This is a genomic window from Yersinia thracica, assembly GCF_902170565.1.
GTDB classification, from domain to species: Bacteria; Pseudomonadota; Gammaproteobacteria; order Enterobacterales; family Enterobacteriaceae; genus Yersinia; species Yersinia thracica.
In genome coordinates, this window is the sequence record NZ_CABHXX010000100.1 from 1 (window position 1) to 55,343 (window position 55,343).

Sequence of the window (55,343 nt, forward strand, 5' to 3'; positions counted from 1 at the left end):
ATATGACATCTAATTATTATCAAGTGAAAATTATTAATGTAAAAAAACTGCCTATCTTAGTGAATCTAGATGAAGTTCACGATAAGGATTTTTTGTTTTCCTATAATAAAGAACCCTATGTATTTTTAAAAAAACAAAAAAATGGTGATTACACTATCTGCAAAGGTCAGAATAGGGGGCTAGTATGCGAAAAAAAATAACGAAAACACTATGTCTTGGCGTTTTATTTGGTATTGGATTGGGATATGTGTTTGGGAGGTTTTATTCCTACTTTCATCCCATGAAAGATATAGAAGGCTACTGGGCAGTTAATCATGATTTTAATTATCTAACAGAAAATTATCATGTTTGTTCCAGAGTTAGTGTTATTGGAGGAGAAGTTAAATCATCTGCAGATGTATATGGTAATGATGGTTATGTAAAAGCAAGAAGAAATATTGCTTTTAATGTGGTAGATGTTAAGGAAAATATTTTTCTCGGTAATATATTATCTCTAACTATTATAGAGGATAAAGATCGTTATCTGGATGACCTTCTAAATACGCCTTATGAGGTAAGCCACCCTATTTTCTATCGACTGAACGAAGATATGATGTTGATAGAACAATCCGAGGGGCATCCTGTTAATAATTTACGTTTACTGACTCGTAGTGATATATAAATATATCTTTCTGCCTATTGAAATATATCTGTCATATTTGATGAGTAATATTTCCATGTTAACCATAGCTAAGAGTGAAAATAAATTTTTATCTGCATTGCGTTTTTTGTTAATAAACTGGTTCTGAAGGAAAGTTATCAGCAGTTGCATCAGGGCTTAATGGAACTTGGACAGGGGTTGGCCAAGAATAATAATATTGATTTTTTCTTTAAAGCCCCTATCCAAGATTTTCAAAGTGATTTTACTGAAAAATATTATCGTTATTTGCAGGAAAGCGAAAATAACCGCATGGTAATGGATAGCCAATTACTCTCTTCATTATCCTCGACAAAGCAGGCCGTTATTATTGCTTTGGTTATTCTATTGTGTCTTGCATTCTCTGTCTGGTTTCTGTAACTCGTTTTTGTTTGCCAACCGCAGTACAACCTCCTCAAGATATTAATAAGGAGGTTGCGGTTAGTTTTTAATGTGCCGCAATGCTTTTTAATAACTCACTCCAGCCAGACGGATTTCCATAATATTCATTTGCGGGCAGGGGCGTTATTTTTCCTTGTTCGTCTTCCAGTGAAAAAGTAGGGAAGCCGTGTCCATGTACTTTAGCCAGTAATGCGCGGCTTTCAGCAATATGCTGGCTGGATGTTGTTAAGGCGCTATTGTAGGCGTTTATAAATGAATCCCTATCTAGCCCAAGTTTCACTGCAAGTTCCGTTAACACGGGAGTATCTGCGATGCGGCGGCCTTCAACATAATGAGCGTGTTGGATGCGGTGCAACATTTCTGCACCCCGGCCGGCAAGTGACTCCGATGCCAAAATAGCGGCGATCGGCGGTGTGGAGTCCATAATAGCTGAAGTATCCTTCAGTAAATTATTAAAGTAATCATCACCAAAAATTTGCCCGGTTAACTGTGCAATACGTTGGTCATGGGGCATGACATAGCTACGCCATTGGCTATCTATTTGGCGACGATTAGCTCCTGACATCATTCCACCACCGTGCAATACCAGAGTGAGCTTAGGAATATTTTGTGCAGCTTGTACCAGTGGCGCGGCACCATAACACCAGCCACATAATGGATCAAAAATGTAATGTAACTTTGTACCGGCCATTGTGTTTTCCTAAAATTATATTTTCTGATGTGCTCATTCAGTGACAATTAATATTGATGGCTTTTATTGCGGCCATTTCATTTCGTTTTTAAGTACCTTGGCGCTTAATTCCAGGCTAGATTCATCTTTCAGCTCAGGGTAATGTTTTTTCATCGCTGCAATTAGTTCAGCTGAGTTTTTTGCTTTAGGAATTTCTGTGTTTAACGTCGTTAAATAACGTTGAGTAAAGGTCACTGATTCCAGTGTTTGTGGTGCGCTATCAAGATAATGCCCTGGAACCACGGTGACTGGTTTCAATGCTTTGATTTTTTCCAGTGTTGTCAGCCAGTTTTGGCGTGATTCAGCTGTTTGAGTATCAGCGACCCATAAATGAATATTACCCGAGACGGCAACACCACCAACGACTGCTTTTAATGATGGGATCCAGACAAATGTTTTTTCTGGCGATGGCCCATCTAAGCCTTCAATATTAATTTCCTGTCCATCAATCGTAAAACTTTTGCCTTGCAGCTCTTGCGGGACAATGACACGGGTAGGGGCGTTTTCTTTCAAAATCGGACCCCAATAGGCCATTTTCCCATCTTTGGTGGCTTTAATTTCTTCAATGGTTTGCGGGGTTGCGATCACTTTAGCTTGTGGAAACGCCTTGGTAATCACATCCAGGCCGAAATAGAAGTCAGGATCTGCCTGGCTGATATAAATAGTGGTCAGTTTCTTACCGCTTTGCTGAATTTTCTTCACCAGTGCTTCGGCATCATTGCGCTGAAATTGAGTATCAATGAGCACCACTTCAGTTTTACCGCTGATAATTTCAGACGATACCGGGAAGATGCTTTTTTCGCCGGGGTTATAAACTTCCATTTTAAGCTGTTCAGCGGCATTCGCCGTTAATACAGCAGCGAAAGTTGTCAGGCCAGCAAAGGCTATTTGTAATAGAGTTTTATTTAACATGTTCGTTTTCCTGGGAGTAACTGGGGTATGGGCTAGATAATAGATTGCTTATATCGATAGAAAAACCCAATAATAAGCAATTGTTTGTTGCTTAAATCGAGCTAATTATGGATAGGATTACCGCAGCAGAGGTATTTGTCGCCATTGTTGAGCGGGGCAGTATGATTGCCGCAGCCGAGGCTTTGGATATGTCGCGGGCCATGGTGACACGCTATTTGGCGCAGATGGAGCAATGGGCCGGAGCACGTTTATTGCACCGAACAACTCGAAAATTGAGTCTGACTCATGCAGGGGAGTCCACACTCACGCGTTGCCGACATATGCTTGAATTTGCTAAAGATATAAATTTAGTTGAGGGGCAAGAAAATGATGAACTGCGCGGTTTGTTGCGTATCAGTTGCTCTCAATCCCTAGGACAAAGTGCAGTGGCGATTGCTGTTACTGACTATTTACGTCGCCATCCTCAGGTCGCAGTGGATTTACAAATGGATAACCGAACTGTCAATTTGGTGGAGGAACGTATTGATTTGGCACTGCGTATTACCAATGATTTAGACCCCAATTTAATCGCTCGTCCGCTCTCCATCTGCCATTCGGTGGTTTGCGCTGCGCCGAGTTATTTATCTGCTAAAGGAACGCCGAAAACCCCACCTGATTTGGCGGTTCACAATTGCCTGACCTATTCCTATTTTGGTAAAAGTTTATGGCATTTTGATCAACAAGGGATTAAATCATCTGTTGCGGTTGGGGGGAATCTCAGTGCCAATGAATCAGTCGTTTTGCTCAGCGGAGCATTAGAAGGCGCCGGTATCACTTTGCAACCCAGCTACTCCGCCGCGCCTTATATTGCCCGTGGTGAACTAATAAGATTATTGCCAGATTATCAGCCACAGGCGATGGGAATTTATGGAATCTATACCTCACGTCGGCAAATGCCAGCGACATTAAGGTCGATGTTGGACTTTCTAGTGGAGTGGTTTGCCACCCACCCCCTGCCTAATTGAAACCGCAGCGGTGTTAGCTGCATTCACTTACCCGAATCACTGACTTGAGTCAGCTCATCGGGATTCATTCATTTGCTGCCTTGCTGTGTCTTCAATTAGTTTGTGGGCCTGCCTAATTGAAGCCGCAGCGGTGTTAGCTGCGCGGTTACATTCTCAAACATATTTTTATTGTTAGCGATGTGTCTAAATTATTATTTATTTCATTTGGTTATCGCTAAAAAAGAGAAATTATTACTTATCAGGCTAGTTATAACTCTGTTCATTACTGGTCATCATTCCTCAACTCATGCTATTTCTATCTATGCCCGTCATGTTGAAATTGATTGGGCATTGCAAGTTGAGAAATTAAACAATTATAAATAATAGGGTTATTGCTGCATTATTCGGCAATTGGCCGCTTTCTTTTGCCTTTTTTCTACTTACTACTACATGTCGGTTAATTATGACTGGCAACTATTTGATCTGCCTGTGACCTACGACGGGGAGATATTATCTGACTGGGAGCTTTGATTATGCCTGTTGCGCTGTTGGCATTAGCACTGAGTGCTTTTGCTATTGGTACCACTGAATTTGTCATTATGGGATTGTTACCGCAGGTAGCGGGTGATTTGCACATCTCGATTCCAACGGCAGGTTGGTTAATCAGTGGCTATGCGCTGGGGGTGGCTATCGGCGCACCTATCATGGCGGTTTTGACGGCTAAATTACCGCGTAAAAAGACATTATTGTTATTAATGGTCATTTTTATCATTGGTAACCTGATGTGTGCTCTGGCATACAGTTATGATTTCCTGATGTTAGCCAGGGTCATTACGGCGCTGAGCCACGGGGCCTTTTTTGGTATTGGCGCTGTGGTGGCGTCTAATCTGGTGGCCCCCAATAGACGGGCGTCTGCGGTGGCGCTGATGTTTACCGGCCTGACACTGGCGAATGTGTTGGGCGTCCCTTTGGGAACCGCTTTGGGGCAAGCTTTCGGTTGGCGCTCGACATTTTGGGTGGTCTCGGTCATCGGCTTATTCTCACTGGCAACACTTTATAGCAAGCTGCCTTCTTCGCAGGAGGAAGCGCCGACCGAGTTACGCAAAGAGATTGCGGCGCTGCGCGGTGGCGGTATCTGGTTATCTTTACTGATGACGGTCTTTTTTGCCGCGGCGATGTTCGCTCTCTTTACTTATATCGCGCCAATTCTGACTGAAGTGACTCAGGTTTCTGAGCACGGAATCAGTTGGACATTGTTGTTGATGGGGGTGGGCCTGACATTGGGCAATATTGTTGGTGGACGGTTGGCTGATTGGCGATTATCTGTGAGCCTGACGATGACTTTCTTACTCATCGCGATATTATCTGCCCTCTTTAGTTGGACCAGCAACTCATTCCTGGCGGCGGAAGTGACGTTATTCTTGTGGTCAGCTGCGGCATTCTCAGCCGTGCCAGCGTTGCAAATTAACGTCGTCACTTATGGCAAAAAAGCCCCTAACTTGGTATCAACCCTCAATATTGCAGCCTTTAATGTCGGTAATGCTTTAGGGGCGTGGGTCGGGGGAGTGGTGATCGCCAAAGGATTGGGATTGACGGCCGTCCCGCTGGCCGCCGCCGCACTCGCCGTTATTGGTTTGCTGCTGTGTCTGTTTACTTTTTCTCGGGCGCGCGCCAGTAAGGTCACTGCCGCTTAATTAACCGCTTAATACTGTTGGGCAATCACCGCGGCCAGACGTCGTTGGAAGGTGATTGCCTGCTGTTTTAGATGCTCGATAAAGGTATCCACCAGGGTTGATGATGGGCGATGTATTGGTTGTATCAGGCTGATAGTAAAGGGAATTTCAACACTAAATGGCCGTATGCAAACGCCATCACCGGCTCCTTTGCCGATATAATCCAGCGCGGTTAATGGGTTAACAATGGAAACCCCCACGCCCTCCCGCACCATAGCGCAAACTGATGCTGCGCTGTGAGTTTCCAAAACTAACCGTCGATTAATACCTTGTTCCGTAAAGAGATTGTCCAACAATTGGCGATAACTGTCGGTGACTGACAGGCTAATAAAATTCTCGCCCTGGAAATCTTGCGGTGTGAGAACCATTTTTTCCCGCAACGGGTGATCCTTGGGTAACACACAAATTTCATTCACCGTCATCAGCGCATGGCGCACCGTGCCTGCTGGGGTCTGGGTATTTTCTGTCAGGCCGAGGTCGTGCCGCTGGGCTGAAAGCCATTCTTCTAATAAAGGCGATTCTTGCGGAATAACACTGAGGCTAACTTCCGGATAGCGGTCAATAAAGGGTTTGCACACCGCCGGTAGCAGTGACTGAGAAAATACCGGCAGGCAAGCAATAGAAAGTTGTGCATGCTGGAATTGGCGGATCCCCTCGGCGGCTTGTTTAATACGATCAAGCCCATAATAAGAGCGCTGAACCTCTTCAAATAAGCGCAAACCTTGCACTGTGGGATACAACCGCCCGCGCACCCGATCAAACAGCTTTAATTGGACTAATTGCTCAAAGCGAGCCAATTCACGGCTGACAGTCGGTTGTGATGTCTGGAGCAATAATGCGGCTTCAGTCAGATTGCCGGTGGTCATAACAGCATGAAAAATTTCTATTTGTCGTAGGGAAATAGCGGGCATCACAGCGCTCCGGCGGTGGTGTAAAAGTCATCTAATCCATATCATAAATGAATAGACTAAGGGTAAATAGATATTTTCCTCACTAGCACTCTGTCGTTAATAATAAGTCATCCGCGAAATCCTTATTTTCGCCCCCGATATTGACCACCCATTATTAGGACATACCTATGCCGCGCGCACTTAACGACATTTCTACGGCACTGACTGCCCAAAATCTGATTGCTTTACCCGAGCGTTTTGGTTGCCCGGTCTGGGCCTATGATGGTGAGATTATTACGCAAAAAATCAATCAATTGCGTCATTTTGATGTCATTCGCTTTGCTCAGAAAGCCTGTTCAAATATTCATATTTTGCGGCTGATGCGTGAGCAAGGGGTCAAAGTTGACTCGGTATCACTGGGCGAGATAGAACGCGCATTACAGGCTGGTTTCCAGCCGGGACAAGAACCCGCTGAGATTGTTTTTACTGCGGATTTACTGGATCAGGCCACATTACTGCGGGTGACGGAATTAAACATTCCGGTGAATGCGGGTTCCATCGACATGCTCGACCAGTTGGGGCAACATGCGCCCGGCCACCCAGTCTGGCTGCGGGTCAATCCGGGTTTCGGCCATGGGCACAGTCAGAAAACCAATACCGGCGGTGAAAACAGTAAACACGGTATTTGGCATGAAGATTTGCTGCAAGCCATTGAGAAAATTCAGCAATATGGCTTAACGCTGGTGGGCATTCATATGCATATTGGCTCCGGTGTTGATTATCAGCATTTGGAACAAGTTTGTGATGCTATGGTGCAGCAGGTTATCGCGCTTGGGCAAGATATCAGCGCTATTTCGGCGGGTGGCGGGTTATCAATTCCCTATCAATTTGGTGATGATGAGATTGATACCGAGCATTATTATGGCTTATGGAATCGCGCTCGCGAGAAAATTGCCGCCCATTTGGGCCATGCTGTCAGTCTTGAAATTGAACCCGGCCGCTTCCTGGTGGCAGAGTCCGGTGTGCTAATCGCGCAAGTCCGGGCGGTGAAAAACATGGGCCGCCGACACTATGTTTTGGTGGATGCGGGCTTTAATGATTTGATGCGGCCAGCCATGTATGGCAGTTACCACCATATTTCGTTGCTACCTGCTGATGGGTGCCCACTGGCTGGCGAGCCACTGCTTGATACTGTGGTCGCAGGCCCGCTTTGCGAGTCTGGGGATGTGTTTACTCAAGAAGCCGGTGGTGGATTAGAAACCCGCGCATTGCCCGCCGCCAAAATTGGCGATTATTTGGTGTTCCATGATACCGGGGCTTATGGCGCGTCAATGTCTTCTAACTACAATAGCCGCCCATTATTACCAGAAGTTTTATTCGAACAGGGGCAGCCGCGTTTAATTCGCCGCCGCCAAACCATCGAAGAACTTATTGCATTAGAGCTGATTTAATCATAGTGACCCAATGCCTCACTCATCTGCCAGTGGGGAGTTAAGATTAGTTTGTGGGCTGGCAACTGAATGGCGGCGCACCAGTGTTGGGCTGAACATATTAGTGATTTCGGGCAGTGGCGTATTATTGGCGAGCGCCAATGCTAATTCTGCCGCCTGAGTTGCCATCGCGACCACCGGATAGCGAATGGTGGTCAGGCGAGGGCGCAGATAACGCGAGATCAACACATCGTCAAAACCGATCAGTGAGATCTCTTGCGGCACCTCGATACTGTTATCACTGAGCACGGATAATGCTCCAGCCGCCATCGAATCATTGTAACAGGTGACCGCCGTGAAATGTTTGCCGCGGCCAAGTAGCTCGGTCATGGCTTGCTCACCGCCGATTTCATCTGGCGTACTGTAGGAAATTAAGCGGTCATCTACCGGGAGACCAAACTCTTCCAGTGCATCCAGATAACCTTGCAGCCGATCAATAGCATCTGAAATCTGATGGTTGGAGCAAATAATCGCAATCCGTTTATGACCTTGCTGAATCAGATGGCGGGTTGCCAGCCAGGCACCGTAGCGATCATCCAATGCCACACAGCGAGTTTCAAAGCCTGGCAAAGTGCGGTTAATCAACACCATACCGGGAATTTGCTGCATTAATGATGTCAATTCTTCATCGGATAATTTTTTGGCATGGACGACCAGCGCGGCACAGCGGTGGCGGATCAGTTGTTCGATAGCCTGACGCTCTTTTTCCTCTTCATGGTAACCGTTTCCAATCAATAGAAAATTACCCGTGGCATAAGCCACTTGCTCGACGGCTTTGACCATTGAGCCAAAGAAAGGGTCGGATACATCACAAACAATCATACCGACGGTTTCTGTTGATTGTTGTGCCAGCGCCCGAGCATTGGCATTCGGGTGGTATTGCAACTGCTCCATGGCGTTGCATACCGCTTTTCTTGATGTTTCACTGGCCTTGGGCGAATTATTGATAACACGAGATACCGTCGCGACGGAAACACCCGCCAGCTTGGCAACATCCTTAATAGTGGCCATTTTTCTTCCAGAAATTTTCAGGGTAATCGCTTACATCACCCAGTTTTGCGGAAAACCGGGCGCTCCGCAAGGGGGGATGATCGCAACTTGGTGAGAAAAAACCGCAGCACCGAAAATTAGGAACATTACCCAGGATTGGCGACAAAAAAAGTCACTCCGCCAGACAGCGCACAAAAAAACCATCAGTGCCCGCTTAGTCCAAAATATTTAGGTTTAGTCAAAATTGTGCTTTGGGTTTACTGCCGGGTAAATGTTACTTTTATGATCTATTTAATTGTCTGAGATAGCCATGTCCATCACCCGTTACCCCCAGCTTGCCCACTGGGGCGCATACACTGCTGTCGTTGAGGATGGTAAATTAATTCGCTGCGAACCTTTTGCCGCTGACTCCAATCCGTCACCCTTGCTGGATTCTATTGCCCCAATGGTCTATTCCGACAAACGTATCCGCAAACCCGCAGTACGCCGCTCGTGGTTACAGCACCGGGAAAAAAGTGACCGCACTTTGCGTGGACGGGAAGATTTTGTTGAGGTGGACTGGGATGTTGCACTGGATTTAGTCGCAGCAGAGAATCGCCGTGTGAGGGAAAAATATGGCCCATCAGGGCTATTTACCGGCTCCTATGGCTGGTCTTCTGCTGGGCGTTTACATCACGCCCGCTCATTAGTTCGGCGTTTCTATTTCAGTGGCGGTGGGGGGGTTGATCAACTTGGTAACTACAGTTGGGGTTCGGCGCAGTTTTTCTTACCCTATGTGATAGGGACTTTTAGCCCACTGACCGGCAGAGTGACCTCTTGGCCGAGTGTGGTCGAGCACTGCGAACTGTTTATCGCCTTTGGCGGACTGGCGCTGAAAAATGCTCAAGTATCCTCTGGCGGTTCGGCGGAACACTCATTAAAACCCTGGCTGGAGAAATTAGCGCAAAAAGGGACGCCGGTGATTAACATCAGCCCGATGCGGGATGACTGCCCAGACTTTGTTCATGCGGAATGGATACCCATTCGCCCGAATACCGATGTGGCATTGATGTTGGCGCTGGCATATGAAATTCAGCGGGTTGGGGGAGAAGACCGTGCTTTTCTGGCTAGCCACTGTGTGGGTTATGAGCAATTAGCCGATTACATTCGTGGAGTGAGTGATGGAGTCGCGAAAACGCCAGACTGGGCCAGTGAAATCACCGGTATTCCGGCGGCAAGAATAAGTCAGTTAGCACAGCAACTTATTGGTGTGCGCAGCTTTATGACTTGCTCCTATTCAGTTCAGCGCGCACATCGTGGCGAGCAACCTTACTGGATGGTAATCGCGCTATCCGCCATGTTAGGGCAAGTGGGCTTGCCAGGTGGCGGTTTCTCATTCGGTCACGGCTCAATGAATGGCGTGGGCAATCCCAGAATTGATACCCCAGGGCCAACGATGTCGGTGGGGAAAAATCCATCCGGGCTGGCGATTCCCGTGGCACGGATTTGTGACATGTTGCTGCAACCGGGGCAGCCTTATCAGTTTCAGGGCGAAACTCATACCTACCCCGACATTCATTTGGTGCACTGGGCGGGCGGTAACCCTTTCCATCATCATCAGCAATTAAACCGGCTGATGGAGGGCTGGCAAAAGCCGGATACCGTGATTGTGCAGGATATTTGGTGGACACCGGCGGCTAAAATGGCCGATATCGTGTTGCCAGTGACCAGCTCGCTGGAGCGTAATGATATTGGTGGCTCGTCTCGGGACCGCTATGTTTTGGCGATGCATCAGGCCATTGCCCCGCAGCATCAAGCCCGGCACGATTTCGATATTTTTGCTGATTTGGCTGAGCGGCTCGGTTATCGCGACACCTTTACTGAGGGGCGCGATGAAATGGCGTGGATTAAGCATATCTATCAAGAATGTGGTGCCGCCCAACAGCCCCATGGGGTGGAATGGCCTGATTTTGATACTTTCTGGCAACGGGGACATGTGGACTTACCGGCCCCACAGAAAGAGTTTGTTTTCTTTGATGCTTTCCGCTCTGATCCGCAGGTTAATCCACTGCAGACGCCGAGCGGTAAAATTGAGTTATTCAGTGAAAAAATCGCCAGTTATCAATATGATGATTTTGCTCCGCATGCACAATGGAAGCCCCCTATTGAATGGCTGGGCGCACCGCAGGCGGAACAATGGCCGCTGCATTTGATTTCTATTCAGCCGAGTGACCGCTTGCACAGCCAGCTTGATCCGGCCCCTTTGGCGCAGGGGAATAAAACCGCAGGGCGCGAAACTCTTTATATGCATCCGCAAGATGCGGCCAGCCGCGAGATAACTGAGGGCAGCCAGGTGAAAGTGAGTAATTTACGCGGCAATTGTCTGGCGGGGGTGCGCATTACTGATGGGGTGACTCGTGGCGTGGTGCTGATGGCTACCGGGGCATGGTTTGACCCCGGCTTTGGCAGTCAGCAATCTATTGGCAATCAACAATCTATTGATAGTCAACAACCTCAAGTTGAGCAATCCGGTAATCCAAATGTCCTGACATTGGATATTGGCACTTCTCGTTTGACCCAAGGCCCGAACGCGATGAGTTGCCTGGTTGAGGTGGCGCTATACTAAGACACCGAATGTACCTTAATGAATTACAAAACTTTTCGGCTCACTCACAATGTTCACTCCTGGTTACACTTTGCACGTAAATGTTGCGATTGCTTGCTGGCAGAGGTTTCACACAAACAGATACAGTAGTGATCCCAGAGGTATTAATTGGTGAATAATCAACATACGCTGTGTGTTAAAGCCAGTTTTTTATTTGCACCGACCTACGCAGATGCGTAGGTTTTTTTTTATTTGTCCTCTTAGCACGTATTTCCAGCCTCCTCTTACAGATAAATCAGCCACTATTATAGTATTCTCTTCTTATCATATTCATCGAGTTATAGAGAAACAGATATGGCTTATCGCTTGTTACGTGCTCTTTTTCGTGGGTTGTTTCGCGTCACCATCGAGGGTATTACTGACCAGTTTTCACACCAAAAGCTGATTATTACCCCTAATCATGTCTCTTTCCTTGATGGTGCTTTGTTAGCCCTGTTTCTCCCAATAAAACCAGTATTTGCGGTCTATTCCAACATCACTGAAAGTTGGTATATGCGCTGGTTGCGGCCCTATGTGGATTTTGTCGCGCTTGATCCGACCAAGCCGATGGTCATCAAACACTTGGTCAGAATGGTCGAGCAGGGCAGGCCGGTGGTGATATTTCCCGAGGGCCGAATTACCGTGACCGGCTCATTGATGAAAATTTATGATGGCGCTGCATTTGTGGCCGCGAAATCAGGCGCTATGGTGGTTCCTGTCCGTTTAGAAGGCCCTGAATTTACCCATTTTGGCCGATTGGGCGAGGTGCTAAAAGTCCGTTGGTTGCCACAAATCAGTATTCATGTGCTGCCCGCAACCCCCTTACCTATGCCGCAAGCTCCGCGTGCCCGTGACCGCCGGGTACTGGCGGGTGAGCGTTTACACACCATCATGATGGCGGCGCGGATGGCTATTGTGCCGCGCGAAACGTTATTCGAAGCGCTGCTATCAGCACAAACGCGCTATGGGCGCTTTAAACCCTGCATCGAAGACATTTCCTTTAAAGAAGATAGTTATCAAACGCTGCTAAAGAAAATCTTAGGTGTCAGCCGTATTCTGCAACGTTTTACCGCGCAGGGAGAGCATGTGGGGATGCTCTTGCCCAATGCGACTATCACGGCTGCGGTGATTTTCGGCGCTACCCTGCGGGGCCGTATCCCGGCGCTGCTTAATTACACCTCCGGTGCTAAAGGTCTGAAAAGCGCCATTACCGCAGCTTCATTGAAGACTATCGTCACTTCGCGCCAGTTCTTGGAAAAGGGCAAACTGACACATTTGCCTGAGCAGGTAACAGAGGCCAATTGGGTCTATCTGGAAGATTTAAAAGACACCGTGACTCTGGCTGATAAGCTATGGATTTTATGCCATTTATGCTGCCCACGCCGGGCGATGGTTCCGCAGCAGGCTGACGATAGCGCCTTGATTTTGTTCACCTCCGGTTCAGAGGGTAACCCGAAAGGCGTGGTACATTCCCATGCCAGTTTATTGGCCAACGTCGAGCAGATCCGCACCATTGCAGACTTCACACCGCGCGACCGTTTTATGTCGTCACTGCCGCTGTTCCATGCTTTTGGCCTAACAGTCGGTTTATTCACCCCGTTAATGACCGGCAGCCGTGTATTCCTTTACCCCAGCCCGCTGCATTATCGGGTAGTCCCTGAACTGGTGTATGACCGCAACTGTACCGTGCTGTTTGGGACGTCCACTTTCTTGGGCAATTATGCCCGCTTTGCCCATCCGTATGATTTTGCCCGCTTGCGTTATGTGGTGGCTGGCGCTGAAAAGTTATCCGATAGCACTAAACAGATTTGGCAGGATAAATTTGGTATTCGTATTTTGGAAGGTTATGGCGTCACGGAATGCGCGCCAGTGGTGGCCATTAACGTGCCGATGGCAGCAAAAGTGAATACTGTGGGCCGCATTCTGCCCGCGATGGAATCCCGCTTGATTCCGGTACCCGGTATTGAGCAGGGCGGGCGTTTACAATTGTGCGGCCCGAATATTATGCGTGGCTACCTGCGGGTAGAAAATCCGGGGGTGCTGGAGCAACCCTCTGCCGAAAATGCTCAGGGTGAGCAGGAAGCCGGTTGGTATGACACCGGGGATATTGTGGTAATTGATGAGCAAGGATTTTGCGCCATTCGTGGCCGGATGAAGCGCTTTGCTAAATTAGCCGGAGAAATGGTCTCACTGGAGAGTGTCGAGCAGCTTGCACTGCGAATTTCACCGGCGGGACAACATGCTGCGGCCACGAAAACAGACAGAGCCAAAGGGGAAGCTTTGGTGCTGTTTACCACTGATAATGAAATAACTCGCGAGAAACTACTCAAAGCAGCGCGGGAAAGCGGGGTTCCTGAACTGGCGGTCCCTCGCGACATTCGGGTGGTGAAAGCCTTGCCCTTGCTGGGGAGCGGAAAACCTGACTTTGTGACGTTAACTAAAATGGCGGAAGATCCGGAGATGAGCGCATGAGTCAGCAAGTATTAGAAGGTAAGCCACTGTTATCAAAGGGTATGGTTGCGGTTCTCTGCGCGCAATTTTTCTCAGCTTTCGGCGATAACGCACTGCTTTTCGCCACATTGGCATTAATTAAGCAGCAGCTATACCCCGACTGGAGCCAGCCAATTTTACAAATGGCATTCGTCGCGACCTATATCATTCTAGCGCCGTTTGTCGGGCAATTTGCCGATAGCTTTGCCAAAGGGCGGGTGATGATGGTGGCGAACGGCTTGAAACTGGCCGGTGCGTTGGTTATCTGCTTTGGCTTTAATCCGTTTCTGGGGTATAGCCTGGTGGGGGTGGGGGCTGCGGCCTATTCACCCGCTAAATATGGGATTTTGGGGGAAATCACCTCCGGAGAACAGTTGGTTAAAGCTAACGGCATGATGGAAGCTTCCACCATCGCCGCTATTTTACTCGGCTCGGTCGCCGGGGGCGTGCTGGCTGATTGGCATCTGGGGGCGGCATTGGGGGTGTGCGCGCTGGTTTATGCTATTGCGGTGGTCGCGAATATGTTTATCCCAAGGTTAGCCGCCGCGCGCTCCGGTAGCTCGTGGCGGCCGCGGGCAATGACTGGCAGTTTCTTTGCGGCTTGTCGGATTTTATGGCGCGATGGTGAAACTCGCTTCTCACTGGCGGGAACCAGCTTGTTTTGGGGCGCGGGAGTCACATTGCGTTTCCTGCTGGTGCTCTGGGTGCCTATTGCGCTAGGGATCACGGATAACGCGACTCCGACACTCCTCAATGCCATGGTGGCGATTGGTATTGTTGTTGGGGCGGGGGCTGCGGCTCGTTTTATCACATTGAAAACGGTGAAGCGCTGCTTACCCGCAGGGGTATTGATTGGTGTGGCAGTGGCGATTTTTGCTCTGCAACACAGCATGCCAATGGCTTATTCGCTATTGATTATCATCGGGATTTTGGGCGGATTCTTTGTGGTTCCGCTCAATGCTTTATTGCAAGAGCGCGGTAAAAATAGTGTCGGTGCGGGCAATGCTATTGCGGTGCAAAATCTCGGTGAAAACACTGCGATGCTGCTGATGTTGGGCGTGTTCTCGGTGGTGGTGAAACTCGGCGTACCCGTGGTGGCGGTAGGGGTTGGCTTCGGCGTGATATTTGCACTGGCGATAGCGCTGCTCTGGGGTTGGCAGTGGCGGCAACAACGGCATAAAGCAGCAAAATGATAAAGTCATCAAAACGAAAGGCTACAATAGCACCGCGCGTGAATGCCATGGTTGCATCAATCAGGGCATGTTATCGGTATTTGCGACAGGGGTTAAAGCGCCCCGGTCGCCCCGGCGCTATCGGCCTGCGGCGTAAACGCAGGTCAATGGCCTTTAGCTGCATCTTCAATTAACGCAATGATTTCATTGGGATGGCTCGCCAGAGACGCGTGGCTGGAGTCCAGACGAATAGTTTTCTGCGGTTTCATTCGCTCAGTAAACCACTGCTGAGTTTCTGGCGGTATCATATGGTCCTGATTGGATATTTGATACCAACTGGGTTTGGTTTTCCACGCCGGTTCTGCCGAGACGGCTTCAAAGCAATGACCAGAGGTCGGTTTCTGCGCGATGGCCATCACGATAGCTTCGGTTTTGTCTAAGTCGTGACAGAAACTTTCGTGGAATTTGTCCCGTTTGAGCCAAACAAAACCGTCCTTATCCGGAACCAAATTGGCAGCTCCAGAGGGGAGGTCACGCAACTGGAAAATGCTGCCAAGGCTTTCGCCTTTATCTGGCGCAAAGGCGGCTACATAGACCAGCCCAACCACATGCGGTAAGTCGCCAAGTTGCGAAATCACCATCCCACCATAGGAATGGCCTACCAGAATAGTGGGGCCGTCCAATGATTCAGCCAGTTTTCTTGTGCGTTCCACATCATCGGCTAACGATGTCAGCGGGTTTTGTACCGCGTATACGTCATAGCCCTTATTGTGTAGCGTAGGAATAACATGACGCCAGTGAGAGCCGTCGCCCAATGCGCCGTGTACTAATAAAATATTGGGTTTTTTTGCCATTTTATACCCCGTATTATCAATAAAGAACACGAAATAAGGTTGTGGATAGGCTGATATCAGCGCTATCACAGACTGCTAGAGTATAGTTCATGTATAACTTTACGAGTCGGCATAGAGTTTTTTCCTGAAATGGTTGCATAATCAGTCGGTCATATTTTCTCTATGCCAGCTCGCTTTTCTGGCGATTCCTCAGCGTATTGGCGGCTATTTTTACTCGAGGAATTTAAGGTGCCGGGAAGGTAAAGCGGGTGTGAATCTCTTCCAATGCATTTAATACTTCCTGATCCAACACCACATTTTGGCTATCAATATTACTTTTCAGTTGTTCCAGTGTGGTTGCACCCAACAATGTGCTGGCAACAAAAGGTTGCTGGCGCACGAAAGCCAGCGCCATTTGCGCCGGATCCAGTCCATGACGTTTGGCCAGCGCCACATATTCAGCTGTCGCTAACTGAGCTTGTGGCCCAGTATAGCGAGTGAATCGGCTGAATAAAGTATTACGCGCCCCGGCAGGTTGTGCGCCATTCAGGTATTTACCGCTCAGAGTACCAAACGCCAAACTAGAATAAGCCAGCAGCTCCACACCTTCGTGTTGGCTTATCTCGGCTAAACCCACTTCAAAACTGCGGTTAAGCAAACTGTAGGGGTTTTGAATCGACAGGATACGCGGTAAATCATGTTTTTCAGCCAGTTGCAGATAACGCATCACACCCCAAGGTGTTTCATTCGAGACGCCGATATAGCGGATTTTACCGGCGCGCACCTGTTCGTTCAGGGCCTCCAGTGTCTCGAGCAAGGTGACAACAGCGGTTTGTTCACTGTAATGATAATTCAACTTACCGAAACAGTTGGTTTCTCGCTGCGGCCAATGTAACTGATAAATATCAAGATAATCGGTATTGAGGCGTCGGAGACTCTCTTCCAGCGCGACACGAATATTTTTCCGATCCAGCGCCATATTGGGGCGAATGGGTTTATCACTTCCGCGTGATGGCCCGGATACTTTGCTGGCTAAAATGATTTTGTCTCGGCTACCGCGAGCTTTTATCCAGCTACCAATGTATTGCTCAGTTAACCCTTGGGTTTCTGGCTTTGGGGGAACCGGGTACATTTCTGCGGTATCAATCAAGTTAATACCGGCTGCAACGGCGTAATCCAGTTGAGCATGGGCATCGGCTTCACTGTTTTGTTCACCAAAAGTCATGGTGCCCAGACCCAGCAGGCTTACTTCTAATGAACTGTGGGGAATACGATGATATTGCATTGCCGACCTTCCTTTGTGTCTGAAGTTATCAGGCTAAGTCAAACCCGCCTTATCCGACTATAACTAAGCACTGCGGCAGGGGGAAGAGGACAAGGAAAAAGTGCAGAAAATAGTGGGAAACGGGTGCGACGAATCGCACCCGCGATATTTTTATTTCGCTAGCTTATTTTTCTTCCCGCGCATGAGGTTAAGAGTTTCAACACCCATTGAGAAGAACATGGCGAAGTAGATGTAACCTTTCGGAATGTGAATCTGGAAACTTTCCAACATCAGGGTAAATCCGACCAGAATCAAGAAAGATAATGCCAGCATTTTGACGGATGGGTGGCGGTTAACAAATTCACCAATCGGCCGGGCGGCAAACATCATCACACCCACGGCGATGACAACAGCGGCCATCATAATAAACAGATGGTCTGACAGCCCCACCGCGGTTATCACCGAGTCCAGGCTAAAAATGATATCCAACAGCATGATTTGCACGATAGCCGCAAAAAAAGAGCTGGCATTGCTGCTGTGCTCTGTATCACTGCCCTCAATGGTTTCATGAATTTCTTTACTGGCTTTCCAAATCAGAAACAAACCACCCAGCAGCAAAATGAGATCTCGCATGGAAATGCCATGACCGGCCACCGTAAACAACGGCTCTGTCAGGCGGATCACCCAAGCAATAGAAGCAAGTAATGCCAAACGCATTAACATTGCTCCGGCCAAACCAATTCGGCGGGCTTTGTTTTGCTGCGCTTTAGGTAATTTTGCAACCACTAAAGAAAGGAAAATAATATTGTCTATGCCGAGAACGATCTCAAGGATAGTCAGTGTGCCTAGCGCCAACCAGGCATTTGGATCGGCAATCCATTCAAACATCGTGCCTTACACCTTACGGAAACACAAAAATACAATTATACGCGTTTATTCATTAATCGGAATAATCAGATTCGTCTGTTAAAGCAAAAAGTGCCGGGCCAGCATCGGGCCGGTAAAGGTCTTTTTCAGGTAAAAACCACGAGGTAACGTCATGATAGGCTGCCCATGTTCGCCGATGGCTTCAGTCAATGCACGGCTGTTGGCCGCTTTCGGACGCAACTGCAATACTTCGCCATGGCGAGCGGTGATGGTTTCCACTTTACCCAAAACGATAAGATCCATTAACTCTTCCCAATCGCATCGCAGTAATTCTTCCTCTTCCTCATTAGGGCTCCACAATAAAGGCGCGCCCACACGGCGTTGCGCTAACGGAATTTGCCGCTCCCCTTCGACCGGCACCCACAACACCCGGGCGAGCTTGTGCCGCACGTGGCTGCTTTCCCAGGTGATACCGCTATTACCAGTCAGTGGGGCGACGCAGACGAAAGTTGTCTCCAGCGGCTTGCCTTGGGTATTGATAGGAATGGTTTTCAGCTCGATACCAATATCGGCAAAATCCTGTTCAGGTTTACTGCCTGCGCTGGCCCCCAGATAGAATTCTAGCAACATACCCACCCAGCCTTTGACGCGTTTTAAATCAGCTGGAATATTCCAGCCCGCTCTGATGGCCAATTCGCCGAGAGTAAAACCTGATAATGATTCAGCACGTTGAAAAAGTTGATGTTCATCAGTGGGTGGTGCCGGGGGCAGTGAATAAACAGACATAGAGTGGAAACCTGCTAAAGTCGGTTAAAAAACAAGCTGAAATAAAAGTGACCGTAGATGTATTGTTATCCAGTCCAGCACAAATGAATAATAGCATGATTTAACGGAAGTTTTCTTTCCATCCCTACTGGAAATACTTTTATTTTGGCTATCTTGTACACCTGCTGACAGGAATAATGAACAGGATCTTACACCTATTTATCCACAGATTTATTGGATAACCCCAATAAATCATGATCACTGGTTCAATTTACAGCCTTGACGACAGGTTTTTTTGCGAGTTTTTCTCTTTTTTGCACAACTTTGCCTCATTATCTGTGGATAAAAACTGCATTGATGGATCTTTAGCCAGCCTCAGATCTAAAACGGATACAGATCACATTTATGGGGTGTGTATACCTGTGGGAAACCTGTTATTTCATTGAAATTAATCACTTATTTTTTTGGATATTTTTAGCGTATAATTGCGTTAAAATGAGTTGTACCTGCTTTTCCCTAGAGTTCTGCACACCTATATCCACAGAAAAAGTGAATAAAATAGCGAGTGTAGACCCCAGGGTGTTTATAACTTTGCCAATATCTGTGAGTTATCCCAGAGTTATCAGGTTTGGCTGGCGGATAAGCAGTGGTTTACCGCCTGTTGCTAGTGTGAAACAATCAGAGCATCTTTGAGTTTTAAGCTTATCGAGGTAGTCCGGTGATCGATGATGATGGCTACCGCCCGAACGTGGGTATCGTAATTTGTAATCGGCAGGGAGAAGTGTTGTGGGCCAGGCGTTACGGTCAGCACTCTTGGCAGTTTCCTCAAGGCGGGATAAATCCCGGTGAAACACCAGAGCAGGCAATGTATCGTGAACTTTTTGAAGAGGTAGGACTTAACAAAAAGGATGTCCGAATTCTGGCTTCAACCCGTAACTGGTTACGTTACAAATTACCAAAACGTTTGGTGCGTTGGGATACAAAGCCGGTGTGCATCGGCCAAAAACAGCGATGGTTTCTACTACAGTTAATGTGTAATGAAGCCGATATCAACATGCAGCGCAGCAGCACTCCGGAGTTTGATGGCTGGCGATGGGTCAGTTATTGGTATCCGGTGCGTCAGGTGGTGTCTTTTAAACGGGATGTTTATCGCCGCGTGATGAAAGAGTTTGCAACTACTGTAATGCCTGTGCAGGAGATTGCTCCGCCACGGGTACCACCCGCTTATCGTCGTAAAAGAGGTTAAGTTAAGCCGATCATGCTCACGCGTTTGCGAGAAATAGTTGAGAAAGTGGCGATGGCAACCAGCCTAACGGATGCGTTAGAGCTGTTGGTCAATGAAACCTGTCTGGCGATGGACACGGAAGTTTGCTCGATTTATCTGGCAGACAATGACCGCCGTTGTTATTACCTGATGGCGACACGGGGTTTGAAAAAGCCCCGTGGTCGCACCATTACGCTGGCCTTTGACGAGGGTATCGTCGGGCTAGTCGGGCGTCTGGCCGAGCCAATCAACCTGGCAGATGCTCAGAGCCACCCCAGTTTTAAATATGTTCCCCAAGTCAAAGAGGACCGCTTCCGGGCGTTTCTCGGGGTTCCTATTATTTATCGCCGTCAATTACTCGGCGTGCTGGTGGTTCAGCAACGTGAGCATCGTCAGTTTGATGAGAGCGAAGAGTCGTTCATGGTCACGCTGGCAACGCAACTGGCGGGCATCCTTTCTCAATCTCAGCTAAATGCTATTTTTGGCCAATATCGCCAGACGCGGATCCGCGCACTCGCTGCGGCTCCCGGTGTTGCGGTTGCCGAGGGCTGGCAGGATACTTCGCAGCCTTCCCTGGATTTGGTTTATGAAGCCTCGACACTCGATACCGCCCAAGAACGCGAACGTCTAACCCAAGCGCTGGAAGAGGCTGCGGCCGAATTCCGCCGTTTCAGTAAGCGCTTTGCCGCCAGCTCACAAAAAGAGAGCGCGGCGATTTTCGATCTCTATTCCCACTTGCTTAATGATGCCCGCCTAAAGCGCGAACTTTTTGCTCAAATTGACGCCGGATCCGTGGCGGAATGGGCAGTTAAGCAAGTAGTCGAACAATTTGCTGCGCAGTTTGCCAGCTTGCAAGACACTTATATGCGCGAGCGCGCCAGTGATCTGCGAGCATTAGGCCAGCGCTTGCTATTTCATCTCGACGACAGCCCCTCTGGGGCCAGTCAGTGGCCTGAGCGTTTTATTCTGGTGGCTGATGAGCTAACCGCCACACTCTTGGCCGAAGTGCCACAGGATCGCCTCGCCGGTGTTGTGGTGCGTGATGGCGCGGCTAACTCCCATGCCGCCATTTTAGTGCGCGCCATGGGGATCCCGACGGTCATGGGCGCGGATATTCAACCCGCGTTACTGAATCAGCGGTTACTGATTGTTGATGGTTATCGTGGTGAAGTGCTGGTTGATCCTGAGCCGGTGCTGGTCAAAGAGTATCAACGGCTGGTCACGGAAGAGATTGAACTTAGCAAACTGGCTGAAGATGATGTTGAACAACCCGCCGCCCTGAGAAGTGGTGAGCGGATTCAGGTGATGCTGAATGCGGGTCTTAGCCCGGAACATGAGCAACTACTGGGGGGACGAGTGGATGGCGTGGGCCTATATCGCACCGAAATCCCGTTTATGCTGCAAAGTGGCTTCCCATCAGAGGAAGAGCAAGTGGCGCAGTATCAGGGCATGTTGCAGCTTTACCCGAACAAACCGGTAACACTCAGAACACTGGACATCGGTGCTGATAAACAGCTTCCTTACATGCCTATCAGTGAAGAGAATCCCTGTCTGGGCTGGCGCGGCATCCGTGTCACTCTCGATCAGCCCGAGATCTTTTTGATCCAAGTCAGAGCGATGCTTAGAGCCAATGCTGGAACCGGCAATCTGGGGATTTTATTGCCGATGATCACCAGTTTGGAAGAGGTCGACGAGGCAAAACGCCTGATTGATCGTGCGGGTCGTGAAGTTCAAGAACTTCTGGGCCATGAATTACCCCAGCCAAAACTGGGCGTGATGGTTGAAGTGCCAGCCATGATATTTATGCTGCCGTATCTGAAATCGCGGGTTGATTTTATCTCGGTCGGCACCAACGACCTGACCCAATATTTGCTGGCGGTAGACCGCAATAATACCCGCGTGGCTTCACTGTATGACAGTTTACACCCCGCGATGCTACAAGTGCTTAGCCACATCTTGACGCAGGCGACCCAATCTGGCCTGCAAGTCAGTTTGTGTGGTGAAATGGCCGGTGATCCTATGGGCGCTTTATTGCTGGTCGGGTTAGGTTATCGCAATCTCAGCATGAATGGCCGTAGTGTGGCGCGCATTAAATACCTGCTGCGGAATATCGATTTAGTGGATGCACAAGCTCTGGCCGAGCGGGTATTAAGCGCGCAAATGACCACTGATGTACGCCATTTAACTGCGGCATTTATGGAGCGCAAAGGGCTAGGGGGCCTGATTCGCGGTGGTAAATAACTTTTCAATGGTAAAAAACTTCGCGGTAATAAATAGCATCGGCTGGGTTTACAGAACTTTTCTGTTTGGTGCAGCCCAGACACCCCCAGCCCTATGCTATTATGCGCTACCTGTCGCCCTAACCGGGCAAGAACATTAATTTTCTCAAAACAAGAGATATTTCGTGGTGATAGATGAGCAATAGCTATCTGGCGTTTCCTAAATTTGATCCGGTCATTTTCTCCATTGGCCCGGTTTCCCTGCATTGGTATGGCCTGATGTATTTGGTGGGCTTTGTCTTCGCGATGTGGTTGGCGGTTCGTCGGGCCAATAAACCGGGTAGTGGCTGGACCAAAGAAGAAGTCGAAAATCTGCTTTACGCCGGTTTCCTCGGGGTGTTTGTTGGTGGTCGTGTCGGTTATGTTCTGTTCTATAACCTGCCGATGTTCCTCGATAATCCACTGTACCTGTTTAAGGTATGGGATGGCGGCATGTCATTCCACGGCGGTCTGATTGGTGTTATCTGTGTGATGCTGTGGTTTGCTCGCCGCACCAAGCGCCATTTCTTCCAGGTTGCTGATTTTATGGCTCCATTGATTCCATTTGGTTTAGGTGCCGGCCGTTTGGGTAACTTTATCAATGGCGAGCTGTGGGGCCGTGTCACGACAGATACCCCATGGGCAATGCTGTTCCCGACCTCTCGGGGGGAAGATATTGCGATTGTTGCCGCCGACCCGGCTAAATGGCAGGCGATTTTCAATCAATATGGTGTATTGCCGCGCCACCCATCGCAACTGTATGAAATGATTCTGGAAGGGGTGGTGTTGTTTATCATCCTGAACTTATTTATCCGCAAGCCGCGCCCGATGGGCAGTGTTTCCGGCCTGTTCCTGATTGGTTATGGCGCGTTCCGTATTATTGTTGAATGTTTCCGCCAGCCAGATGCCCAGCTCGGCTTGTTCGACGGCGTGATCAGCATGGGGCAGATTCTCTCTGTGCCTATGATTCTGGCCGGTATCATTATGATGATTTGGGCGTATCGCCGTCCTGCGCAACAACTTTCGTGAGGTAACATGAAACAGTATCTGGATTTGATGAAAAAAGTGCTGGAAGAAGGCACTCCTAAAGATGACCGTACCGGTACTGGGACGGTGTCAATTTTTGGGCATCAGATGCGTTTCAATTTACAAGATGGTTTCCCGCTGGTGACCACCAAGCGCTGCCATTTACGTTCCATCATCCATGAGCTGTTATGGTTCCTCAATGGCGATACCAATATTGCTTATCTGAAGGAAAATAATGTCTCAATTTGGGATGAATGGGCGGATGAAAACGGTGACCTTGGCCCGGTTTATGGTAAGCAATGGCGCGCCTGGGGCGCAGCTGATGGCCGCCAGATTGACCAATTGAGTAAAGTGGTGCACCAGCTCAAGCAAGACCCAAACTCCCGCCGTATCATTGTTTCTGCATGGAATGTCGGTGAATTGGATCAAATGGCTTTGGCACCATGCCACGCTTTCTTCCAGTTCTATGTGGCTGATGGCAAGCTGTCTTGTCAGCTATATCAACGTTCTTGCGATGTGTTCCTCGGTTTACCATTTAACATCGCCAGCTACGCATTATTGGTGCATATGATGGCGCAGCAATGTGATTTGGAAGTGGGGGATTTTGTCTGGACGGGTGGTGATACGCACTTATACAGCAACCATATTGATCAGACACATCTGCAATTGAGCCGCGAACCACGGGCATTACCGAAGCTGATTATCAAACGTAAACCTGATTCATTGTTTGACTATCGTTTCGACGATTTTGAAATTGAAGGGTATGACCCTCACCCCGGCATTAAAGCGCCGATTGCTATCTAACTATCTCATCTGCTGACCGGAGCTATTACGGCTCCGGTCAGGTTATCCTCTCAATTACCATCATCCTCTTAACTACAATCATCCTCCCAGTTGTAAAAATGCGAGCTGTGCCGCACCCATTTTTGTATCTCTGTCGCCAATAAAAAAACTTTGCGCACCTCTTCCAGCCTGAGTAAACCGCTGCTGGATATCAAACTTTCACGAGGTAAACTCACGCCATGAAAACCAACCTACGGCTCAATAAACTGCGATGTATAAAAATAATATCCTTAAAAAACAAAATGGTATAAGCCTCATTGAGCTGCTGTTAGTCATTGCCTTAGCCGGCATTATGGCCGTGTGGGGGGGACAAAATTGGCATCATTATCGGCAACGGGAGAGGCTCGCGGACAGTGCTCGTCAGCTACTTGCCTTTCTAACTCATTTACAGGCCAAAACTAATCGCAGTAACAACACGGCATTGTTATGGGTACAGCAAGAGGGTCAGGGGTGTTTAGGCAGTGGTGATAAGCCTGTTATGCCCTGTTCGTCATTAGATAGTTCAGTGTTTATTCCACCTTATCTTGATGTTTCTATTACGATTCCTTTGAAAAAAGAAATGGGTTTCTTTGGTATAAGAAATACGGCACAAGCAGGAAATATAATGCTCAGTAATCCGGCTGGGGGGATTCGGCTAATTATCTCTAGTCGCGGGCGAATGAGGCTATGCAGCGATAAGCAATCAATATCGGGTATTCATTTATGCTAGCAATGATAAAAAAACCAGAGGCTGCCGTATCAGGTTACTTTTCACATAAACGTATTACGGGTTTTACCCTGCCCGAAATGATGCTGGCGCTGAGTGTTGGTAGTTTGATTATTATGGCTGCCACCCAGACTTTCCCCCGGTTACACAAGCAAATAACAAAGTTACAACAGCACTATCATCTGGAGTTAGCGCTGAGCCAGACTATGGATGTACTGGAAAAAGACCTGCGGCGGGCTGGATTTTGTCACGGTGAGTGCCAGGGCAACGCGATTGCTACACAACATTATCCAGGGGAAGTGGCAAACTCTTGCTTGATTGTTGCTTATGACCTCAACCGCAATGGTCGGTGGGAAGGGGAGAAACATCAGGAATCTGAATACTTTGGTTACCGGCTACGCAATAAAGCATTAGAAGGTCAGCGCGGCGAGCTGAATTGTTCTGGCAGTGGTTGGGAAAAACTGTTTGATCCACAAAACATCACCATCACGCACTTTTCTGTTACGCCATTACTGCAGCAAACTCCGGGTCAGGTTTATCGCGTGCAACTGGCGGGTCAAAACACCGGTAACCCGGCAATACATCGGCAACTGAGTTATACCATCCGTGGGAATAATTTATGAGATGTGACCATCAACGGGGAACAAGTACCTTGGCTGCTGTTGCTACCCTTTTTTCTCTGGGTTTATTTCTGTTATCAGCTTTACACCGGCAATTGGATAATGTTCAACATATTACAGCGGAGGAACAGCACCATTTACGGGCCTTTAATCAGGCGGCATCATCATTGAATTGGGGGGCGGGGCAAAGGTGGTCATTCAGTATGCCGTGGCAGGCCAGTTCAACATGGCATTGCAATGAGCACCTACAATATGGTTTAAAAGCCTGTCTTAAACCAGCCTCGCTGCCCGGTTTTTTTATCCTCAGGGGTGAGAGTCAATCTCCCGGAATACTATCGCCGCTGATGCTCTATCAACGTGTCAAACTGCATTCCAGCCAGGGGGCTAGAGGAGAACATCGGTTGGTTAAGGTTGCTCATGGTTGGTCAGATTTTTGCCCGTATAAGGATGTACAATTTTGTCTTTAGTAGGATATCGACATACCAAAAAGTTAGGGAATTCCATTTATCAACAAGGGTTTAGTCTCCCAGAGGTTTTAATTGCCGCACTTTTTTTCTCGGTCTCACTCCTGGGGTTACTGCAATACCATCAGGCACTTTTGCAGGGTTTTTCCTCTTTGTGGCAGCAACGCCAGGCGTGGTCTTTGCTTAATCAACATATTGAAAGTAGCGGTGGTGAAGCCACCAAAGCGCTTACCTCGGGAATGAAGCCTAACTGGCAATATCACCAGCTTATAAATCGAATTGATGGGGACTGTACGGAGTTTACATTCATCCTGAAAATGCAATCTAAGCAGCAGGCAGAATTAAGTCGGTGGTTTTGCATTGTGAGTGAGGGCGGCTAACCACGCAGCTATAAATATGATAATGAAGATAACCTATTGCACTCACTCATTATCAAGTTAGAGTATTAAACTTCAGGATTTATCCGCAAGTGGTGGTCAGTTGGTTTAATCATTTATGGATATTCTTCATCGAGTTTTAAGGGAGCCATCATGTTCACGGTTTATCATTCTAATCAATTGGATTTACTCAAAGCGCTAACGACTGCGCTGATAGAACGAGAACCGTTGGATAATCCTTTCCAGCAAGAAGTGGTGCTTGTTCAAAGCCCTGGTATGGCTCAATGGCTGCAAATGCAATTGGCTCAACAATTTAGTATTGCAGCCAATATTGAGTTTCCACTGCCCGCTACCTTTATCTGGGACATGTTTACCCGTGTGTTACCCGGTATTCCGAAAGAAAGCGCATTTAGCAAAGATGCAATGACATGGAAACTCATGTGGTTATTACCGGAATTACTGGAAAATCCGGTGTTTTCTGCGATGAAACGCTATTTAAGTGACGATAACGATAAACGTAAGATTCACCAACTGGCGGCACGAGTCGCCGACCTTTTTGACCAATATTTGGTGTATCGCCCAGAATGGCTGGAGAGTTGGGAACGAGGCCAATTGATTGATAATCTGGATGATGCTCAGCAGTGGCAAGCTTTGCTATGGGTCGAATTAACTCGCTATACTCGCCAGTTAGAACAACCTGAATGGCACCGTGCCAATCTCTATCAGCGTTTTATCCGCACACTTCTCGAATCAGACGTTTGCCCGGCAGGGTTGCCCAAACGAGTATTCATTTGCGGCATATCTGCATTACCCCCAATCTATTTACAAGCCTTGCAAGCGCTGGGTAAACACATTGATATTCACTTGATGTTTACTAATCCATGCCGCTATTTCTGGGGTGATATTCAGGATTATACGTTTTTGGCTAAATTACAAAGCCGCAAACGCAGGCATTATCGTGATTCGGCTGAAAGTGCGTCGACGGAAGTAAAACTCTTTCGTCACCCTGAACAAGCCGAGCAGCTATTTAATGATGATGGTGAGCAAAATCTTAGTAACCCGCTGTTAGCCTCATGGGGGCGGCTTGGTCGTGACCACATGTATTTATTATCTCAGGTTGATGAAATCCAAGAGGTTCATGCTTTTGTTGATATTGAGCCGGATAATCTCTTACATGGTATTCAGCATGACATGCTGGAGCTGGAAGACCACGCGATTATTGGCATCACTCCAGAAACCTTAGCCCATAGTCACCAAAAGCGTGTTTTGGAACTCAGGGACCGCTCCCTTAGCCTGCATGTGTGCCACAGCCCACAACGCGAAGTGGAAGTTTTACAAGATAACTTGCTGAAGTTATTGGAGGATTCTCCAGATCTGACTCCGCGCGATATTATTGTTATGGTCGCAGATATTGACAGCTACACCCCCTATATTCAGGCTACATTTGGTAATGCTAGCGGGGAGCGCTATGTACCCTTTGCAATTTCAGACCGCAAGGCTAGCCAGGCTCACCCCGCACTTCAGGCTTTTATTACTTTGCTCGACTTGCCCCAGAGCCGTTTTACTTCTGAGCAGGTATTAGCACTGCTGGAAGTGCCCGCTTTAGCCAATAAGTTTGGTATCACTGAAGATGGATTGCGCCGTTTGCGGCAATGGGTTGGCGAGTCCGGTATCCGCTGGGGATTAGATGATGACAATGTGCGTGAATTATCTCTGCCCGCCACCGGCCAACATACCTGGCATTTTGGCATAACCCGCATGTTACTCGGCTATGCCATGGATAGCACTGCCGGTGATTGGCAAGGGGTTCTGCCCTATGATGAATCCAGTGGTTTGGCGGCTGAACTGGCCGGGCAATTAGCAGATATGTTGATGCAACTGAGTCAGTGGCGGCAGCAATTAAGTGAATCCCGCGCACTCAGTGAATGGCTGCCATTGTGTCGCCAATTATTAGATACTTTCTTTGAACCCGATAATGATACGGAAGCGGTGCTGGTACTGATTGAACAGCAATGGCAGAAGGTCATCAGCTATGGTATTGCTGCTCAATATCCGGATATCGTGCCACTGAATCTGCTACGGGATGAACTGGCTTCGCGCCTGGATAATGAGCGTATTAGCCAGCGTTTCCTCGCTGGACCCATCAATTTCTGTACGCTGATGCCTATGCGCTCCATCCCGTTTAAAGTGGTGTGCTTATTGGGGATGAATGATGGTGTTTACCCACGAACCCTGCCGCCGTTGGGCTTTGACTTGATGGCTAAACAGGTTCGCCGTGGTGACCGCAGCCGCCGTGATGATGACCGCTACCTATTCCTGGAGGCATTACTCTCTGCCCAGCAACAGCTTTATATCAGCTATATCGGGCGCTCGATTCAAGACAACAGCAAACGCTATCCTTCAGTGCTGGTTAGTGAGTTGATTGAATATATTTCGCAAAGTTATCACTTGCCTGGTGATGAAGAGTTCAGTGCTGATGACAGTGCCAAACGGGTTATTGAGCATTTGCTATGTTGGCATCCACGAATGCCGTTTGCAGCAGAAAATTTTATCCCAAACAGTGAGCTACAGAGTTATGCCGCTGAATGGCTACCTTCTGCGGAATCCACGGGATTGGCACACCCAGAATTTAATCAGCCTTTGTCACCCGAACCTTTGCCTGAAATCACTCTTGATGAATTAATCCGTTTTTATCGCCACCCTGTGAGGGCATTTTTCCAACGTCGGCTGGGGGTAAATTTCGTTATTGAAGAAACGGAGTTACCGGATGAAGAACCTTTTATCTTAGATAACCTCAACCGCTATCAGTTTAATACTCAACTACTGGATGCGCTGATAGAAGAAAGTGATATTAATACTGTTTTCAGCCGTGCCCGTGCGGCGGGTAACCTTCCTTATGGTTCTTTCGGTGAGCTTTACTGGGAAAGTCAGCAAGAGGAAATGCTGCCATTAGCTGAACAAATTCGTGCTGAACGTAAAGAGAGTCACAGTATTGAGCTGAATATTGAATTTGGAGATACCACGCTTACGGGATGGATTCATCAGATTCAGGAGGACGGCTTAATTCGTTGGCGGCCAGCGGCATTAACTGCGGTCGATGGGCTTTTGTTGTGGGTTGAGCATTTGGTGTATTGCGCCGCAGGCGGTGAGGGTGAAAGCCGGATGTATGGCCGCAAAGGAACCGCATGGCGTTATGCCTCACTGGATTGTGATGAAGCACGGAAATATTTACAGCAGCTAATCAGTGGCTATCAGCAAGGTATGTGCGAACCTTTATTGTTGCTGAGTAAAAGTGGCTGGGCTTGGTTGAGTCAGTGTTTTGATCGTGAATCTGGTCAAATTTTGTGGGATGAAGAAACACAAACCAAAGCTCGAATGAAACTTTTACAGGTTTGGCAAGGTGACCAACGGATTGCCGGGGAAAGTGAGGATAACTATATACAAAGGGTATTCCGCCTGATGGATAACCAACATCTCGACACGATATTACATGAAACTGAACGTTATTTATTACCAATAGCCCGCCATAATAAGGCGTGATAGCTGCGCATGACTAAACAAGATTTTCATACATATTGTATACAAGAAGCCGGATACGCGTTTTAGCGGCAACTTTAAGGGGTTAGGGGAGAAACGGAATGCATAAACAGTTTGCCCGCATTATTGGCATATTTTTCTTATTAGGTTTGCTGGTTCCACTGAGTTGGGCTGATACTCCTGCATGGCAACCACTGGCAGAAGCTATTCACAAAAGTGAACACGACTTGCGCAAATATCAGGCAATAAAATTGCCTAATGGTATGACCGTGTTGTTGGTTTCTGATGAGCAAGCACCTAAATCCTTAGCTGCCTTGGCATTGCCTGTGGGATCTCTGGAAGATCCTAATAATCAGTTGGGATTAGCTCATTATTTAGAACATATGTTACTGATGGGCTCTAAACGTTTCCCTGAACCCGGCAGCTTCTCTGAATTCTTGAAAAAACATGGTGGTAGCCATAACGCGAGCACAGCTTCTTATCGAACCGCTTATTATCTTGAAATTGAAAATGATGCATTGGCCCCGGCGGTTGACCGTTTGGCTGATGCAATTGCTGAGCCGCTGTTAGACCCCATTAATGCCGACCGTGAACGTAATGCGGTAAATGCTGAATTGACGATGGCCCGTTCCCGCGATGGTATGCGTATGGCCCAAGTGAATGCGGAAACCTTAAATCCGGCTCACCCCAGTGCGCGTTTTTCCGGCGGCAATCTGGACACACTGAAAGATAAACCAGACGGCAAATTACATGATGAGCTGCTGAGCTTCTATCACCATTATTACTCAGCTAACCTGATGGTGGGCGTGCTGTATAGCAATCAGTCCTTAGATAAGTTGGCACAATTAGCCGCTGATACCTTTGGTCGAATCCCTAATCGGGGTGCAAAAGTACCCGCAATTACAGTACCTGCGGTCACTCCGGATCAAACCGGCATTATTATTCATTATGTTCCTGCTCAACCTCGCAAGCAGCTAAAAGTAGAATTCCGCATTGAAAATAACAGTGCAGAATTTCGCAGTAAAACAGATACCTATATTAGCTATTTAATAGGTAATCGTAGCAAAGATACCTTGTCTGACTGGTTGCAAAAACAAGGGCTGGCAGATGCCATCAATGCTGGTGCTGACCCGATGGTGGATAGAAATGGCGGTGTATTCTCCATTTCTGTATCACTCACAGATAAAGGCCTGGCTAACCGTGATGTCGTGGTGGCCGCTATTTTTGATTACATCAACATGCTGCACAAAGATGGTATTAAAAAGAGCTATTTCGATGAAATTGCTCATGTATTGAATTTGGATTTCCGCTACCCCTCAATCACTCGGGATATGGATTACATCGAGTGGCTGGTCGACATGATGTTGCGGGTGCCTGTCGCGCATGTACTGGATGCCCCTTATCTGGCTGATCACTATGATCCGAAAGCTATTGCTGCGCGACTGGCTGAAATGACACCGGAAAATGCTCGTATTTGGTTTGTCAGCCCAGAAGAACCCCACAATAAAGTAGCCTATTTTGTTGATGCCCCTTATCAGGTCAATAAAATCAGCCCGCAAGAGATGCAAGAATGGCAAAAGTTGGGGAAAGACATCACATTGAGTTTACCGGCACTGAACCCCTATATTCCGGATGATTTCTCCTTAATCAAAGCTGATAAAAATATCACTCAACCACAGCAAGTAGCAGAGCAACCGGGGCTACGTGTGTTCTATATGCCAAGCCAGTATTTTGCTGACGAGCCGAAAGCCGATATTTCTGTGGCTTTCCGTAATCCCCATGCTCTGGATACTGCCCGTCATCAGGTTCTTTTTGCTTTGACTGATTATTTGGCCGGCTTATCACTCGATGAGCTGAGTTATCAGGCCTCAATCGGTGGGATTAGCTTCTCTACTGCGCCGAATAATGGTTTGTATGTCAGTGCGAATGGCTTCACTCAGCGGATGCCGCAGTTGCTGACTTCTTTGGTGGAGGGCTACTCCAGTTTCACTCCGACAAAAGAGAGATTGGCACAGGCTAAGTCTTGGTATCGTGAACAACTGGAAGTTGCCGAGAAAGGCAAAGCTTATGAGCTGGCAATTCAGCCGGCCAAATTACTGTCTCATGTTCCTTATGCAGAACGTAGCGAGCGGCGTAAATTGCTAGACACCATCAGTGTGCAAGATGTCATAACCTACCGTGATGACTTGCTAAAACAGTCTGCGGTAGAAGTATTGGCAGTGGGTAATATGACTGCCCAGCAGGTAATTTCTCTGACTGACTCATTGAAAAAACAGCTCAACTTGACTGGGACAACCTGGTGGACTGGTGAGGATGTTATTGTTGATAAAGCTCAGCTTGCCAACATGGAACGGATTGGCAGCAGCTCAGATGCGGCTCTGGCGGCCGTCTATGTACCGACCGGCTATACAGAAATTGAGGGCATGGCGCGCAGTGCATTGCTGGGACAAATTGTTCAGCCGTGGTTCTATGATCAACTTCGCACAGCAGAGCAACTCGGCTACGCGGTATTTGCCTTCCCAATGTCAGTTGGGCGTCAATGGGGCTTAGGTTTCTTACTGCAAAGTAATAGCAAACAGCCTGATTATCTTTACCAGCGCTATCTGGTGTTCTATCCACAAGCTGAGAAGCGGTTGCGTGAAATGAAACCGGCTGATTTTGAACAATACAAACAGGCACTCATTAACCAATTACTGCAACGTCCACAAACGCTGGATGAAGAAGCCAGCCGTTATAGTAATGATTTCAATCGCAATAATTTTGCCTTTGATAGCCGTGAGAAAATGATTACTCAAGTGAAGCTGCTGACAAACCCTGCATTGGCGGATTTCTTCCAGCAAGCTGTTATCAAACCACAAGGTTTGGCGCTGCTTTCTCAGGTTAAAGGCCAAGGACAAACTGAGGGAGGGTATGCGGTGCTTAAAGGATGGACGACCTACCCAACAACTTCAGCCTTGCAAGCAACCTTGCCGCAGAAGGTATTGGCTCCATGACATCAATGACTCCTCAACGGCTGGAGCCGCTAACGCTGCCCTTGTATGGCGAGAGGCTAATTGAGGCCTCAGCCGGTACAGGTAAGACTTTTACCATCGGGGTTCTTTATCTCAGATTGCTGCTTGGATTAGGTAGAGAGGCGGCGTTTCGTCGCCCGCTCATGGTCGAAGAAATCTTGGTAGTGACCTTTACCGAGGCGGCAACTGAAGAATTGAGAGGGCGAATTCGTGACAATATTCATGAGTTGCGTATCGCCTGCGTACGGGGAGTCAGTGATGACCCGATGCATAAGGATTTACTTGCGGAAATTACCGATTTGAATAAAGCAGCCGCAGATCTCTTGGCGGCTGAGCGCCAGATGGATGAAGCCGCAATTTATACTATTCACGGTTTTTGTCAGCGTATGTTGGCTAACAATGCTTTTGAATCTGGCATCTTATTTGAACAAACTTTGGTGCAGGATGAACAGCCATTACGCCGGCAAGCTTGCGCCGATTTCTGGCGGCGTCATTGCTATCCGCTCCCTCTGGCTATCGCCAGGGCGGTTAGCCAAGAGTGGAGCGGACCAGAGGCCTTACTCAAGGATCTTTCTGCTTATTTACAGGGGGAAACGCCAACATTTCGGCAAGCCCCCGGCGATGATGAAACGATACTCAGCCGACATCAGCAGATAGTTGAACTAATTGATACAGTCAAAGCACAATGGCGCGCAGCAGCCCCGGAGTTAGAGGCGCTGATTAGCGGGTCTGGTGTCGATAAACGCAGTTATAGTGCCCGATATTTACCTAATTGGTTGGAAAAGGTCGGTATCTGGGCGGAGCAAGAAACCGGCGATTATCAGTTACCCAAAGAGTTAGAAAAATTTCGGCAGTCAGTATTATTTGAAAAAACCAAAAAAGGGGAAGCTCCCCAGCACGATATATTCAATGCTATAGACCGTATATTCGAGCAACCTCTGACACTCAGAGATCTGATTTTAGCCAGAGCTATCAGTGAAATACGAGCCTCTGTACAGCAAGAAAAACGGCAGCGAGCAGAATTAGGTTTTGATGATCTGCTCAGTAAATTGGATGCAGCATTGCAGCAACCGGGCGGGGAATTGTTAGCTCAATCTATTCGCATTCGTTATCCCGTCGCAATGATTGATGAGTTTCAAGATACCGATCCACAGCAATACCGTATTTTTCACACACTTTATGGTGGGCAAGAAGAGTGTGGCTTATTGCTGATTGGGGATCCTAAACAAGCTATTTATGCTTTCCGTGGTGCTGATATTTTCACTTATATTCGGGCTCGTTCGGAAGTCAGTGCCCACTACACACTAGAGACTAACTGGCGCTCATCTTTCCCGATGGTGCAATCAGTCAATCGTCTTTTTTGTTTGGTCGACATTCCTTTTTTGTTTAAACAAATTCCCTTTATAAATGTGGCTCCCGCGCAAAAAAACAAACAGTTGTCATTTGAAATAAAAGGGAAAAAGCAGCCAGCTATTTCTTTCTGGTTGCAGCCGGGTGAGGGCGTCGGGGTTAGTGAGTACCAACAATTAATGGCACGACAGTGTGCTGCCCAAATCCGTGACTGGCTCACCTCAGGCCAGCAGGGATTAGCCCAATTAGTGACGGCCACAGGCTCAAGGCCGGTTCAGGCATCAGATATCACGATATTAGTGCGTAGCCGGGCAGAGGCGGGATTAGTGCGCGATGCTTTGAGCGCATTGGCTATCCCATCTGTTTATTTATCTAATCGTGACAGCGTATTTGATACCGCAGAGGCCAAAGATCTACTGTGGCTATTGCAGGCCGTTCTGGCTCCTGAACAGGAACGGGCATTACGCAGTGCCATGGCGACCAGCATGCTGGGGCTAGATGCGCAAATGCTGGATGGATTGAATCACGATGAGCGGGCTTGGGATGCTTTAGTTGATGAGTTCGATGGCTACCGCCAACATTGGCAGCGGCGTGGCGTGCTCCCGATGCTGCGGGAGATTATGGCTCATCGCCATTTAGCTGAAAACTTGTTAGCAACTCAGGGCGGTGAACGGCGGCTGACAGATTTGCTGCATCTGGGAGAGTTATTACAAGAAGCCGCATCGCAGCTTGATAGTGAGCACGCACTAATCCGTTGGTTGGCACAACAAATAGCCCAGCCGAATCATCAGTCTGATAACCAACAATTACGTTTGGAAAGTGATCGTCATTTGGTGCGGGTGATAACTATCCATAAATCGAAAGGGCTGGAATACCCGCTGGTATGGTTACCTTTTGTGGGTAATTTCCGCCAACAGCAGGACGTTTTTTACCATGATCGTCACAGTTTTGAGGCCTTACTTGACCTGAACGCCGATGAAGAGAGTCAGGCTTTGGCGGAAGAAGAGCGGCTGGCAGAAGATTTACGGTTACTATATGTCGCACTCACCCGCGCGGTTTATCATTGCAGTATAGGTATTGCTCCGCTGATTAAAGGGGGGCGAAAAAAACAGGGTGAAAGTGATATGCATCTCAGCGCACTAGGCTATTTGGTGCAACAAGGCCATGCGGGAGATGCGCAGTATCTTGCTGACAAGCTCGCAGAGTTAGCGACCCTGGCCAGTGGGGATATTTCTGTTTCGCAAGCAGGGCAACTAGACGAAACGCCTTGGCATCCACTGCCGGAAGAGTTACCAGCCCTTGCTGCCCGCCAGTTTAACCGCCAAATACACGATTTTTGGCGAGTCACCAGCTATTCCGGTCTACAGCAGCATGGTTCGAGTAAAAGTGGGGTATCACCAGCGTTGAATGTGCCATTACAGGAATTATTACCACGGCTGGATACTGATGCCGTTGGTGAGCAAGCATCAATCAGTGAGAGCCAGTTAACCCCTCATACTTTCCCTCGCGGCGCAGCCCCTGGGACTTTCCTGCATGATTTACTCGAACCCTTGGATTTTAGCCAGCCTATTGAGCCAGACGGGTTGACGGAGCAACTTCAGCAACAAGGTTTTGGCGAGCAGTGGTCACCCATGTTGTATCAATGGTTAAATGACATTGTACAAACTCCTCTGAATGAAACCGGCGTGACATTGGCGGAATTGACCCCACAGAGTAAGCAGGCCGAGTTGCAATTTTATTTGCCGATAGATGCGCTGCTGCAAGCCCGAGAGTTAGATATCTTAATCAAGCAGTATGACCCACTTTCCCGTCAATGCCCTGCGTTGGATTTTCAGCAAGTCCGCGGGATGCTCAAAGGATTTATTGACTTGGTTTTCTGTTGGCAGGGGAAATATTACTTGTTGGATTATAAGTCTAACTGGCTGGGGGAAGACAGCAGCGCTTATACCAATGAGGCGATGGCCCAAGCAATGACAGAGCATCGCTATGACTTGCAATATCAGCTTTATACCTTGGCATTACATCGCTATTTACGCCATCGGCTGGGTAATTATGACTATCAGCGCGACTTTGGTGGTGTCATTTATCTCTTCCTGCGTGGCATTGATAGCCAACATCCGGGGAATGGTATTTTTAGTTGCCGTCCTGAATGGGCGCTGATTGAAAGAATGGACTGTTTATTCAGTGGTCGTGAGGTAGAACCGTACATTAGTGATAACAGTGGAATTGCTATGACCAGTGAGGGCACATCAATATGATGACGTTACTGGAGCAGTCGGTTCGTGACCACTTACTACGTCCGCTGGATGTTCAGTTCTCACGAATGATAGCCGGTGATAATGACCCTATGATGCAATTGGCAGCGGCTGTTCTCAGTGCTGAAGCGGGTGCTGGGCATGTATGTCTGCCACTCAGTTATTTGCAGCCAGAAAAGCTATTTGGCGGGCGACAGCCAGCATTAGCGCAAGCGCTGTGGCAGGCAATGGGTGCGCCGGATCAATTACATTGGATACAAACACTCAATAACTCCCCAGCAGTGAGTGATGGCACTCAGCCCACACCGCTAGTTTTGCAAAATGACCGTTTGTATCTACAACGGATGTGGCAATACGAAGGGGATGTGGTGCGTTTTATGGCCAGCGACAATACGGCGTCATTTATCAACGATGCCAGAGACGTCAACGAAACATTATTAAGAGAGACGCTCGACCGCCTATTTGGGCCTGCGGGCACTGAGGTCGATTGGCAAAAATTGGCTGCCGCTGTTGCAGCTACCCGCCGTATTTCCGTGATTTCCGGTGGGCCGGGGACGGGAAAAACGACTACAGTTGCCAAGTTATTGACCGCGCTGATACAACTTAGCCAAGGGCAACGCTTGCGTATTCAACTTGCCGCACCCACAGGTAAAGCTGCTGCGCGCTTGACGGAATCACTGGGTAAAGCTATTCGCCAACTCTCACTGACTGACGATGAACGCAAGTTATTCCCCGACCAGGCATCCACATTGCACCGTTTGTTGGGGGCGCAACCTAACAGTCAGCGTCTACGTTATCACCGTGGTAACCCCCTAAACCTTGATGTGCTGGTGGTCGATGAAGCATCAATGGTGGATTTACCTATGATGGCGCGGCTAATTGCAGCATTACCAGCCAAAGCTCAGGTGATTTTTCTCGGTGACCGTGACCAATTGGCTTCGGTAGAAGCAGGGGCAGTGCTGGGCGATATATGCCGCTTTGCTGAGTTGGGTTACAGTGAATCACGGGCAGAGCAACTAACTCGCTTAACCGGATGCACATTGGCGGGAAATATCCCGATTGGTGATGTGCAGACAGATACAGTTAATGTCCGTGATAGTTTGTGTTTGCTGCGGAAAAGCTATCGCTTCGATGAAAAATCTGGGATTGGGCAGCTTGCTTTAGCAGTTAATGCCGGAAGGTATCGAGATGCATTATCCGTTTTAAATGGCGCATATTCCGATATTGAAAATTTCTCTCTGGCAGATTCAGATGATTATCAGGTATTGCTGGAAGACTGTGTTGCGGGCTATCAGCACTATCTCGAACTGGCCGCCGCAGGTGCTGATGCGGTTGAGGTGCTGGCCGCATTTGGGCGCTATCAACTACTGTGTGCATTACGGTCTGGGCCATTTGGTGTCAGTGGGTTAAATGAGCGCATTGAGCAGCTATTGCACCGCAAGCGGTTAATTGAGCGAACGCCAGGGCCATCGGGGCGTTGGTATGTTGGCAGGCCGGTGATGATAGGGCTGAATGACAGCGCACTGGGTTTATTCAACGGTGATATTGGCATTGCTTTGTATGACAGTGAGGGGGAGCTACGGGTGCATTTCCAATTACCAGACGGCAATATAAAATCCGTGCAACCGAGCCGTCTTCCCAGCCATGAAACCGCTTATGCCATGACGGTACATAAATCTCAAGGTTCGGAATTTGAACATACGGCATTGGTTTTACCCAATACGTTCATGCCAGTGTTAACTCGCGAATTGGTTTATACCGCCATTACCCGCGCCCGCCAGCGTTTGACATTGTATTGCAGTGATACGGTATTGAGCCAAGCGATCCGCACACCCACACTTCGTGTTAGCGGCTTGGTAGAACGGCTGAATCAATTGACCTGAAAATATTGAAGGGGCGAATGCCCCTTCAGATTATAAATCTGCCAGCAGAATCTTTGAGCGGCGTTGATAGTTATACAATTCTTGCTTCTGAATCGGTAACACATCAACTTCGGCGGGAGTAAAACCGCGCTCTTGGAACCAGTGAATACTGCGGGTAGTTAACACAAACAGCTTTTTAAGGCCCATTTGCCGCGCCTGATTGGCGACCCGTTTTAACAGCATTTCCCCTCGGGATGAACTGCGATAATCCGGATGTACTGCGACACAGGCCATTTCACCGATTTGTTCTTCGGGGAAGGGATAAAGCGCGGCGCAGGCGATGGTCAAATTATCCCGCTCGATAATGGTGAACTTGTCTATCTCCATTTCAAGCTGCTCGCGTGAACGGCGCACCAAAATGCCTTGTTGCTCCAGCGGGCGAATCAGCTCCAATATGCCGCCAATATCATTAATGGTGGCGCGACGAACTTGTTCCGCACTCTCCATCACAATCTGAGTACCGATACCATCACGGGAGAACAGTTCTTGTACCAGCGCCCCATCTTCCTGATAACTCAGTAAATGGCTGCGGCGCACTCCACTGCGGCAAGCTTTCACTGCTCCACGCAGAAAACGCACCGTCCCCGAGTTGTAATCACCCTCTTGCTCCAGATCTTCAATCCGTTTTTGTGCATCATTCGGGAACAGCTCTGAAATAATATTGCCTTCGTTATCTGTCACCCCTTGAGATGAGCAGAAACCAATCATTTTTTCAGCTTTCAGTTTGATAGCTAGCTGAGTCGCCACTTCTTCCGAGGTCAGATTAAAGCTCTCGCCGGTTACTGACACTGCAACTGGACCTAGCAACACAATAGCGCCATTGTCTAATTGGCGATGAATCGCTTCTTCATCGATGCGGCGGATACGGCCGCTGTGGCAATAATCTATACCATCATCGACACCCAAGGGCTGAGCAATAATAAAGTTGCCGCTGACCACATTGATATGCGCGCCCTGGAGCGGGGTATTATTCAAACTCATTGATAATCTTGCGGTGATATCCAATTGCAATAAACCCGCCGCCTGCTTGACCATTTCTAACGTCCGGGCATCAGTGACTCGGGTATGCTTGTGATAAATAGGTTCGTAGTGATGCTGTGCCAGATTGTTGTCGATTTGTGGACGAGCGCCATATACCACAACCAGCCTGATCCCAAGGCTATGCAATAAGCCTATATCGTTAACGATACTAGAAAAGTTTTCATGCTCAATCGCCTCGCCACCGAGCATGACAACAAATGTCTTGCCGCGGTGCGCATTGATATAGGGAACTGAGTGACGAAATCCCTGGACCAGTTCTGTACTACGTTCCTTCACGGCAGATCCTCTTTGAATTTTTATTCGGTATTTTTGTATTTTTATTCTTTTTTGACCAAGATGGCAAGCAAGAAATTGCTATTAAATGCATATGTATGGCGTATCTGTATTAATAAGTTGAATCACATAAAAATGTTTTTCTAATGACAGCATGGGATCGATTCGTTAAAGTTTTTCCTCGTGAGTTTTTTTGTTCTATTTTTATTCATATTTTGGTCGTTACTTTGGAGTTACATGGCAGATTCAAATCATAATTCTGGGCGTCGCCGTCTACTACACGGTGCTGCTGCAGCCTGGCTACTGAGTGTCAGCCGGGTTGGATTTGCTGCTTCTTCACATATTATTGCCGTCAGGATTTGGCCCTCTTCAACCTATACTCGGGTAACGCTGGAATCCAATACACCGCTTAAGTATCGTCAATTTGCGTTGACGAATCCGGACCGGATTGTGGTTGATATTGAAGGCGTACATCTCAATAGCGTACTAAAAGAGATTACCAAGCAAGTTCAGTCTGGTGACCCTTACCTCAAGCAGGCGCGGGTAGGGCAGTTTGATAAAAATACTGTTCGGCTGGTTTTGGAGTTGAAGCAAAGTATTAGCCCACAACTTTTTACTCTTAAACCTTTTGCTGAGTTTAGGAATCGCTTGGTGGTGGATCTTTATCCGCAAGAAGGGAAAACCTCGGCTGAAGATGATCCGTTGCTGGCACTATTAGAAGATTACAATAAAGGCAATGTGGAGCGCACTTTACCTGTGGAAGCACCCAAAGCCGGTAAAGCTGGGCGAGATAGGCCGATTGTTATCATGTTGGATCCAGGGCACGGCGGGGAAGATCCTGGGGCTATTGGCCGTAATAAAACTCGAGAGAAAGATATTGTGCTGCAAATTGCCCGTCGATTGCAGGCTTTAATCAAGAAAGAATCGAATATGCGGGTATTTATGACTCGCAATGAAGATGTCTTTATTCCTTTGAAAGTGCGGGTAGCTAAAGCCCGTAAGCTTCGTGCGGATTTATTCATTTCGATCCATGCCGATGCCTTTACCAGCCAGGCCGCTAGAGGCTCCTCTGTCTTTGCGCTATCAACCAAAGGAGCAACCAGTACCGCTGCGCGTTTCTTGGCACAAACACAGAATGAGTCAGACCAGATTGGCGGGGTCAGCAAGAGTGGTGATCGCTATCTCGACCATACCATGATTGATTTACTGCAAACGGCGACTATCAATGACAGCCTGAAATTTGGTAAAGAAGTGCTGAATCGTATGGGGAAAATTAATAAACTCCACAAAAACCGTGTTGATCAAGCGGGCTTTGCCGTCTTGAAAGCGCCTGATATTCCATCAATTTTGGTGGAAACGGCATTTATCAGTAATTTGGAAGAAGAGAGAAAGTTGCGAACCAGCCATTTTCAGCAGCAAGTGGCTGAATCCATCTTTGCCGGTATCAAAGCTTATTTTGCTAATGGTGGGGCGATGGCCCGACTTTAATGAATGGATGTTGCTATTAATTGAAATATACCCTAAATAATTCGAGTTGCAGGAAGGCGGCAACTGAGATAATCCCGATGAGTTGACGTCAGTCAATGATTCGGGTTAACGAAAGCAGCCAACGCACATGCGGCTTGAAGTATGACGGGTATAAGCCAGAAACAAAAAAACACCCTGGAGGGTGTCTGATGGCGATATGAAATGATTAAGAATTGGTTGCGGGGGCCGGATTTGAACCGACGACCTTCGGGTTATGAGCCCGACGAGCTACCAGGCTGCTCCACCCCGCGTCCGATTGAGCGCACTATACTCTGGATGAGATCTGTTGCAAGTAGTTTTGCCACTTAATTAGGGTAAATAGGGTTTTTCGATTAATTTATCAACTATCTGTTTCCTTTTTCCCCACAATGGCGTCAGGGGATTTTTTTCTGCATGCTGATTCCTTTATCTATAGGCGTTTGTTATCGTTCGCCAGTAGATAAAATAAGTAAGAGAAGAGAAGGCGTGAAATGACAAGTCGTTGGGGCAAATACCTACTGAGTGGAATAATGATTGCTGTTTTGGCTGGTTGCCAATCTCGGCCAACCGATCGTGGGCAGCAATATAAAGATGGGCGTCTGGAGCATCCACTAGAGTTGGTGAATGAACCACACGCAACAGGTAAGCCAGTCAACGCCAAAGATTTTTCTGATCAGGTGAAAGTGATTAACCAATCTTCACCAGGTCTGTATAACCGCAACAGCAGCACCTTTAATGCAGTTGAAAACTGGATGTTAGCCGGGGCCGATACCAGTAAGCTAAGTCTGTTTGGTCTGAATGCCTATCAGATGGAAGGGGTGGATAATTTCGGTAATGTACAATTTACCGGTTACTACACGCCGGTACTGCAAGCCCGCTATACACCGCAAGGCGAATTCCGCCATCCACTTTATCGTATGCCTGCTAAAGGAAAGCGCCGTCTACCCGATCGTGCGGCTATATATTCAGGCGCATTGGATAAAAATAATTTAATTATCGCGTACACCAATTCGCTGGTGGATAATTTTATGATGGAAGTGCAGGGGAGCGGCTATGTTGACTACGGTGATGGGCGGCCACTGACTTTCTTCGGCTATGCGGGTAAAAATGGGCATGCTTACCGCAGTATCGGCAAAGTGCTGATTGACCGCGGTGAAGTCGCTAAAGCGGATATGTCGATGCAAGCCATCCGCCATTGGGCTGACACTCACAGCGAAGCTGAAGTCAGAGAGTTATTAGAGCAGAATCCGTCCTTTGTCTTCTTTAAACCGGAAATGTATGCGCCGGTGAAAGGAGCCAGTGCGGTTCCATTGATTGCTAAAGCTTCGGTCGCCTCTGACCGTTCACTGATTCCACCGGGCACTACACTGTTGGCGGAAGTTCCCTTATTGGATAATCAGGGAAAATTCACCGGCCAATATCAGATGCGCTTGATGGTGGCGCTGGATGTGGGTGGCGCAATTAAAGGCCAGCATTTTGATATCTATCAAGGGATTGGGCATGAAGCGGGTCAGGCCGCTGGTTTCTACAACCATTATGGACGTGTTTGGGTGTTAAAAAATGCGCAAAGTAATGGGCCGCTATTTACCGCTTATCAAGGGGGGAAAACAACCCCTCCATCCGGCAATGGTTCTTCTCTATTAGTGAAGAATCAGTAATCTAGTGGTGGCAGCGGTAAAACTCAAGATTTCTCAGGCGGCCAATTGGCCGCTTTTGTATTCGTATTATTTTTCCAGGTTATAAAGGTAATAAGTTATGAAGGTAACAAGTCTATGAGCACCACCTATTCAGAAGCTTACCAACAGCGCTTTGGTGGTATTGCTCGCCTTTATGGGCAGCAGGCACTCACACTTTTTTCGCAGGCGCATATTTGTGTCATCGGTATTGGTGGCGTGGGTTCATGGGCGGCTGAAGCACTGGCGCGTACTGGGATTGGTGCGATTACATTAATTGATATGGATGATGTTTGCGTCACGAATACCAATCGCCAGATTCATGCTTTACGGAGCAATGTCGGACAGGCTAAAACAGAAGTTATGGCTGAACGTATTCTGGCTATCAATCCTGAATGCAAAGTGACGTGTATTGATGATTTTATTACTGCGGATAATGTTGCGGAGCTTTTAGATAAAAATTTTAGCTATGTTATTGATGCCATTGATAGTGTGCGCCCCAAAGCAGCACTGCTGTCTTATTGTCGTCGGTATAAAATCCCAGTGGTGGTGACGGGCGGTGCTGGTGGACAGATCGATCCAACTCGCATTGAGGTAGTGGATTTGGCGAAAACGATTCAAGATCCTTTAGCCGCGAAGTTACGTGAAAGACTGAAAAATGATTTTAACGTGGTGAAAAATAGCAAAGGTAAATTGGGTATTGACTGTGTTTTCTCCAGTGAACCCTTAGTTTACCCGCAGAGTGATGGTTCGGTGTGTGCATCGCGCAGCACTGCTGAAGGGCCGAAAAAAATGGATTGCACTTCAGGTTTTGGCTCGGCCACCATGGTCACCGCGACTTTTGGTTTTGTTGCGGTGTCCCATGCATTGAAGAAAATGATGGCGAAAGCTGCCCGTCAGGGGCAATAGCTATCATTGTGTATATTTAGCCGCGATCGCCAGCACACCCTGCGCCAGTGCTTGTAAACCGCTGGCGCGGGAGGTACTTAATTGCTGCCGTAACCCCAATTGGTCAAACAGTGCCAGGGGATCTTCTGCCAATATTTGCTGTGGCGTTTTACCTTCCACGGCGGTCAGAATAACAGCCAGCAACCCACGAACAATGCGCCCCTCGCTGTCACCGTAGAAATGTAAGCGCCCATCCGGTAAGCATTCATGCCCCAGCCACACCCGGTTTTCACATCCCGTCAATTCCAACTCATTTTGCTTTAATGATTCTGGCAATGGCGGGAGCTGCTTAGCCAGCAAAATTAACTGGCGGTAGCGATCTTCCCACTGTTGATGAGCACTGAATGTCTCAAGCAGAGTAGCGGCAGTAATATCGTGACCAAAAGGGTGTGGAGCAATCATTATTTTTTTCTCTATTATTAGCGAAATTATCATCTACCAGTTGTTAATCTTGTAATAATTCCAGCGCATTGGCGATCGCTAAACACAGTGTTTCAACATCTTTTTCGGTATTGTAAGGCGCAAAAGAAGCACGCAAACTACCACTGACTCCTAGCGCCGCCATTAATGGTTGTGCGCAATGTTGGCCGGCGCGTAGCGCGATCCCTTGTTCTGCCAATAGCGTGACTAAATCGCTGTGGTGGACACCATCAAAAGTGAATGCAAGCAAGCTTGATTGCTGACAACGGAAGCTACGAAAACCCGGTAATTGAGCCAGCTTATTCTCCGCTAAAGTTGCCAATTTTTGGCTATAGATTTCGGCCTCGTCCAAATCAATCTGTTCCAGCCAACTCAGTACCGCCGAGAAACCAATCACACCCGCAATATTAGGTGTACCGGCTTCAAAGCGGTAAGGCACTTCATGGGGTATAAAACCGCCGAATGAGGCGTGGGTAAGCATTTTACCGCCGCCTTGCCAGGCGGGCATTTCTTTCAGCAGTTCAGATTTGCCATACAGCACGCCAATGCCAGTTGGCCCATATAACTTGTGAGCAGAAAAAGCATAAAAATCAATATCAAGTGCTTGAACATCTGCCGGACTATGAACAATTCCTTGTGCGCCATCGACCATCACGATGCAGTCATGTTGATGGGCGAGTTCAATGGCTTCTGCTAATTGCGGGCTACCACCTGTCACATTAGACATCTGACCTAGCGCCAATATGCGGGTTTTATTGCTGAATAACTGCGGTAATAGTTGTAAGTCGGGCAGGTGGTCGAGGCCGATGGGTAACTTAATGATTCTGGCACCCGTTTGTTCGGCAACCATAAGCCAGGGTATTAAGTTGGCATGATGTTCTGCTTCGCTGACAATAATCTCATCCCCAATCTGTAGGCGAGGGCGAGCATAACTTTGCGCTACCAGATTAATGGCTTCGGTTGTGCCGCGTGTCCAAACAATATTTTCTGCGTCCGGCGCATTAATAAAGTCAGCTACCTGCTGGCGGGTTTCTTCAAAACGAGCGGTCAATGACAATGCAGATTGATGTTGGCTGCGATGCACTGTCGCGGAATCCTGCTGATAAAACAACTGGGTAGCTTCAATCATGGCGCGCGGTTTCAGGGCCGTTGCTGCACTGTCCAGATAGATTATTTCATCGTTAATTGCCGGGAATTCCTGGCGAAAATCTGTTGGATTAAAAGACTTCATTCTGTTGTTCGTATCCTTTAGGTCACTTCGGAACTGTCTCATTTTAGCCACAATTAGCCGACTAATGGCCCTGATGGCTGGCAATATGACTCAAGAGGGTTATGCTAAATAGTAACGGACATAACCATTTGTCTGGTAATGGAAACGGTTTTTTTAGCATTTTAATCTGCAAGGAGTCACCCATGAAAAAGACAGCTGCCGTAATTTCTGCACTTATGCTCACTTTTACCTTAGCAGCCTGTTCAAGCAACTATGTTATGCACACTAATGATGGTCGCACTATCGTTGCTGATGGTAAACCTAAAGTAGATGATGACACTGGGATGATAAGCTACACCGATGCCAATGGCACCGAACAGCAAATTAATCGCTCAGAAGTCAAAGAAATGGCTGAGGGCAAATAGCTAAGCCGCTAAGTTATTTTCGACAAAAACCTGATATGTCCTGGGATCCTCTGCAACAACTTAAATTTAAGCTTAACTCTGTGCAATACAAAGTGGCGCTTACATTTAGGTTATTAACTTACATTTAGGTTATTAAAAAGAAGTCAGTGCTGGGAATAGGGCAAAAAAAAGCACCGCAAAAATTGCGGTGCTGCATAAAATCACTATGGACAGACAGGGTAAATGTACAGGAAGTGAAAAAAAACAGTAGCTTAGCTACTATGTCTGGCACACCAGACCATTTGCAAACACAACATCACAACCACAAAGCCAAAAGCAATTCAATACCTGGATACTAAATCTACTTTTCGTTCCGGCTTGGGAAGTGCCGTCACTATAGGTATTTGCTGGCGCATCATCAACGGACAATTTATAATGTCTCGGATTATAAAAACTAATAAGTAAACAAAGGGTTTCACCTGAAGGTGAGCCGTTATAAAAAAGTATCCAATTCATGTCAAAACGATTACCACCACTGAATGCCTTGCGGGTCTTTGATGCGGCCGCGCGTCACCTGAGTTTTACTAAAGCTGCTGATGAATTATTTGTCACACAAGCGGCGGTTAGTCACCAGATAAAGTCACTGGAGGATTTCCTCGGGCTAAAACTGTTTCGTCGGCGTAACCGCTCTTTGCTGTTGACAGAGGAAGGACAGGGTTATTACCTCGACATCAAAGAGATTTTCACCTCCATCAATGAAGCCACTCGCAAATTACAGGCACGTAGCGCCAAAGGTGCTCTGACTGTCAGTCTTCCCCCTAGTTTTGCTATTCAATGGTTGGTTCCCCGCCTTTCTGGATTCAATGCCGCTTATCCGGGCATTGATGTCAGGATCCAAGCGGTGGATCGGGAAGAGGACAAACTGGCTGATGATGTAGATGTGGCGATATTTTATGGTCGGGGAAATTGGACCGGTTTGCGCACTGAACGTCTGTATGCCGAATTCTTGCTTCCTGTTTGTGCGCCTGGCCTGTTAATGGGCGATAATGGATTAAAAGTACCAGCAGATCTGGCTAATCATACCTTGTTGCATGATACTTCCCGCCGAGATTGGATGGCGTATACCCGTCAATTGGGTGTACCGCAGATTAATGTGCAGCAAGGCCCAATATTTAGTCACAGTGTGATGGTGGTTCAGGCCGCTGTTCATGGCCAAGGTATTGCGCTAGTGAATAATGTTATGGCGCAATCTGAGATTGAAGCCGGGCGGTTGGTGTGCCCGTTTAGTGAAGTGCTGGTAAGTAAAAATGCTTTTTATCTGGTTTGTCATGACAGTCAGGCAGAACTGGGTAAAATAGCCGCCTTTCGTCAGTGGATACTGGCAAGAGCAGCTAGCGAACAGGAAAAGCTCCGTTTTCGCTACGACAACTAATTTTAATTATTACCAGACAATATTAATTTAAGGTTAATGACGATGAATGGTCGTTTAATGCTGATATTTGCCGCGCTGAGCGGTTTTTTCTATGTTGCTTTCGGTGCCTTTGGGGCTCATGTATTGAGTGCCTCTTTGGGGGCGAATGAAATGGCTTGGATTCATACCGGGCTGGAGTATCAGGGGTTCCATACATTGGCTATCCTGGCACTCGCGGTTGCAATGCAACGGCAGATTAGTATTTGGTTTTACTGGAGTGGAGCCTTGTTAGCGCTCGGAACGCTACTCTTTAGTGGCAGTTTATACTGCCTGGCTCTATCACACCTGAAACTGTGGGTATATATCACGCCAGTGGGCGGAGTATGTTTTCTGGCGGGATGGATTTTGATGTTGATTGGCGCGCTGCGTCTAAGAAAAAGGGCAGAACGCCATGAATAATAAAATTGCTTTATATTGCCGCTCAGGCTTTGAGAAAGAGTGTGCGGCGGAAATTACCGCTAAAGCAGCACAGCTTGAAATCTTTGGTTTCGCGCGAGTAAAAGACAATAGCGGTTATGTGCTATTTGAATGCTATCAGTTGGAAGATGCAGATCGTCTGATTCGTGAAGTACCCTTCCGCGAATTGATTTTCGCCCGTCAGATGATGGTCGTGGGCGAGTTATTGAAAGATTTACCGCCGGAAGATCGGGTATCGCCTATTGTTGGTATGTTGGTCGGTGTTGTTGAAAAAGCCGGTGAACTGCGGGTTGAAGTTGCTGACACTAATGAAAGCAAAGAGTTACTTAAGTTTTGCCGTAAGTTGACTGTGCCGCTGCGTAGCGCAATGCGCGAACAAAAAATTCTGTCTGCCCGTGAGAATGCACACCGGCCAGTGGTGCATGTGTTCTTTATTGCATCGGGCTGTTGTTATGTCGGTTATTCTTACAGTAACAATAACTCTCCGTTCTATATGGGGATTCCGCGCCTTAAGTTCCCATCAGACGCACCAAGCCGCTCAACGTTAAAACTGGAAGAAGCTTTCCACGTATTTATTCCGCAAGATGAATGGGAAGAGCGATTGGCCAGTGGTATGCATGCTGTTGATTTAGGTGCTTGCCCCGGAGGTTGGACTTATCAGCTAGTGCAGCGCAGCATGATGGTCCAGGCCATTGATAATGGCTTGATGGCACAAAGTTTGATGGATACCGGGCAGGTTACGCATCATCGTGTTGATGGTTTTAAATATGAACCAACGCGCAGCAATATTTACTGGTTAGTGTGCGATATGGTGGAGAAACCGGCTAAAGTCACCCAACTTATTATCAAATGGTTGGTTAATGGTTGGTGCCGAGAGGCGATTTTCAACCTAAAGTTGCCGATGAAAAAACGTTTTGAAGTTGTTTCGGAGAATCTGGAAATGATTGATGAGCAATTAAAAGAAAATGGCATCAATGCCCATATTCAGGCCAAACAACTCTATCATGACCGTGAAGAAGTGACGGTACATGTGCGCCGTATCTGGTCTGGCGCGCCGGGCCGCCGTGATGAGCGTTTTTAGGTTTTAGTGATAGATCTGTATGTATTACGCACAAGGGGCCAATTGGCCCCTTTGTTTTTATGCTGATATCATCGATTCAAACGTAATTGCTGCAAATTGCCGCTTAATGGCAAATCAGTTTTTAGTGTCGCAATTTGCTTACAAATAAAAGCTATCTCTTGGTGCTGTTGTAACTTTTTGTGCCATTTCTCCGGCACTGAATCTAGCTCTTGATAGAGTTCTTCCAGATTGCTGATTTGTTGCAATAACAGCGCGGCAGTTTTTGCTCCAATACCGGCGACACCCGGAATTTTACTGCTGCTGATCCCGGCAAGCCCCCAGTAATCAGGCAATTGGTGCGGTAATACACCAAATTCTTGCTTTACAAACGGCATATCCAGCCAGCGTTTTTGAAAGTAATCGCGAATCTGTACATTCGGTGCTAACAGCTGGCAATAGCCTTTGTCGGTCGAAACAATAGTCACTTGATGCCCAGCCCCCCCGATTTTTGTTGCCAATGTCGCAGCAAGATCATCAGCTTCATTGCCCGGAGAGCTCCAGCAATCAACACCCAATGAATGGAATGCTTCACGGATCAGCGGCATTTCTTGTTGCAGATTATCTGGCATCGGTGAACGGCCCGCTTTGTAATCGGGCAAGAGTTGATGACGCCAGCTATCCGAGCGGTCATCTTCATCAAAAACGGCGACAGCGTGTGTTGGTTGGCTATGTGAGATCAGCTGTTGCAGTGCATGCTGACAAGCATTCACACAAGGTGAACCTTGCACCGCGTGAATGCGGCGAATCAGGTTAAGGGCATCGACGATAAGAAGGTGAATTTGCATGGACTGTCTTAAAACCTATCCCGTGAGGGCTATTTTATTGGTTATTCTTTACTATAAAGAGCGAACCTGTAGGGATTCAAATAACTTTCAGGTAGCGCTAGCCGGAGAACCCTGCTCGCACTACCGGTGAAAGCTATTTATTTTTTAACTATAGATTTCATAGCAAGGTGTGTAGGCACTGCCCGGTAGCTTCATCCGTTGCTGGATAATAAAGCCTTGCAGCAATTGATCCATTTGCTTCATCAGTAGCGGGTCACCGTGCAATTTGAATGGCCCATGAGCTTCAATTGCATGAATCCCGACTTCTTTGACGTTACCCGCCACAATACCGGAGAAAGCACGGCGTAATGCTGCCGCTAACTTCTCTGGGGCTTGATTATGGGATAAATCCAGATTCGCCATATTTTCATGGTTTGGCTCGAAAGGATGCTGCAAATCTGGCTCGATACGAATAGACCAGTTAAAACTATAAGCATCACCAGTATTACGGCGATTCTCTTTCACCAATGGCATGTTTATCTTCATCTGACGCGCGACTTCATCTGGTTTATCAATAATTATTTGGTAGCATTTACGTGCTTCATCACCCAGCGTGTTTATGATGAACTGATCTACTACTTTGAAGTAATCTGCACTCTCTTTAGGCCCCGTCAGGATCAGGGGTAAAACCTGATCCTTATTATGCGGGTTCATCAGAATACCTAACAAATAAAGCAATTCTTCTGCGGTCCCCACGCCGCCTGGGAAAATAATAATGCCATGGGCGATACGGACGAAAGCCTCTAGCCGTTTTTCAATGTCTGGCATGATAATCAGCTCATTGACTAAAGGGTTTGGCGGCTCTGCAGCAATGATTGACGGCTCAGTCATCCCGATAAAGCGGCCTTGTCTGTAACGTTGTTGGGCATGACCAACAGCGGCACCTTTCATCGGTGCTTCCATCGCCCCTGGCCCACAGCCGGTGCAGATATTCAATTCACGCAAACCCAATTGACTGCCAACTTTACGGGCATACAAGTATTCGGTTTCATTGATTGAATGGCCACCCCAGCACACAATCATATTGGGATCTTCATCAAGATGTAGGGCACGGGCATTACGCAAAATTGAAAAGACCAGGTTGGTCAAATGGCTGGAGCTTTCTATATTGAGATGTTGGAAACGCCCAGCATTTACGATTTGACCATTCACAAACAGGATGTCACGCAACACCGCAAACAGGTTTGCTTGCAAAGAGCGGATAATTTTACCATCAACAAAAGCATGATCTGGTGGGTTAACCAGTTCGAGCTTTACACCGCGTTCGCGGCGAAGCACATTGATATCAAAGCTTTCATAGCGAGATAAAAGCTCTTTGCTGTTATCGGTCAGGCTGCCTGAATTGAGAACAGCTAATGAGCAATTGCGAAATAAACGGTACAGATCACTGCTGGCTGTACGCTTGAGCATATCCACTTCGAGCTGTGATAACAGATCCATTGAACCGAGTGGGCTGACATGTGTAATCAAAGTTACTCCTTTACACCCTTGAGGGTGGTAGTGCCTGTGTATCAGAGTGTTGCTTTCTGTTTTCCGTGGAATATCAGAGGCCACTAAGTATCCATTACTGATTCTTATACTAAAAATAGCATGAGGAACCTATAAATAACCTTAACGTTGTCGCTCATTTTTTGCCAATACTAACGCGCAACCGGTGATAAAGTTGCGCATCTGTACGCATTTATTGCCGAGCCAGGCGGCCAGTAGATGGCACAAAATCAGTATTGGAACGCCATGGATTAATATCCAGGCCGCCGCGACGGGTATAGCGCGCATAAACTGATAATGTTTCCGGCTGACAGAAACGCATAATGTCATTGAAAATACGCTCAACACACTGTTCGTGAAACTCATTATGATGGCGGAAAGAGACCAGATAGCGCAGTAGGGCTTCCCGGTTAATTTGTGGGCCGCTGTAGCTGATTTGGACTGAGCCCCAATCAGGTTGGTGGGTTATCAAACAGTTGGATTTAAGCAAGTGGCTGACCAGGCTCTCTTCCACGTGATTTTTACCCGCCGCACCTTGCAGATAATCGGCACTGAACTCATAGCTATCAATGCGAATATCTTGCTCGTCCAGACATTCCCCCGTGAAATTGGCAATCGGTTGATGTGTTATTTCATCTAGCCGGTATAGCCTGACACTCACATCTCCTTGAGCACAGGCGGATAAATCCTGTTGCAAAGTTGTTCGTACACTTTCCCAGTCAGTAAACGTGGTTTGGTTAAAACTGTTGAGGTAAAGTTTGAAGCTCTTTGATTCAATGAGATTAACGCTATCAGCATTTAGGCTAATTTCACCCACAGCAACTTGTGGCAAGCCCTTATTGTTTAGCCAGGACAGCTCATACAACGTCCAGATATCCGCGCCATGAAAGGGTAGGTTATCAGGATATAAGCCGAGGGGTTCGCGGTTCATACTGCGTGGTACGGCCTGCAATAAGGTTACGTCATAGTGATCGCGATATGCAGTCGGTTTGCCTAGCGTCAGTTCTGCCAGAGCCTTGTGGTCTTGATATGAAGACATGCTGTTCCCATGATGAGAGAAAGGTACAATAGCTGTAGTTTATCAATTAATGCCGCGTTTAACTGCATTTCTGAGTGAGAGCTATACCCACCAGGGTGCAGAGCAAGCCGCCGCGATACAGAGAATAATAATGGACCAGAACGTTTCAACGGCACTCAAGGGCTTTACTCAGCGCTATATTGATTTATGGCAGCAGCAAACTGGGCGGCCACCTGCCAGTGAGGAACTTTATGGGGTTCCTTCTCCGTGTAATATAGAAACTGAGGATAATCAGGTGTTTTGGTTACCGCAGCCTTTTGTCGCGGGTGCTAATCTCGCTAATATTGAACGGGCGCTGGAGATTCAGCTTCATCCCGATATTCATGAGTTTTATACCCAGCAATATGCCGGAGATATGAAAGCAGATTTAGGCGATCACCGCTTTACCTTGCTGCAAGTTTGGAGTGAAGATGATTTTATCCGTTTACAGGAGAATCTCATTGGCCATTTGGTGACACAGAAAAGGCTAAAACTCTCACCGACACTGTTTTTGGCGACAACAGAATCGGAAATGACCATGGCTTCATTGTGTAATGTCACTGGCAATGTGGTGTTAGAGGAATTTGGTAGCGGAAAACGTACATTATTGGCATCGACTCTCACTCATTTTCTGGATGCATTACGGCCAGTATTTCCTGAATAAATAAGTGGTTATTGTTTATTCCAACACTGCCCGTGTAACACAGTCCGTGTGAGAGATCTCGCACACGGGCTGTGAGACATCGCTTCTATTCATTTTATGTGAAATTATTGTGTCAGATTTATCTTCAATAAAATCATTTCGTTATAAACATTCATTTTTTTATATATAAAAGCATCTCCTCATTATTCTGACGGTACCTTGTCTCTCTTTGTTGATTAAGCGATCCTTTACTCGCCGGATAGGATCTGGTCGAGAAGGACGGTATCGGGATGATGCCACTTCAGGATGAAGAACACAGGGATTGCTTAGGATGAGTGAAGGGATGTTTCAGGACGAAACAAAGGACACCTCCAGGATGGAGATTGAGAGCCAGTTCAGGATGATTGGTGGGTTAGGATAACTTTAGGATTGACGCCGGGATGGTGTAGTACAACGCGACGGATTGCTGGTTAGGATAACCGCACGGAAAAGTTTTCAAGGATTGAGCAGGGAGCATCACTTTTAGCTGGATTGCTATAAAACGAATAGAGGGGTACTGGTAAAACAGTACCCCTTTTTTTATCTGTATTTTATTCAACCTATGTCTATCGTTTAGGGGGTATTTGGGCATCTTCTTCTTCAATGGTATGCTTGGCCGCCGTTGAACCAGCCCGGTGAATGGTTATTTTTTGGTTGAGAGCATAATCATGAATACAGAAAATCAGGTGCGCCAGAGCCTACAAAATATCGAGCTTGCCATGCGGGAAATTGACCTTTGGCAATCGGTTCCACCATCAGTCGAGGCTTTTGAAAGTAATGAGCCTTTCAGCATTGATACCATGGATGCTGAGCAGTGGCTGCAATGGGTACTTATTCCTCGGATGTATGCATTGTTGGAATCTAAAGGGCCACTCCCCACTCGTTTTGCCATTACACCCTACTTTGAAGAGGCACTGAGTGGTGAGTCTCGCCCGGATTGCACCTTACTGCTGGTTGAATTACAGCGCCTCGATGACCTGCTGAATAAAGAAAGTCACTAATGTTGGAAATACTTTATCAAGATGAACATATAGTTGCGGTCAATAAACCGGCTGGCTGGCTTGTCCACCGCAGTTGGTTAGATAGCAACGAAACTGTATTTGTAATGCAAACGGTACGCGACCAGATAGGTCAGCATGTTTATACCGTCCATCGTCTGGATCGCCCGACGTCAGGTGTGTTGCTAATGGCGCTGTCCAGCGATGTAGCCCGTGCCCTTTCATTACAATTTGAGCAGCATCAAATTCAGAAAACATATCACGCAGTTGTACGTGGATATGTACTAGAAGATGGCAGGATTGATTACGAGATGACCGAAGAGTTAGACAAAATTGCGGATAAATTTGCCCGGCCAGATAAAGCTCCGCAGCCTTCAGTTACCCATTATCATGCACTGGCTCAAGTGGAAGTACCCATTGCCATTGGACGCTATGACACTGCGCGCTTTAGCTTAATGGAATTAAAGCCAGAAACAGGGCGTAAACACCAGCTACGGCGGCATATGGCGCACATTCGCCACCCTATCATCGGTGACAGCACCCATGGTGATTTACGCCAAAATCGTGGAGTTGCGGAGCATTTTGATTGCTCACGACTCATGCTTCATGCCAGCCATTTGCATCTGAATCACCCAGTTACCGGAGAGCCACTCAGCTTGACTGCACGTTGGGATGATTCCTGGCAACAGCTGATGTCACATTTTGGTTGGCTGGGTATTCTCCCTCATCTTGAAAGGGTTGAGTTTGCGGCAACGGCGAGTCAGGATAGTGAGTAATTTTTCTCGTTAAAAGGAAATGTTTTTATGGCTCAGGTCGGGATTTTTGTCGGCACGGTCTACGGTAACGCGCTATTAATTGCGGAAGAAGCTGAAAGTATACTGAAAGAACAGGGGCATAATGTCAAAGTGTTCGATGAGGGCACTTTAGAAGCCTGGCAGTATTATCGTCAACATTATGCTCTGGTGGTGACCTCGACAACCGGGCAGGGGGATTTCCCTGACAGTATTGCTCCGCTGTTTGTTGCTGTGCGCGATCAAGTTGGCTTCCAACCAGAGTTGCGCTATGGCGTGATTGCGTTGGGTGACAGCAGCTATGATAGCTTCTGTGGTGCCGGGCGTGCATTTGATGAGTTGCTGCAAGAGCAGGGTGCGACGAGAATTGGCGAAAGGCTGGAAATTGATGCCACCGAGCACCCAGAGCCAGAGGTGGTTTCAGCCCCTTGGGTGGAGCAGTGGGGCCGTCTACTTCATATTTAGGGTATATATTTTTTATCCATGAAATGAGAGTGTTCAGAATTCTGTGTCACGTTAAAATCATTATAGCGTTATCACTTTATCAAGACGCCCCTCAAAATAAAT

General features: G+C 47.6%; 44 protein-coding genes, 1 tRNA gene and 2 pseudogenes. 32 read left to right on the forward strand and 15 right to left on the reverse strand.

All coding sequences use genetic code 11. The features are described 5' to 3' along the window. The 3 genes and pseudogenes from FTA91_RS20230 to FTA91_RS14890 form a co-directional block, all read left to right on the forward strand. Positions 1-200 (forward strand): annotated as a pseudogene (locus FTA91_RS20230) (winged helix-turn-helix domain-containing protein); the annotation flags it as partial. Continuing rightward, positions 185-661: a hypothetical protein gene (locus tag FTA91_RS14885; RefSeq protein WP_050113852.1), complete on the forward strand. Its 477-nt coding sequence runs from the start codon at positions 185-187 to the stop codon at positions 659-661. The pseudogene FTA91_RS20230 and the gene FTA91_RS14885, both read left to right, overlap by 16 nt. 117 nt (positions 662-778) lie before the next feature. Beyond that, a pseudogene (locus FTA91_RS14890) lies at positions 779-1,048 on the forward strand (Tar ligand binding domain-containing protein); the annotation flags it as partial. A gap of 76 nt (positions 1,049-1,124) precedes the next feature. On the opposite strand, the gene FTA91_RS14895 reads toward FTA91_RS14890, so the two are convergent. After that, complete coding sequence (locus tag FTA91_RS14895) at positions 1,125-1,769, reverse strand: DsbA family protein (RefSeq protein ID WP_050113855.1); 645 nt, start codon at positions 1,767-1,769, stop codon at positions 1,125-1,127. A gap of 63 nt (positions 1,770-1,832) precedes the next feature. Beyond that, complete coding sequence (locus tag FTA91_RS14900) at positions 1,833-2,720, reverse strand: MBL fold metallo-hydrolase (RefSeq protein WP_050113857.1); 888 nt, start codon at positions 2,718-2,720, stop codon at positions 1,833-1,835. Between the two features lie 107 nt (positions 2,721-2,827). On the opposite strand from FTA91_RS14900, the gene FTA91_RS14905 reads away from it, so the two are divergent. Together FTA91_RS14905 and FTA91_RS14910 are read left to right on the forward strand one after the other, a co-directional pair. Beyond that, positions 2,828-3,724, forward strand: coding sequence for a LysR family transcriptional regulator (locus FTA91_RS14905; protein ID WP_050113858.1), 897 nt, complete (start codon positions 2,828-2,830; stop codon positions 3,722-3,724). A gap of 512 nt (positions 3,725-4,236) precedes the next feature. Further along, complete coding sequence (locus FTA91_RS14910; protein ID WP_050113860.1) at positions 4,237-5,397, forward strand: MFS transporter; 1,161 nt, start codon at positions 4,237-4,239, stop codon at positions 5,395-5,397. Positions 5,398-5,405: 8 nt separating this feature from the next. Here FTA91_RS14910 and FTA91_RS14915 read toward each other — a convergent pair whose 3' ends face one another. Then, complete coding sequence (locus tag FTA91_RS14915; RefSeq protein WP_050113862.1) at positions 5,406-6,347, reverse strand: LysR family transcriptional regulator; 942 nt, start codon at positions 6,345-6,347, stop codon at positions 5,406-5,408. Positions 6,348-6,514: 167 nt separating this feature from the next. On the opposite strand from FTA91_RS14915, the gene lysA reads away from it, so the two are divergent. Further along, entirely contained in the window at positions 6,515-7,777 is a 1,263-nt protein-coding gene (gene lysA / locus FTA91_RS14920; RefSeq protein ID WP_145533852.1) for a diaminopimelate decarboxylase, read from the forward strand. Positions 7,778-7,795: 18 nt separating this feature from the next. On the opposite strand, the gene galR is transcribed toward lysA, so the two are convergent. Further along, positions 7,796-8,827 carry an HTH-type transcriptional regulator GalR gene (gene galR, locus FTA91_RS14925; protein WP_050113866.1) on the reverse strand — a complete coding sequence of 344 codons (1,032 nt, stop codon included), beginning with the start codon at positions 8,825-8,827 and terminating at the stop codon, positions 7,796-7,798. Positions 8,828-9,116: 289 nt separating this feature from the next. On the opposite strand from galR, the gene FTA91_RS14930 reads away from it, so the two are divergent. The 3 genes from FTA91_RS14930 (at position 9,117) to lplT (ending at position 15,112) form a co-directional block, all read left to right on the forward strand. After that, positions 9,117-11,411 carry a molybdopterin guanine dinucleotide-containing S/N-oxide reductase gene (locus FTA91_RS14930; protein WP_145533855.1) on the forward strand — a complete coding sequence of 765 codons (2,295 nt, stop codon included), beginning with the start codon at positions 9,117-9,119 and terminating at the stop codon, positions 11,409-11,411. A gap of 333 nt (positions 11,412-11,744) precedes the next feature. Next, entirely contained in the window at positions 11,745-13,901 is a 2,157-nt protein-coding gene (aas, locus tag FTA91_RS14935) for a bifunctional acyl-ACP--phospholipid O-acyltransferase/long-chain-fatty-acid--ACP ligase (RefSeq protein ID WP_145583557.1), read from the forward strand. Then, entirely contained in the window at positions 13,898-15,112 is a 1,215-nt protein-coding gene (gene lplT / locus FTA91_RS14940; protein WP_145533861.1) for a lysophospholipid transporter LplT, read from the forward strand. The genes aas and lplT overlap by 4 nt, the downstream gene beginning before the upstream one ends. 143 nt (positions 15,113-15,255) lie before the next feature. Here lplT and FTA91_RS14945 read toward each other — a convergent pair whose 3' ends face one another. From FTA91_RS14945 to mutH, 4 genes are all read right to left on the reverse strand, one after another. Further along, positions 15,256-15,945 (reverse strand): alpha/beta hydrolase, encoded by a 690-nt coding sequence (locus tag FTA91_RS14945; RefSeq protein WP_050113873.1) that lies wholly within the window; start codon positions 15,943-15,945, stop codon positions 15,256-15,258. Positions 15,946-16,168: 223 nt separating this feature from the next. Beyond that, positions 16,169-17,209 (reverse strand): NADP(H)-dependent aldo-keto reductase, encoded by a 1,041-nt coding sequence (locus FTA91_RS14950; RefSeq protein WP_050113874.1) that lies wholly within the window; start codon positions 17,207-17,209, stop codon positions 16,169-16,171. A gap of 150 nt (positions 17,210-17,359) precedes the next feature. Continuing rightward, positions 17,360-18,076 carry a TerC family protein gene (locus FTA91_RS14955; protein WP_050113876.1) on the reverse strand — a complete coding sequence of 239 codons (717 nt, stop codon included), beginning with the start codon at positions 18,074-18,076 and terminating at the stop codon, positions 17,360-17,362. Positions 18,077-18,154: 78 nt separating this feature from the next. Then, the gene (mutH, locus tag FTA91_RS14960) at positions 18,155-18,841 is read right to left on the reverse strand and encodes a DNA mismatch repair endonuclease MutH (RefSeq protein WP_050113878.1); all 687 of its coding nucleotides are present in this window, start codon (positions 18,839-18,841) and stop codon (positions 18,155-18,157) included. A 697-nt stretch (positions 18,842-19,538) separates the two neighbouring features. Here mutH and rppH point away from each other — a divergent pair. The 12 genes from rppH (at position 19,539) to recD (ending at position 38,414) form a co-directional block, all read left to right on the forward strand. After that, a complete protein-coding gene (gene rppH, locus FTA91_RS14970) occupies positions 19,539-20,066 on the forward strand; it encodes an RNA pyrophosphohydrolase (protein WP_050113879.1) in 528 nt (175 codons plus the stop codon). A 12-nt stretch (positions 20,067-20,078) separates the two neighbouring features. Then, the gene (ptsP, locus tag FTA91_RS14975) at positions 20,079-22,325 is read left to right on the forward strand and encodes a phosphoenolpyruvate--protein phosphotransferase (RefSeq protein WP_050113881.1); all 2,247 of its coding nucleotides are present in this window, start codon (positions 20,079-20,081) and stop codon (positions 22,323-22,325) included. A 173-nt stretch (positions 22,326-22,498) separates the two neighbouring features. Then, entirely contained in the window at positions 22,499-23,371 is an 873-nt protein-coding gene (gene lgt / locus FTA91_RS14980) for a prolipoprotein diacylglyceryl transferase (protein ID WP_004391739.1), read from the forward strand. 6 nt (positions 23,372-23,377) lie between these two features. Beyond that, positions 23,378-24,172, forward strand: a complete 795-nt coding sequence (gene thyA, locus FTA91_RS14985) for a thymidylate synthase (RefSeq protein ID WP_050113883.1) — start codon at positions 23,378-23,380, stop codon at positions 24,170-24,172. A gap of 250 nt (positions 24,173-24,422) precedes the next feature. Further along, entirely contained in the window at positions 24,423-24,920 is a 498-nt protein-coding gene (locus FTA91_RS14990) for a prepilin peptidase-dependent protein (RefSeq protein WP_050113884.1), read from the forward strand. A gap of 2 nt (positions 24,921-24,922) precedes the next feature. Next, positions 24,923-25,540: a prepilin peptidase-dependent protein gene (locus FTA91_RS14995; protein ID WP_145533907.1), complete on the forward strand. Its 618-nt coding sequence runs from the start codon at positions 24,923-24,925 to the stop codon at positions 25,538-25,540. Further along, positions 25,537-26,004, forward strand: a complete 468-nt coding sequence (locus FTA91_RS15000; RefSeq protein ID WP_050113888.1) for a YgdB family protein — start codon at positions 25,537-25,539, stop codon at positions 26,002-26,004. The genes FTA91_RS14995 and FTA91_RS15000 overlap by 4 nt, the downstream gene beginning before the upstream one ends. Beyond that, positions 25,995-26,381 (forward strand): prepilin-type N-terminal cleavage/methylation domain-containing protein, encoded by a 387-nt coding sequence (locus FTA91_RS15005; RefSeq protein ID WP_050113889.1) that lies wholly within the window; start codon positions 25,995-25,997, stop codon positions 26,379-26,381. The genes FTA91_RS15000 and FTA91_RS15005 overlap by 10 nt, the downstream gene beginning before the upstream one ends. A gap of 150 nt (positions 26,382-26,531) precedes the next feature. After that, positions 26,532-29,918 carry an exodeoxyribonuclease V subunit gamma gene (gene recC / locus FTA91_RS15010; protein ID WP_050113891.1) on the forward strand — a complete coding sequence of 1,129 codons (3,387 nt, stop codon included), beginning with the start codon at positions 26,532-26,534 and terminating at the stop codon, positions 29,916-29,918. 98 nt (positions 29,919-30,016) lie between these two features. Then, positions 30,017-32,908 carry a pitrilysin gene (gene ptrA / locus FTA91_RS15015; protein WP_050113892.1) on the forward strand — a complete coding sequence of 964 codons (2,892 nt, stop codon included), beginning with the start codon at positions 30,017-30,019 and terminating at the stop codon, positions 32,906-32,908. After that, complete coding sequence (recB, locus tag FTA91_RS15020; RefSeq protein ID WP_145583559.1) at positions 32,905-36,534, forward strand: exodeoxyribonuclease V subunit beta; 3,630 nt, start codon at positions 32,905-32,907, stop codon at positions 36,532-36,534. The genes ptrA and recB overlap by 4 nt, the downstream gene beginning before the upstream one ends. Then, positions 36,534-38,414, forward strand: a complete 1,881-nt coding sequence (recD, locus tag FTA91_RS15025) for an exodeoxyribonuclease V subunit alpha (protein ID WP_408065631.1) — start codon at positions 36,534-36,536, stop codon at positions 38,412-38,414. Before recB ends, recD begins: the two co-directional genes overlap by 1 nt. A 30-nt stretch (positions 38,415-38,444) precedes the next feature. On the opposite strand, the gene argA is transcribed toward recD, so the two are convergent. Then, positions 38,445-39,770 carry an amino-acid N-acetyltransferase gene (gene argA, locus FTA91_RS15030; protein WP_145533868.1) on the reverse strand — a complete coding sequence of 442 codons (1,326 nt, stop codon included), beginning with the start codon at positions 39,768-39,770 and terminating at the stop codon, positions 38,445-38,447. A gap of 234 nt (positions 39,771-40,004) precedes the next feature. Between argA and amiC the strand changes: the two genes are divergently transcribed. Continuing rightward, positions 40,005-41,255: an N-acetylmuramoyl-L-alanine amidase AmiC gene (gene amiC, locus FTA91_RS15035; protein ID WP_050113899.1), complete on the forward strand. Its 1,251-nt coding sequence runs from the start codon at positions 40,005-40,007 to the stop codon at positions 41,253-41,255. 213 nt (positions 41,256-41,468) lie between these two features. On the opposite strand, the gene FTA91_RS15040 is transcribed toward amiC, so the two are convergent. Then, positions 41,469-41,545 (reverse strand) — tRNA-Met (locus FTA91_RS15040). Between the two features lie 219 nt (positions 41,546-41,764). Here FTA91_RS15040 and mltA point away from each other — a divergent pair. Both mltA and tcdA read left to right on the forward strand, forming a co-directional pair. Next, positions 41,765-42,931: a murein transglycosylase A gene (gene mltA, locus FTA91_RS15045; RefSeq protein ID WP_050113900.1), complete on the forward strand. Its 1,167-nt coding sequence runs from the start codon at positions 41,765-41,767 to the stop codon at positions 42,929-42,931. A 114-nt stretch (positions 42,932-43,045) separates the two neighbouring features. Further along, positions 43,046-43,855, forward strand: a complete 810-nt coding sequence (gene tcdA / locus FTA91_RS15050) for a tRNA cyclic N6-threonylcarbamoyladenosine(37) synthase TcdA (protein WP_145533873.1) — start codon at positions 43,046-43,048, stop codon at positions 43,853-43,855. A gap of 3 nt (positions 43,856-43,858) precedes the next feature. On the opposite strand, the gene csdE is transcribed toward tcdA, so the two are convergent. Together csdE and csdA are read right to left on the reverse strand one after the other, a co-directional pair. Then, positions 43,859-44,296 carry a cysteine desulfurase sulfur acceptor subunit CsdE gene (gene csdE, locus FTA91_RS15055; protein WP_186366559.1) on the reverse strand — a complete coding sequence of 146 codons (438 nt, stop codon included), beginning with the start codon at positions 44,294-44,296 and terminating at the stop codon, positions 43,859-43,861. Between the two features lie 43 nt (positions 44,297-44,339). Next, a complete protein-coding gene (csdA, locus tag FTA91_RS15060) occupies positions 44,340-45,545 on the reverse strand; it encodes a cysteine desulfurase CsdA (protein ID WP_050113903.1) in 1,206 nt (401 codons plus the stop codon). 182 nt (positions 45,546-45,727) lie between these two features. On the opposite strand from csdA, the gene FTA91_RS15065 reads away from it, so the two are divergent. The 4 genes from FTA91_RS15065 to rlmM all read left to right on the forward strand — a co-directional run bounded on the left by FTA91_RS15065 (position 45,728) and on the right by rlmM (position 48,897). Then, positions 45,728-45,949, forward strand: a complete 222-nt coding sequence (locus FTA91_RS15065) for a YgdI/YgdR family lipoprotein (protein WP_032820367.1) — start codon at positions 45,728-45,730, stop codon at positions 45,947-45,949. A 493-nt stretch (positions 45,950-46,442) separates the two neighbouring features. Then, positions 46,443-47,360, forward strand: coding sequence for a transcriptional regulator GcvA (locus tag FTA91_RS15070; protein WP_050113904.1), 918 nt, complete (start codon positions 46,443-46,445; stop codon positions 47,358-47,360). A gap of 42 nt (positions 47,361-47,402) precedes the next feature. Then, positions 47,403-47,798: a DUF423 domain-containing protein gene (locus FTA91_RS15075; RefSeq protein WP_072076318.1), complete on the forward strand. Its 396-nt coding sequence runs from the start codon at positions 47,403-47,405 to the stop codon at positions 47,796-47,798. After that, positions 47,791-48,897 (forward strand): 23S rRNA (cytidine(2498)-2'-O)-methyltransferase RlmM, encoded by a 1,107-nt coding sequence (gene rlmM, locus FTA91_RS15080; protein ID WP_050113906.1) that lies wholly within the window; start codon positions 47,791-47,793, stop codon positions 48,895-48,897. The genes FTA91_RS15075 and rlmM overlap by 8 nt, the downstream gene beginning before the upstream one ends. Before the next feature lie 68 nt (positions 48,898-48,965). On the opposite strand, the gene xni is transcribed toward rlmM, so the two are convergent. The 3 genes from xni to queF all read right to left on the reverse strand — a co-directional run bounded on the left by xni (position 48,966) and on the right by queF (position 52,287). After that, entirely contained in the window at positions 48,966-49,721 is a 756-nt protein-coding gene (xni, locus tag FTA91_RS15085) for a flap endonuclease Xni (protein ID WP_050113910.1), read from the reverse strand. A 144-nt stretch (positions 49,722-49,865) separates the two neighbouring features. Then, a complete protein-coding gene (gene ppnN / locus FTA91_RS15090; protein WP_145533879.1) occupies positions 49,866-51,230 on the reverse strand; it encodes a nucleotide 5'-monophosphate nucleosidase PpnN in 1,365 nt (454 codons plus the stop codon). Positions 51,231-51,441: 211 nt separating this feature from the next. Next, positions 51,442-52,287 (reverse strand): NADPH-dependent 7-cyano-7-deazaguanine reductase QueF, encoded by an 846-nt coding sequence (gene queF / locus FTA91_RS15095; RefSeq protein WP_145533884.1) that lies wholly within the window; start codon positions 52,285-52,287, stop codon positions 51,442-51,444. Positions 52,288-52,417: 130 nt separating this feature from the next. Between queF and syd the strand changes: the two genes are divergently transcribed. From syd to FTA91_RS15115, 4 genes are all read left to right on the forward strand, one after another. After that, entirely contained in the window at positions 52,418-52,969 is a 552-nt protein-coding gene (gene syd, locus FTA91_RS15100; protein WP_050113915.1) for a SecY-interacting protein, read from the forward strand. Positions 52,970-53,655: 686 nt separating this feature from the next. Beyond that, complete coding sequence (locus tag FTA91_RS15105) at positions 53,656-53,988, forward strand: YqcC family protein (protein WP_050113917.1); 333 nt, start codon at positions 53,656-53,658, stop codon at positions 53,986-53,988. Further along, positions 53,988-54,761, forward strand: coding sequence for a tRNA pseudouridine(65) synthase TruC (gene truC / locus FTA91_RS15110; protein WP_050113918.1), 774 nt, complete (start codon positions 53,988-53,990; stop codon positions 54,759-54,761). Before FTA91_RS15105 ends, truC begins: the two co-directional genes overlap by 1 nt. 27 nt (positions 54,762-54,788) lie before the next feature. Then, a complete protein-coding gene (locus tag FTA91_RS15115) occupies positions 54,789-55,241 on the forward strand; it encodes a flavodoxin (RefSeq protein WP_050113920.1) in 453 nt (150 codons plus the stop codon). Positions 55,242-55,343 lie beyond the last annotated feature (102 nt).

Excerpts from the sequence above, each read along its gene's own strand:
- FTA91_RS14885 (WP_050113852.1), top strand. The coding sequence starts at position 185 with ATGCGAAAAAAAATAACGAAAACACTATGTCTTGGCGTTTTATTTGGT.
- FTA91_RS14895 (WP_050113855.1), bottom strand. The coding sequence starts at position 1,769 with ATGGCCGGTACAAAGTTACATTACATTTTTGATCCATTATGTGGCTGG.
- FTA91_RS14900 (WP_050113857.1), bottom strand. The coding sequence starts at position 2,720 with ATGTTAAATAAAACTCTATTACAAATAGCCTTTGCTGGCCTGACAACT.
- FTA91_RS14905 (WP_050113858.1), top strand. The coding sequence starts at position 2,828 with ATGGATAGGATTACCGCAGCAGAGGTATTTGTCGCCATTGTTGAGCGG.
- FTA91_RS14910 (WP_050113860.1), top strand. The coding sequence starts at position 4,237 with ATGCCTGTTGCGCTGTTGGCATTAGCACTGAGTGCTTTTGCTATTGGT.
- FTA91_RS14915 (WP_050113862.1), bottom strand. The coding sequence starts at position 6,347 with ATGCCCGCTATTTCCCTACGACAAATAGAAATTTTTCATGCTGTTATG.
- lysA (WP_145533852.1), top strand. The coding sequence starts at position 6,515 with ATGCCGCGCGCACTTAACGACATTTCTACGGCACTGACTGCCCAAAAT.
- galR (WP_050113866.1), bottom strand. The coding sequence starts at position 8,827 with ATGGCCACTATTAAGGATGTTGCCAAGCTGGCGGGTGTTTCCGTCGCG.
- FTA91_RS14930 (WP_145533855.1), top strand. The coding sequence starts at position 9,117 with ATGTCCATCACCCGTTACCCCCAGCTTGCCCACTGGGGCGCATACACT.
- aas (WP_145583557.1), top strand. The coding sequence starts at position 11,745 with ATGGCTTATCGCTTGTTACGTGCTCTTTTTCGTGGGTTGTTTCGCGTC.
- lplT (WP_145533861.1), top strand. The coding sequence starts at position 13,898 with ATGAGTCAGCAAGTATTAGAAGGTAAGCCACTGTTATCAAAGGGTATG.
- FTA91_RS14945 (WP_050113873.1), bottom strand. The coding sequence starts at position 15,945 with ATGGCAAAAAAACCCAATATTTTATTAGTACACGGCGCATTGGGCGAC.
- FTA91_RS14950 (WP_050113874.1), bottom strand. The coding sequence starts at position 17,209 with ATGCAATATCATCGTATTCCCCACAGTTCATTAGAAGTAAGCCTGCTG.
- FTA91_RS14955 (WP_050113876.1), bottom strand. The coding sequence starts at position 18,076 with ATGTTTGAATGGATTGCCGATCCAAATGCCTGGTTGGCGCTAGGCACA.
- mutH (WP_050113878.1), bottom strand. The coding sequence starts at position 18,841 with ATGTCTGTTTATTCACTGCCCCCGGCACCACCCACTGATGAACATCAA.
- ptsP (WP_050113881.1), top strand. The coding sequence starts at position 20,079 with ATGCTCACGCGTTTGCGAGAAATAGTTGAGAAAGTGGCGATGGCAACC.
- lgt (WP_004391739.1), top strand. The coding sequence starts at position 22,499 with ATGAGCAATAGCTATCTGGCGTTTCCTAAATTTGATCCGGTCATTTTC.
- thyA (WP_050113883.1), top strand. The coding sequence starts at position 23,378 with ATGAAACAGTATCTGGATTTGATGAAAAAAGTGCTGGAAGAAGGCACT.
- FTA91_RS14990 (WP_050113884.1), top strand. The coding sequence starts at position 24,423 with ATGTATAAAAATAATATCCTTAAAAAACAAAATGGTATAAGCCTCATT.
- FTA91_RS14995 (WP_145533907.1), top strand. The coding sequence starts at position 24,923 with ATGATAAAAAAACCAGAGGCTGCCGTATCAGGTTACTTTTCACATAAA.
- FTA91_RS15000 (WP_050113888.1), top strand. The coding sequence starts at position 25,537 with ATGAGATGTGACCATCAACGGGGAACAAGTACCTTGGCTGCTGTTGCT.
- recC (WP_050113891.1), top strand. The coding sequence starts at position 26,532 with ATGTTCACGGTTTATCATTCTAATCAATTGGATTTACTCAAAGCGCTA.
- ptrA (WP_050113892.1), top strand. The coding sequence starts at position 30,017 with ATGCATAAACAGTTTGCCCGCATTATTGGCATATTTTTCTTATTAGGT.
- recB (WP_145583559.1), top strand. The coding sequence starts at position 32,905 with ATGACATCAATGACTCCTCAACGGCTGGAGCCGCTAACGCTGCCCTTG.
- recD (WP_408065631.1), top strand. The coding sequence starts at position 36,534 with ATGACGTTACTGGAGCAGTCGGTTCGTGACCACTTACTACGTCCGCTG.
- amiC (WP_050113899.1), top strand. The coding sequence starts at position 40,005 with ATGGCAGATTCAAATCATAATTCTGGGCGTCGCCGTCTACTACACGGT.
- mltA (WP_050113900.1), top strand. The coding sequence starts at position 41,765 with ATGACAAGTCGTTGGGGCAAATACCTACTGAGTGGAATAATGATTGCT.
- tcdA (WP_145533873.1), top strand. The coding sequence starts at position 43,046 with ATGAGCACCACCTATTCAGAAGCTTACCAACAGCGCTTTGGTGGTATT.
- csdE (WP_186366559.1), bottom strand. The coding sequence starts at position 44,296 with ATGATTGCTCCACACCCTTTTGGTCACGATATTACTGCCGCTACTCTG.
- csdA (WP_050113903.1), bottom strand. The coding sequence starts at position 45,545 with ATGAAGTCTTTTAATCCAACAGATTTTCGCCAGGAATTCCCGGCAATT.
- FTA91_RS15065 (WP_032820367.1), top strand. The coding sequence starts at position 45,728 with ATGAAAAAGACAGCTGCCGTAATTTCTGCACTTATGCTCACTTTTACC.
- FTA91_RS15070 (WP_050113904.1), top strand. The coding sequence starts at position 46,443 with ATGTCAAAACGATTACCACCACTGAATGCCTTGCGGGTCTTTGATGCG.
- FTA91_RS15075 (WP_072076318.1), top strand. The coding sequence starts at position 47,403 with ATGAATGGTCGTTTAATGCTGATATTTGCCGCGCTGAGCGGTTTTTTC.
- rlmM (WP_050113906.1), top strand. The coding sequence starts at position 47,791 with ATGAATAATAAAATTGCTTTATATTGCCGCTCAGGCTTTGAGAAAGAG.
- xni (WP_050113910.1), bottom strand. The coding sequence starts at position 49,721 with ATGCAAATTCACCTTCTTATCGTCGATGCCCTTAACCTGATTCGCCGC.
- queF (WP_145533884.1), bottom strand. The coding sequence starts at position 52,287 with ATGTCTTCATATCAAGACCACAAGGCTCTGGCAGAACTGACGCTAGGC.
- syd (WP_050113915.1), top strand. The coding sequence starts at position 52,418 with ATGGACCAGAACGTTTCAACGGCACTCAAGGGCTTTACTCAGCGCTAT.
- FTA91_RS15105 (WP_050113917.1), top strand. The coding sequence starts at position 53,656 with ATGAATACAGAAAATCAGGTGCGCCAGAGCCTACAAAATATCGAGCTT.
- truC (WP_050113918.1), top strand. The coding sequence starts at position 53,988 with ATGTTGGAAATACTTTATCAAGATGAACATATAGTTGCGGTCAATAAA.
- FTA91_RS15115 (WP_050113920.1), top strand. The coding sequence starts at position 54,789 with ATGGCTCAGGTCGGGATTTTTGTCGGCACGGTCTACGGTAACGCGCTA.